Genomic DNA, 56,373 nt, shown 5'->3' with positions numbered 1-56,373 from the left:
TATCGTCAGCTACCAGCGCGCTGGCGAGAAGCCAATCATCTGGCCCAACGATCAGGTGGTGTTCAAGAAAGGCAAAGGCATTCGTACCGGCGTGCCGGTGTGCTGGCCGTGGTTTGGCGTATTCGACCGCAACCCGCAGCGCGTCAAGGCCATGTACCAGGGCGCCGAGCCGGCCGGTGCCCATGGTTTCGTGCGGACCGCTGACTGGACGTTGGCTGGCGTTGAGGCTGAAGGTACAGCGCTGAGGGTTGAGCTGGAGCTGCCGGTGCCTGAAGGTGGCTTCCCGGGTTGGCCGCATCAGGTCGACCTGAAGATGAGCATCCTGCTGGATGATCAACTGCACATCCGCCTGACCAGCCACAACCACGGCGCCGAGACCGTCAGCCTCAGCCAGGCGCTGCACAGCTATTTTGCGGTCAGCGATGTACGCAACGTGCAGGTCGACGGCCTGGACGGGCGGGACTATATCGATACCGCCGACGGCTGGACCCCAAAGCAGCAATCCGGGCTGCTGCACTTCACCGCCGAGACCGACCGCATCTACCTCGACACCCCGACTCAAGTGAACATCGTCGATAAAGATTGGCAGCGCCGCGTTCAACTCACCAGCACAGGCTCGCGCTCGACGGTAATCTGGAACCCGTGGACTGAACGTGCCAAGGCTTTCAGCGACATGGCCGACGACGGCTGGCAGGGCATGTTGTGCATCGAGACCGCGAATGTGCTGGACGATGTGGTGACGCTGGCGCCGGGTGAAAGCCATACCCTGGGCGTGAGCATCAGCGGTATCGCCCTGTAACCCCAATCAAAAATGTGGGAGCGGGCTTGCTCGCTAATGCGGTGTTCCAGTTCGTGCATGTGCTGACTGACACACCGCATTCGCGAGCAAGCCCGCTCCCACATTAGGTTCTGCATCAGATCAGAGATCCGATTCCTTGACCGCCCGCACCTTCCCCGCATCCAACGCATACGCCGCATCGGCCAGGTCATTGTTGACCTTCTCCACCTTCAGCGTGCCCGTCACCCACAGCGGCGTGTAGATGTCATCCAGCTTCAAGCCCTTGGGATAACGCACCAGCACCAACTGGTTGGGCGGCGGTGGCGGCACGTGGATGCAGGCGCCCGGATAAGGCACCAGGAAGAACAGCGTGCTGCGGCCCTTGGCGTCGGTTTCCAGCGGCACGGGGTAGCCGCCAATGCGAATATTCTTGCCGTTCATGGCAGCCACCGTCTTGGTGGAATACATAACCGCCGGCAAACCCTTGCTCTGCTTCAGGCCACCCTTTGCGGTGAACGTGCCTTGGGCTTCCGGGGAGTTGTGGTCGATTTCCGGCATTTCTTCGAGGGCTTTCTGGTCCGACTTGGGCATCAGTTCCAGCCAGTCGGTTTCCGGCAGTTCGCCAGCGTGGGCCAACCCGGTGCATAGAAGAAGGGATAACAGAAGACGGCGCATGGAGAGGCTCGGCAAGGATTACAGTGCCGGCATTCTAGCCCTCTGCGCCTGCGCAGCGCAGAGGGCTTGGTCGCTAAATTACTTCTTTTTCAGCAGACCGTAGATCACCAGCAGCACCACGGCACCCACCAGCGCACCAATGAAGCCTGCGCCCTGGCCCGCCTGATAGATGCCCAGTGCCTGGCCACCATAAGTCGCAACCAGCGAACCGGCGATACCCAGCAGGATGGTCATGATCCAGCCCATGCTGTCGTCGCCTGGCTTCAGGAAACGCGCCAGCAGGCCGACGATCAAACCGATAAAGATGGTCCCAATGATACCCATGGCATTTCCCTCTGATTGAAGTGAATTCAGTCAAAGCCTAGTCAGACTTTGGCTTCCTGCAATCAGAGGGTGGCGGGTACCAATGGTTCCGCCCGGCCTTGGGTTATTGCTCGGCGATCAGCGCTTCGACCTTGAGGATCTGCGCTTGCAGCGTCGCGCGATCCTTGCAGCGCAGGTTGGCGTGGCCGACCTTGCGCCCGGCCTTGAACGCCTTGCCGTAGTGATGCAGATGGCAGTCATCAATCGCGATCACGCGATCAACCGGCGGCACCACGCCGATGAAGTTGAGCATGGCGCTCTCGCCGACTTTTGCCGTGGAGCCCAATGGCAAGCCCGCTACCGCCCGCAGGTGGTTTTCGAACTGGCTGCACTCGGCGCCTTCGGTGGTCCAGTGCCCGGAGTTGTGCACGCGCGGGGCGATTTCGTTGGCCTTGAGGCCACCGTCGACTTCAAAGAACTCGAACGCCATCACGCCGACGTAATCCAGTTGCTTCAGCACACGGCTCGAATAATCTTCGGCCAGGGCTTGCAGCGGGTGATCGGTGCTGGCCACGGACAGCTTGAGGATGCCGCTGTCGTGGGTGTTGTGCACCAGCGGGTAGAAACGCGTTTCGCCATCGCGGGCACGCACGGCAATCAGCGAGACTTCACCGGTGAACGGCACGAAGCCTTCCAGCAGGCAGGCGACGCTGCCCAGTTCGGCGAAGGTACCGACCACGTCGGCGGCGGTGCGCAGGACTTTCTGGCCCTTGCCGTCGTAACCCAGGGTGCGGGTCTTCAACACGGCCGGCAGGCCGATGGAGGCGACTGCGGCGTCCAGGTCAGCCTGGGACTGGATGTCGGCGAAAGCCGGTGTCGGGATGCCCAGGTCCTTGAACATGCTCTTCTCGAACCAGCGGTCACGAGCGATGCGCAAGGCTTCGGCGCTCGGGTATACCGGCACGAACTGCGACAGGAAGGCCACGGTTTCAGCCGGGACGCTTTCGAACTCGAAGGTCACCAGGTCGACTTCATCGGCCAGCTGGCGCAGGTGATCCGGGTCGCTGTAGTCCGCACGCAGGTGTTCACCCAGCGCAGCCGCGCAGGCATCTGGTGCCGGATCCAGGAAAGCGAAGTTCATCCCCAGCGGCGTACCCGCCAGGGCCAGCATGCGGCCCAGTTGGCCGCCACCGATTACACCGATTTTCATCAATCAACCACCTCAGGCAATGCGTGGGTCTGGATTGTCCAGGACGCTGTCTGTCTGCTCAGCACGGAATTTTTTCAGCGCCGCGTGGAACTGCGGGTGCTTGGCGCCGAGGATGCTGGCGGACAACAAGGCAGCGTTGATCGCGCCGGCCTTGCCGATCGCCAGGGTGGCCACCGGAATACCGGCGGGCATCTGCACGATGGACAACAGCGAATCCACGCCCGAGAGCATCGACGACTGCACCGGTACGCCCAGCACTGGCAGGTGAGTCTTGGCTGCACACATGCCTGGCAGGTGAGCTGCGCCGCCGGCACCGGCGATGATTACCTCGATGCCACGGGATTCTGCTTCATCGGCATACTGGAACAGCAAATCCGGAGTGCGGTGGGCGGAAACCACCTTCACTTCGTAGGGAATGCCGAGTTTTTCCAGCATATCGGCGGTGTGGCTAAGGGTGGACCAATCGGACTTGGAGCCCATGATCACGCCAACCAATGCACTCATCGTCGTGCCTCTTCTCTCTGGGCGCCCGCAGGCGCGTCAAAAAACAACAAGCCACGCGGGAAATCCAGCGTGGCTTGTTGTACGAATTAAGGCCGGTTGGACCGGCCGAAGGCCGCGCAGTATACCGTAATAACGCAGATAAACAGCCCCTGGAATGACCATCTGTCTTACACCGCAAACAGGCGGTTTTATTGACTTCCAGGTCAGCGAACACACCAGAAAACTAATGTGGGAGCGGGCTTGCTCGCGAATGCGGTGGATCAGCCACAGATGGGCTGACTGACACTACGCTTTCGCGAGCAAGCCCGCTCCCACATTTGATCTGTGTGGGCTCAGGTATTCTGCGCCGCGCCGCCTTCCAGCTTGCGCCACAACAACCGCACGTTCGCCTTGCGCACCAACGCACAGCGATACAACCGGATCTCCAGCGGCACATGCCATTGCGGGCCGCCGCACACCACCAGCTCACCCCGGGCCAGCTCGGCGCGCACGCTCAACTGCGGCACCCAGGCAATGCCCAAGCCCTCAAGGGCCATGCTTTTCAGGCTGTCGGCCATGGCCGTTTCGTAAATCGTGGTAAAGCGCAGCGCCCGCTGGCGCAGCAGCAGGTTTACCGAGCGCCCCAGGAAAGCTCCGGCGCTGTAGGCCAGCAGCGGCACGCTGCCCTCGCCTTCCAGGTCGAACAACGGCTTGCCGTCGGCATCGGCGGCGCACACCGGCAGCATCTCGGTGTTGCCCAGGTGCAGCGACGGGAAGATCTCCGGGTCCATCTGCATCGCCGCATCCGGGTCGTAGAACGCCAGCATCAAATCGCAACCGCCTTCACGCAGCGCATGCACGGCGTCGCCCACGTTGGTGGCGACCAACCGCGTGGCGATGTTCAGCCCTTCGTTGCGCAACTGCGCGATCCAGCGCGGGAAGAAACCCAGGGCCAGGGAGTGCGCCGCCGCCACTTGCATGACTTCACCCTGCCCGCCTTCCAGGTGATGCAGGTGGCGCAGCACCTCGCCGAGCTGCTCGACCACGGTCCGCGCGGTGACCAGGAACAACTGCCCCGCCGCCGTCAGTTCGACCGGCGTGCGCGAGCGATTGACCAGGGTCAGCCCCAGCGCCGCCTCCAGGCTGCGGATGCGCCGACTGAACGCCGGCTGGGTGACGAAGCGCCGCTCAGCCGCCTGGGAGAAGCTGCGGGTGGCAGCCAGGGCGCTAAAGTCTTCCAGCCATTTGCTTTCAAGGTTCATCACATCCTCCCGGGGCACGCACCATTTTGGCACACACGTCCGTCATGGTAACGGGGTCACACCGACATTATGCCGTTTATGCATAGGCCAGTGTTTAACAGCATTGGCCCAAAATCTCCTGCAAGCCTAGCATTCACAGCTTTCCGGCCTAGCCCGGGTCCATATCGAGATGATTTCCGTCATGTCCTCCGCTGCATCTTTCCGCACAGAAAAAGACCTGCTTGGCGTACTCGAAGTACCCGCTCAAGCGTATTACGGCATCCAGACCCTGCGAGCGGTGAACAACTTCCGTCTCTCGGGCGTTCCGATTTCGCATTACCCGAAATTGGTGGTCGGCCTGGCAATGGTCAAGCAGGCAGCTGCTGACGCCAACCGCGAGCTGGGCCAACTCAGCGAAGCCAAGCACGCTGCCATCAGCGAAGCCTGTGCCCGTCTGATCCGCGGCGATTTCCACGAAGAGTTCGTGGTGGACATGATTCAAGGCGGCGCTGGCACTTCAACCAACATGAATGCCAACGAAGTCATCGCCAACATCGCGCTGGAGGCCATGGGCCACAGCAAGGGCGAATACCAATACCTGCACCCCAACAACGACGTGAACATGGCGCAGTCGACCAACGACGCGTACCCGACCGCGATCCGCCTGGGTCTGCTGCTGGGCCACGACGCGCTGTTGGCCAGCCTCGACAGCCTGATCCAGGCGTTCGCTGCCAAGGGTGAAGAATTCAGCCACGTCCTGAAAATGGGCCGTACCCAGCTGCAAGACGCCGTGCCGATGACCCTCGGCCAGGAATTCCGTGCCTTCGCCACCACCCTCGGTGAAGACCTGGCCCGCCTGAAGACCCTGGCGCCTGAGCTGCTGACCGAAGTGAACCTGGGCGGCACCGCCATCGGTACCGGCATCAACGCCGACCCGCGTTACCAGGCCCTGGCCGTCCAGCGCCTGGCGACCATCAGCGGCCAGCCGCTGGTACCGGCTGCCGACCTGATCGAAGCCACCTCCGACATGGGCGCTTTCGTGCTGTTCTCCGGCATGCTCAAGCGTACCGCGGTGAAGCTGTCGAAGATCTGCAACGACCTGCGCCTGCTGTCCAGCGGCCCGCGCACCGGCATCAACGAAATCAACCTGCCGGCGCGTCAGCCAGGCAGCTCGATCATGCCCGGCAAGGTCAACCCGGTGATCCCGGAAGCCGTGAACCAGGTGGCGTTCCAAATCATCGGTAACGATTTGGCGCTGACCATCGCGGCCGAAGGCGGCCAGCTGCAACTGAACGTGATGGAGCCGCTGATCGCCTACAAGATCTTCGACTCGATCCGCCTGCTGCAACGCGCCATGGACATGCTGCGCGAGCACTGCATCGTCGGCATCACTGCCAACGAAGCCCGCTGCCGCGAGCTGGTGGAACACTCCATCGGCCTGGTCACCGCGCTGAACCCGTACATCGGCTATGAAAACGCCACCCGCATCGCCCGTATCGCCCTTGAAAGCGGCCGCGGCGTGCTGGAACTGGTGCGCGAAGAAGGCTTGCTCGACGACGCCATGCTCGACGACATCCTGCGCCCCGAAAACATGATTGCCCCACGCTTGGTGCCTCTGAAGGCCTAAGCGTTTGTTGCACCGCTCACCAGGTTGAGGGACTAGACACCTCTCACCTTTTGAGGGCCTGAAGGCTCGTTCTTCAGGCCCTTTTTTTTGCCTCAAGGTTGTGAAATGACGCCAATAAAAACTCCAAGATCGCCCAACAAACCCGCCTTGCCCGTAACGCCTTGGCTGAAACCTTTAATCGCCTCGTGCAGACGGATCACCCACTCCTAGGTATAGTGCCGCCCCTCTTCGCGTCAGCGGTCGTCGGTAACGAGACCCTGGGAAGCGCGAAACCGCATGAATAACAACACCCGCAAAAGGATTGGGGTCGAAGCGTCGTGCACTGCCTGGTGCCGAGCGATGCGTCGGACCGTCCTGCGTTTGCCATTAGAAAAATCAGCGAGGAACACTCCATGCTAGAAGTCATCAACGACTTCCTCTCAGGGAAAGTATTGATCGTGCTCATTGTCGGGCTCGGTGGTTACTTCACGATCCGCTCGCGTTTCGTTCAGTTGCGTCACTTTTTCCACATGTTTTCGGTGTTTCGCGACAGCCTGAAAAGCAGCGCCGGCCAGCTCAGTTCGTTCCAGGCGCTGATGCTCAGCCTCGCCGGGCGCGTGGGTGCCGGCAACATCGCAGGCGTCGGCATTGCCGTGACCCTGGGTGGCCCGGGCGCCGTATTCTGGATGTGGGTCACCGCACTGGTGGGCATGTCTTCGAGCTTTATCGAGTGCTCCCTCGGCCAACTGTACAAACGCACCGACGCTGAAGGCACCTACCGTGGTGGCCCGGCGTATTACATCCAGCACGGCCTGCACAAACGCTGGTTGGGCATGGTGATGGCGTTCCTGCTGCTGGTGACTTTCGGCTTCGCCTTCAATGGCCTGCAGGCCCACGCCGTCACCCACTCGCTGAACAATGCATTTGGCCTCGACACCACCTACACCGGCCTCGCCCTGGCGGTGCTGCTGGGCCTGGTGTTCATCGGCGGGATCAAGCGTATCGCCTCGATCGCCGACCTGCTGGTGCCGGTCAAGACCCTGGTCTACATCGCGGTAACCCTGTACGTGATCGTGCTGCAATTCGACCACGTGCCGGCCATGCTCGCGACCATCGTCAAGAGCGCTTTCGGCCTCGACCAGGCCTTCGGTGGCCTGGTGGGCAGCGCGATCATCATGGGTGTGAAACGCGGCGTGTTCGCCAACGAAGCCGGCCTGGGCAGTGCGCCTAACGTGGCGGCAGTCGCCTCGGTTGAACACCCGATCGCCCAAGGCGTGGTTCAGGCGTTCAGCGTGTTCCTCGACACCTTCGTCATCTGCACCTGCACCGCGCTGCTGATCCTGCTCTCGGGCTTCTACACCCCGGGCTTTGAAGGCGACGGCATTGCCCTGACCCAGAACTCCCTGGCGGCGGTGGTGGGTGACTGGGGCCGGATGTTCATCTCGGTGGCCCTGGCGTTGTTCGTGTTCACCTCGATCATGTACAACTACTACCTCGGCGAGAGCAACCTGCGCTTCATCGTGGGCGACAACCGCAAGGTGCTGATGGGCTACCGTGCGCTGGTGCTGGTGCTGATTTTCTGGGGTTCCATCGAGAACCTGAGCACCGTGTTTGCCTTCGCCGACATCACCATGACCATGCTGGCGTTCGTCAACCTGTTCGCCCTGGCGTTCCTGTTCAAGATCGCCATGCGCATCCTGAATGACTACGACGGCCAGCGTGCTGCGGGCATCAAGACCCCGGTGTTTGATTCCAGCAAGTTCCCGGACCTGGACCTGGACCGCAAGGCCTGGCCGGCAAATCCGGTGAAGCCTGAGCCAGCCGCTCAAGCGACCGCAGAACTGAACGCTCAAGCGCAACGCTAAACCTAGATAGATGACACGCCGCCCGGCCTTGGGCATGCTCTGGGCCCGGCGGCGTTTTTCGTTCAGGAGATTCTTCAATGCAACCAGCCAACAACGTCATGGTGCTCTACACCGGCGGCACCATCGGCATGCAGGCCAGCGCCAACGGCCTGGCCCCCGCTTCGGGGTTTGAAGCGCGCATGAGCGAAGCCCTCGCCCAACTGAATATGCCAGCCTGGCGCTTTCGGGAAATGTCCCCGCTGATCGACAGTGCGAACATGACCCCCGCCTATTGGCAGCGCCTGCGCGTCGCCGTGATCGAGGCGGTGGACGAGGGTTGCGACGCCGTACTGGTGCTGCACGGCACCGACACCCTGGCCTATAGCGCTGCGGCCATGAGTTTCCAACTGCTGGGCCTGCCCGCGCCGGTGCTGTTTACCGGCTCGATGCTGCCGGCCGGTGTACCCGACAGCGATGCCTGGGAAAACGTCAGCGGTGCGCTGGCAGCCCTGGGCGCTGGCCTGGCGCCGGGCGTGCAACTGTACTTCCACGGTGCACTGATGGCCCCGACCCGTTGCGCGAAAATCCGCAGTTTTGGTCGCCACCCGTTTGCCGCGTTGCAGCGTAACGGCGGCGTCGCCCAAGCCGAGTTGGTTCCGGCGGCGCTGCATTACCGCCAGGCCAAGGCGCTGGCCAATGTGGGTGTGCTGCCACTGGTGCCGGGCATCGCCGCCGCGCAATTGGACGCGTTGATCGACAGCGGCATCCAGGCGCTGGTGCTGGAATGCTTCGGCAGCGGCACCGGGCCGAGCGACAACCCGCAGTTCCTCGCCAGCCTGCAGCGCGCGCAGGATAACGGCGTGGTCGTGGTGGCAATCACCCAATGCCATGAAGGCGGTGTGGAGCTGGACGTGTACGAGGCCGGCAGCCGCTTGCGGGGCGTCGGGGTGTTGTCAGGTGGCGGGATGACCCGTGAAGCCGCGTTCGGCAAGCTCAATGCGTTGATCGGCGCCGGGCTGGACACCGCCGAAGTCCGCCGCCTGGTCGAACTCGACCTGTGCGGCGAACTGAGCTGACCGGCATATAACTTGCTCCTCTTCCAGCCATCCCCTGGCTGGAAGCACCCATGTTGCACTCCCACCTCACCACCCTCAATGCCGTCTCGTTGGTGCTCAATACCTTCAAGGCCGAAGGCCAACCCGCCGAGGCCTTGCTGGCCGGCAGCGGTATTTGCGCGGCGGACTTGAGCCGCGCCGACACCCGCATCACCACCAACCAGGAGATGCGCGTGTGCGCCAACGCCGTGGCCCTGCGCCGGGATATCGGCCTGGAGCTGGGCCGGCAAATGCACGTTTCTTCCTATGGCATGCTCGGTTACGCACTGCTCACCAGTGCCACCTTCGGTGACGCTTTGCGCCTGGCGCTGCGGTATCCGGCGCTGCTGGGAACACTTTTCGAGCTGGACCTTGAGGAAGACGGCACGCGCATCTGGTTCAGCGCCGCGGATTACCGGGAAAATCCGGCGCTGGAAATGTTCAACGTCGAACTCTGCCTGGCCTCGTTGAAGGTGATCTGCGACGACCTGCTGGGGCATGCCCTGCCGCTGCTGGGGGCGCGCTTTGAACACGACGCCCCGGATTACCGCGCACGGTACGCCGAAATCTTTGCCTGCCCGCTGCAATTCGGCGCCATCGCCAACGCGTTTGCCTTCGACCGAAGCTGGCTGGACCAGCCCCTGCCATTAGCCGACGCCGTCACCCACCAGGCCATGGCCGAGCGCTGCCGCAAGCAAAACACCGAGTTCACCGGGCGCCAGGCCTGGCTGGGCAAGATTCGCCACCTGCTCGCCAGCCAACTCAGCGCCGCGCCGGGCTTCGACGGCCTGGCCGAGCAGATGAACTGCTCCCCGCGCACGCTACGCCGGCACCTGCATGACTTGGGCTGCAGCTATCAGGAGTTGCTGGACGAGCTACGCTTCGAGCGGGCCAAGCGATTGCTGGGCGAGGATGAGCTGCCCATTTACCGAATTGCCGAGGCGCTGGGCTTCAGCGAAACCGCGAGTTTCCGTCACGCCTTTGTCCGCTGGAGCGGCGTCGCACCCAGCCAGTTCCGCCCCTGAAGCCACTTGCTGGGGCACGGCCGCGCCATTTCGGGGCGAATTGCGGTCACACACTTTGGCCATATTTATCCCCTTTTGGCCGCTCCTGCCATTCTCATTAATCCCACCCGCCGCAAGACTGGACTCACCGATTCAGCCTGCGGAGAACAACAATATGCTGACGATCTACTCGGACGATCACCACCTGCACCATGGCCGGTGCGAGTTGATGGACGGGCAACTGATGCCCTGTTTTGAAATGCCCTCGCGCGCCGACCATGTGTTGCAACGGGTCAAGGACCGCGAACTGGGCCCGGTGCAAGCGCCTGAGGATTTTGGCCTGGCGCCGCTGCAACGTATTCACAGCCCCGCGTACCTGGACTTCTTCAAAGGCGCCTGGCAACGCTGGACGGCATTTGGCCAGGACGGAGACTTGCTGCCCTACACCTGGCCCGCACGCACCTTGCGCCGGGTCATCCCCACCAGCCTGCACGGCCAGCTCGGCTATTACAGTTTCGACGGCGGCGCGCCGATCACCGCCGGCACCTGGCAAGCGGCCTACAGCGCGGCGCAAGTCGCTCTCACCGCGCAACAGGCGATCCAGCAAGGCGCCCGCAGTGCCTTCGCCCTGTGCCGTCCGCCCGGGCACCACGCCGCCAGCGACTTGATGGGCGGATATTGCTACCTCAACAACGCGGCGATCGCAGCCCAGGCGTTTCTCGACCAGGGCCACACAAAGGTGGCCATCCTCGACGTGGACTACCACCACGGCAACGGTACCCAGTCGATTTTCTACGAGCGCGACGATGTGCTGTTCACCTCGATCCACGGCCATCCGGAGGCGGAATTTCCGTTCTTCCTGGGCTACGCCGACGAGTTGGGCGAAGGCGCCGGTGAGGGTTTCAACTTCAACTATCCGTTGCCCGCAGGTTCTGGCTGGGACCGCTGGAGCGCCGCCCTGGAGCAGGCCTGCGGGGATATCGAGCGCTACGGCGCCGACATCATCGTGGTCTCGCTGGGCGTCGACACCTTCAAGGACGACCCGATCTCCCAGTTCAAGCTCGACAGCCCCGACTACCTGGCGATGGGTGCGCGAATCGCCCGCCTCGGCAAACCGACGCTGTTTGTGATGGAAGGCGGCTACGCCGTGGAAGAAATCGGCATCAATGCCGTCAACGTTCTCGAAGGTTTTGAGGGATTCGCCCAATGAACATGCTCAAGCATCTCGTCCTCTGCGCCGCCGTGCTGAGCGGGGCCGCGCACGCCGAAGAAAGAACCCTGCGGGTCTACAACTGGTTCGACTACATCACGCCCAAGGCCCTGGAGGATTTCAAGGCGCAGAACCCCAGCGTCAAGCTGGTCTACGACATCTTCGACACCAACGAAGCCCTGGAGGCCAAGCTGCTGACCGGCAACTCCGGCTATGACGTGGTCGTGCCCTCCAACGTGTTCCTGGCCAAGCAGATCGAAGCCTCGGTGTTCCAGCCGCTGGACCGCAGCAAACTGCCCAACTGGAACCACCTCGATCCCAAGTTGATGAAGCTGATCGAGGCCAACGACCCCGGCAATAAATTCGCCGTGCCCTACATGTACGGCACCATCCTGATCGGCTTCAACCCGGACAAGGTCAAGGCCGCGCTGGGGGCGAACGCCCCCGTGGACAGCTGGGACCTGATCTTCAACGTCGAGAACATCAGCAAGCTCAAGCAATGCGGCGTGGCGCTGCTGGATTCGCCGTCGGAAATCCTGCCCTTGGCATTGCAACACCTGGGCCTGGACCCCAACAGCAGCAACCCGGCGGACTATGTCAAAGCCGAAGCACTGCTGATGAAGATCCGCCCGTACATCACCTATTTCCATTCGTCCAAGTACATGGCTGACATTGCCAACGGCGACATCTGCGTGGCGGTCGGCTATTCCGGCAGCTTCTCCCAGGCCGCCAACCGCGCCAAGGAAGCCAAGAACGGTGTGACCGTGGACATGCGGCTACCCAAAGAAGGCGCGCCGATCTGGTTCGACATGCTTGCCATCCCCAAAGGCGCCAAGGACCCGGAAGACGCCTACGCCTTTATCAACTACCTGCTGCAACCGGGCGTGATCGCGCCGATCAGCGATTTTGTCGGTTACCCCAACCCCAACAAGGACGCCACCGGGTTGGTGGATCCGGCGATTCGCAACAATCCCAACCTGTACCCGACCGAGGCGGCCATGGCCACGCTGTATACCCTCAAGCCCCTGGGACGTGACGCCGAACGAGCCAGGACCCGCGCCTGGACCAAGATCAAGTCCGGCACCTGATCGGTTGCCGCCGGTTGCGCCTCAGTGCGCAACCGGCGCGCGCCAAACCTGGCCCAAGCGCTTCAACGCCTGGCTGATCTGTGCCTCGGGCACGGCAGCAAACCCCAACACCAATCCGGCACGCTGATCCTGCGGCGTGAGTGACTCCGGCAACCAATAGCTGCTCAAGCCATTGACCTCCACACCCACTGCCGCCGCCTGTTGGATCAGCGCCTGTTCCCGCGCCAGGCTGTCGACCCGAACGGTCAGGTGCAGCCCGGCCGCCACCGACGGCAGGCGGCCAACACCTTCAACGCCGGCGGGCCATTCGGCCAATAGCGCATTGAGCCGGCTCTGCGCGGCGCGGCGCATGCGGCGTACATGACGCTGGAAATGCCCGGTCGCCATGAACTCCGCCATCACCGCCTGGGTGCTGACTTCCGAGTGGCGCACATCCACCGCGCGGCGCCGGGCAAAGGCCTGGACCAGGCCGGCCGGCAACACCAGGTAGCCCAGGCGCAGCGCCGGAAAGGCCACCTTGCCGAAAGTCCCGACATACAGCACCCGCCCCGTGCGATCGAGGGCCGCCAGTGGCGCCAGGGGCGCGCCGCTGTAGCGGTACTCACCGTCGTAGTCATCCTCGACGATCCAGCCGCCCGTACGCTCGGCCCAGGCCAGCAGTTCCAGGCGCCGGGCCAGGCTCATCACCACGCCGGTGGGGTATTGATGGGACGGGGTGACGTAGGCCAGGCGGCAACCGCCGAGGCGGTTCAAGGCTGCGCAGTCGATGCCCTCGCTGTCCACCGTCACGCCATGCAATTGGCCGCCCGCCACCGCGAACGCATGGCCTGCTGCCCGATACCCCGGATTCTCGATGGCAACCTCATCGCCGGGCTCCACAAGCAGCTGTGCACAAAGGCTGATTGCCTGCTGCGCGCCACTGGTGATCACTATTTGCTCAGCCGTGCACTGCATGCCGCGAGAACTGCGTAGATAGGCCGCAATCAATCCACGCAGGCGCGCGTCGCCCGCCGGGTCGCCGTAACACAACTGCTGCAAGTCCGGCTTGCGCCAGAAAGCCGCATTCAGCTTGGCCCACACGTCAAACGGGAACAGATCGAAAGCCGGTACGCCCACCCGGAAGGCCCTCGGCGGACCGCTGGGCGGAAGCGCCAAATGATTGTTTTCCACCCGCGCCAGCGCACCGCTGTGGATAACTTGACTGGACGAAAACACAGGTAAATCCGGGCGCTTTGTGGATAAACCTGGGGATAAGCCTGTTGATAACCCTGTGGACACTTTTGTGGATAGTTTTTTTGCGGGCGTCGACGTCTGCGGCAATTGCGCCACATAGGTGCCATCACCCACGCGGCCTTCGATAAATCCTTCGGCATACAGTTGGTCGTAGGCGCGAACCACACTGTTGCGCGAAATCGATAGTGCCGCCGCCAGGTCACGGCTGGCGGGGAGCCGGGTGCCACTGACCAACCGGCCATCCAGTACTCGCTGGCGCAGCGCCTGATAAAGCTGGCGGGTGAGTCCCTGGCGTCGGTCCAACTCGATACCCGCCGGGTTGAACGAGAGCGGTGGTTCTAACGCAGGCATGGAATTGGACCTATAAAATTGACTGTAGATGGCTCTTACAACGAACCAATAGCCTGCCTAGGATGCAGGCATTCGCCAAGGAAAATCTTCATGTACACACCACGCGCCTTTGCCCTCGATGACTTGCCCGAAATCCAGCAACTGATCCAGCACACGCGCCTGGCGCAACTGGTGACCTTGGGCGAACAAGGCCTGCAAGCCAGCCATTTGCCGCTGCTGCTCAACCCGGATGAAGGGCCCAACGGCACCCTTTACGGGCACATGGCCAAGGCCAATCGCCAATGGCAGGACCTGCAAAATGGCGGCGAGGCCCTGGTGATTTTTGCCGGGGCCGAGGCCTACGTCAGCCCGGCGTTCTACCCGGCCAAGGCCGAACACGGCAAAGTGGTGCCGACCTGGAATTACATCGCGGTACACGCCTACGGCACCGGCGAAGTGTTCACCGACGCCGAGCGCCTGCTCGAACTGGTCAGCGCCCTCACCGACCGCCATGAAGGCAATCGCGCCCAACCCTGGAAAGTCAGCGACGCCCCGGCCGACTACATCGACGGCATGCTCAAGGCCATCGTCGGCTTTGCCCTGCCGATCCAACGCCTGGAAGGCAAACGCAAACTCAGCCAGAACCGCAGCCCGGCGGACATCGCCGGTGTTCGCGACGGCCTGGCTGCCAGCACCGACGTACGCGACCAGACCCTCGCCCGCTTTATTCCCAAGGAGCCATCATGAGCCAGATCGAAATCCGCCAGGTCAGCGCCGCCGACCACGCCGCTTGGTTGCCCCTGTGGCAAGCCTACCTGCGCTTCTACAACACCGAGCTGCCCGACGCCGTCAGCCAGAACACCTGGCAACGCTTGATCGACGCCAATGAGCCGACCCACTCGGCCCTGGCTTGGCAGGACGGCAAGGCCATAGGCATGGTCAATTTCATCTACCACCGTTCCAACTGGAGCATCGAGAACTCCTGCTACCTGCAGGATTTGCTGGTAGATCCGGCCCAGCGCGGCACCGGCGTCGGCCGCAAGCTGATCGAATTCGTCTACGCCACCGCCAAGGCCGACGGTTGCTGCAAGGTCCACTGGCTGACCCACGAGACCAACGCCACCGCCATCCAGCTGTACGAACGCATCGCCGAACGCCCCGGTTTTATCCAGTTTCGCAAAGGTCTTTAAGGAGAAGCACAGCATGACGACATCATTGGCCGACTGGAAAGGTGTCCCGGCGCCCACCGTCACCCTTATCGACGGGCGCTTCGTGCGCCTGGAAAAACTCGACCCGGCCCGCCACGGCGATGACCTGTTCAACGCCCTGCAAGGCCCCGGCGCGGATCCGAAGCTGTGGGACTATTTGCCTTACGGCCCATTCCCCGAGCGCGCCGCCTTCGATGCCTGGCTGAACAACCACGCGTCCCACAGCGACCCGTACTTCTTCAGTGTGATCGACAAGGCCAGCGACGAGGTGCAAGGCATCCTCAGCCTGATGTCCATCGTGCCCGAGCAAGGCCGCATTGAAATCGGCCACGTAACCTTCGGCGCCCCGATGCAACGTTCACCGAAAAGCACCGAGGCGGTGTACCTGCTGGCCAGGCACTCGTTCGAGCTGGGCAATCGTCGCCTGGAGTGGAAGTGCAACAACGCCAACGCCCGCTCCAAAAACGCCGCCGAGCGTTTGGGTTTCAGTTTTGAAGGGGTGTTTCGCCAGCACACGGTGGTGAAGGGAAAGAACCGGGATACGGCGTGGTATTCGATCCTGGATGGGGAATGGCCGGCGATTGGGGCCGGGTTTGAAGCGTGGCTGTCGGATGCAAACCAGACCGGTTCGGGACAGTTGAAAACGCTGGTGGAGTGCCGTACCTAAGCCACCCTGCCACCCCCTGACAAATGTGGGAGCGGGCTTGCTCGCGAAAGCGGTGTATCAGTCACAAATGTATCAACTGACCCACCGTCATCGCGGGCAAGCCCGGCTCCCACATTGTATCTTCAGCGTATCCGGGCCTTGTGCTCAGCCGAGGCGAATAGGCGAGCATCTATACCTTGAAATACTTGCTCACGATCAAACACCACGCCATCGCCTTTTCCTACAAGCTTCTGCGAACCTTCACCACTCCCATCTTCAACCCAAACGGCCTGAACACTGCGTTCAACGACTTCAGCGTCTGATTGCCCTCGCCATGTTCGATATGTACCAGCGTGCGTACGGAGATTTTGCACATCTTGGCAAACTGGCTCTGATGCAGCCCAGTGACTTCCGTTCGCAGCCGGCGTACCGCCTCGGCTATTTCCAGCGTTCCCTCGGCCAATGCATCCTGAATGCTTTCGATCAACCGGGTTCGTTCTTCAACCGTCAGGCTCATTTCAATCCCCGTCACCTCCTCGCCATCATTCTGTAAAAAACCTCCGCTATACAGGTCGACTCTTTTCCAAAAACAAGGTCGCCCGCCATGCCCCCTTCGCCCCAGCGCCTTGCGCTCACTCTCGGCCTGCTGGTCAGCAGCGGTTTTGTCGATGCGGCGCCCACGCCAACCAAGACGCTGCAGATCGACACGCCCACCACCACCGGGCAAACCCTGGGCGGTAGCGACTCGTTGACGATTTCGGCACCGGGCAGTATCACCACCTCCAAAGTCGCGGTGACCTTGAAGGACGGCACCACCGGTAATGGCGTGGTGATCGACAACTCCGGCAGCATTACCTCCACGGGTGGCCGGGCCATCGACAGCAGCGGCAGCCTCACCGGTACGCGCAACTACAGCATCTACAACCGCGCCGGCGGCGTGATCCAGGGCGCCAACGACGCGCTGCGCATCGACAGCAATTTCGCCAGCGGCAGCCTGTTGATCGACAACAGCGGCACCATTCGCTCCGCCACCGGCCAAGGGCTGGACCTGGATGCGATCCGCAGCTCCAACGTCACCACCACTATCATCAACCGCCAGGGCGGGCTGATTCGCGGTGACGCCAGCGACGGCATGAAGACCGGCGGCAACGCTACGATCACCAACTACGGCGAGATTTCCACCGGCGACACCCACTCGCGCGATGACAAATTCGACGGCGTCGACATCGACTCCGCTACTGGCGTGACCGTCACCAACTACGGCCTCATCTCCGGCGGCCGCCACGGCATCACCACCGACCTGGGCGCCACGCTGACCAACTACGGCACGGTAATCGGCCGCAACGGCTCGGGTTTTGGTTCCGACGGCGATGGCACGGTGATCAACCATGGCACTATTACCGGCGCATTTTCCGGACTGCAGCCGGACGGCGACGGTGACGGCGTGGACATCGACAAGATCGCCCACATTGAAAACTACGGCATCATCCAGGGCGTCGGCGCCGGCGGTGTCGACAAGAACGGCTTTGCCAACGGCAGCGAAGGCATCGCCCTCGGCGGTGGCTACGTGTTCAACGGCGTGGGTGCATTGGTAAGCGGTGCCAACAACGCGGTGCTAGTGGACGACGGCAGCGACGGCCCGGGACTCGCTGCAACCACCCTGATCAACCATGGCACCATTCAGGGCCTGAACGGCTTTGGCGTGAAGTTCGTAGGCGAGTTTGCCGACACGGTGGTCAACGCCGGCGTGATAAGCGGCAGCAACGGCCTGGCCCTGGATTTGGGCGGCGGCGATGACACGCTGACCCTGCTCGGCGGCAGCCGCTTTGTCGGCGTGGTGGATGGCGGCACCGGATATGACCGCGTGATCATGGACGACGCCGCCGGCGGCAGTTTCGGCGACAGCCGCAACTTCGAATGGCTGGACGTGAAGCAAGGCACCTGGACCCTCACCGGCAGCGGCGACTTCAGCGACGGCGGCGAGATTTTCAGCGGCGCCAAGCTGATCAACCAGGGTGGGATCGCTGGCAACCTGACCGTCGATGAAGGCGGTATCTATGCCGGTGGCGGCAGTGTCGGCAGCCTGTTGGTCAAAGGCACCTTGCAGACCAGCACCGCCCTCGGCACCGCCAGCATCACCCGCGACCTGACGATGACCAGCGGCTCGACCCTGGCCTATGGCGTGAACGCCGACGGCAGCAGCGCACCGGTCCAGGTCGGCGGCACCGCGTACCTGAATGGCGCGACCCTGGCGGTCAATCCCGGCACCGGCACCTACCCGTGGCAGAGCCACTACACGGTACTGCAGGCCGGCAGCATCAATGGCACGTTCGGCAAGGTCACCAGCGACTATGCCTTCCTCACCCCCACACTGGATTACAGCCCTACCCAGGTCGGCCTGACCTATTCCCGCAATGACGTGGCGCTCAATCAGTTCGCCAACACCGGCAACGGCACCCGCGCCGCCAACGCCCTGGCGAGCCTGGGCAAGAACAACGCGTTGTACAACGCCTTGCTCAACACCACCAACAGCAGCGCCGGTGCCGCCATCGAGCAATTGGCGGGCAGCAGCACCGCCAACCTGACCAGTGCCACCCTCGGCGCCAGCGCCCAGGTCGGCAACAGCATGTTGAACGCCATGCACCAACTGGGCGGCGGTGCCGGACTGCTGGTGGGCCTTGATCAAAAAGACACCCCCGTACTGGCCGCCACCGGCGTACCCGCCGAAGCCCGCAACCTCAACGATCCCAATGCCCGGGGCCGCCTGTGGCTGCAAGGCATCGGCAGCTACGGCGAGCTCGACGGCGACCACGGCAGCAATGGCCTGACCCAGCGCACCAAAGGCAGCGTGCTGGGGGCCGATTGGGCGCTCGATTCGGACTGGCGCGTGGGCGTGCTGGGCGGTTATTCGAAGACCGACCTGGACACCACCGGCGTCGACGGCAGCGTCGATAGCTGGCACGCCGGCGTCTACGCCATGCGCCAGAGCGGACCGCTGGCCTTGCGCCTGGGTGCTGCGTACAGCGGGCACCAGGGAGACAGTAAACGTACGGTGGCCTTTGACGGTTTCAACGATCGGCCCAAAGGTGACTACGACGCCGACAGCCAACAAGCCTTCGCCGAACTGGGTTATGCCATGGGCAGCGGGCGCCTGAGCGCCGAGCCGTTCGCCAACCTCGGCTACCAGCGCTACCACCGCGACAGCTACAACGAAAAAGGCGGCGCCGCCGCCCTGCATGTCGACGGGCAAACCCAGGACAATTTCAGCAGCACCTTCGGCCTGCGCCTGGCGCACTTGAGCCAGCTGGACAACGGCATCAGTCTCACACCGCGGGTCAGCGCCGGCTGGAAGCACACCTACGGCGACGTAGACAGCAGCACCCGCCAGGCCTTCCTGATGGGCGGCACCGCGTTCAACGTCGAAGGCAGCGCCCTGGACCGCGACAGCCTGTTGCTGGAAGCCGGGCTGGATGTAGGCCTGTCGGCACGCCATACCCTCGGCGTGGGCTACAGCGGCGAAATAGGCAGTAACAGCCGCAATCACGGGCTGATCGGGCAATGGCAGATGAGTTTTTAATCGCGGCCCACTAGAGACATCTCTGGCAGGCAAAGGGTGGATGGCCTGACATTTATCCGCCCTTTACCCCGCTAGATTTCCCGACCTCATACATCAAGAGGTCGGACCTGCATGCCACTCCTTCAGAAACAACTCGCACTCGCCATCACCTTCGCGCTGGGTGCCACCAACGCTCAATTCGTCCAGGCGCGAGGGGACATCGATCCAGACAGCGAGTGGTTCATCCCGGCGCCAGAGGCCGGCCAGCAAGGCCACCAGCGCCCCAAGCCACCCAAGCCCACTCCCGACTTTAACTTTACCGACCACGCCACCACCCGTAACGGCCAGCAGGTTGCCCGCGTACTGGACTCTGCCGTGGACACCCTCATCAAGTCGGGCGAACTCAATGAGTGGCAAGAGTACGAACTGGACAATATCGCCCGGGAACTTGGCAGGCTGGCACCGGGCCGTGTGGGTGCAGTTCTGGAGCAACTGGCAGGCAGCCAGAACGCCAACCTTGGCGCCGCCACTCAAGACAGCATGAAACAGCTCAACAGCAGCCTGCTTTCAGTCATGCGCCGGACAGGCGACGAACGCAACCTTACGGATGCCGAAGGCAATGGCCACGTATGGCTCCAGGCCCTGGGCAACGCTGGCAAGCTTGAAGGACAGCACGGTAGCGTGGGCCTGCAGCAACACACCCAAGGCCTGATGCTGGGCGGCGACTGGGCAGTGGACGATGCCTGGCGGGTGGGTGTGATGGGCGCCAAGTCCGCCAGCGACCTGAACGCCAAACGCTTCAAAGGCGAACTGGACAGCTGGCACCTCGGCGGTTACGCCGTGCGTCAGGACGGCCCCCTTGCACTGCGCCTGGGGGCGATCTACAGCAGCCATGCCGGCCAAACCCAACGCACCGTAGACTTTGATTTCGTTGAGCGCCGCGAGCAGTCCAAAGGCAAATACAACGCCCAAAGCCAGAACGCTTTCGCCGAGCTGGGCTATCAACTGGACAAGGGCAGTTTCAGCATCGAACCCTATGCGGGGATCGGCTACCAGCGCTATCACCGCGACCGCTACAAGGAAAAAGGCGGCTTTACAGCGCTGAATGTCGGCGCCCAGACCCAGGAAAACCTCAGCAGCACCTTCGGCTTGCGCCTGGCCAGTGCCTTTACGCTGGACAACCAGATGGCCCTCAAGCCGCACCTGAGCACAGGCTGGAAGCACCTCTACGGTGACGTGAGCAGCACCGTGCGCCAGTCCTCCGCGTGGGTAAAACGGCCGGGCTTCAACAGTGACTTCACCATCGAAGGGACCTCCCTGGACCGCGACAGCCTGGCGCTGCACACCGGGGTGGACCTGGCGCTGTCGACCCGGCACACCGTGGGCCTGGCCTATACCGCCGAGGTCGGCACCCACAGCCGTAACCAGGGTTTGCTGGGCCAGTGGACCCTGGCGTTCTGATTATTGCGGGCAAAAAAAAGGGGGCACATGCCCCCCCGAGGTTTAAGCGGTAGTTTCGAAGGCTGTTGATCAGCCTTCGATTTCAATCAGGATTTCACCCGGGTTGACCCGGTCGCCCTTGGCCACGTGTACGGCGGTGACCTTGCCGGCGATCGACGCCTGTACTTCGGTCTCCATCTTCATCGCTTCAGTGATCAACACAGCCTGGCCGGCCTTCACCACGTCGCCTTCCTTGACCAGTACGTCGACGATGTTGCCCGGCATCGCCGTGCTGACATGGCCTGGCGCGGTGGCGTGCTTGCGCTTGCTGCCGCCACTGCTGACAAACTCGTTGAGCGGCTCGAACACCACTTCTTCCGGCATGCCGTCGATGGACAGGTAGAAGTGGCGCTTGCCTTCGGCCTTGACGCCCACCCCGGTGATGTCCACGCGATAGCTTTCGCCGTGCACGTCGATCACGAACTCGGTCGGCACACCTTCACCACCGGCACGGGCCACGCCGCCGGCTTCAGGAATCGGCAACAGCACTTCAGGGCTCAAGGTGCCAGCGTCGCGCTCTTCAAGGAATTTGCGCCCGATGTCCGGGAACATCGCGTAGGTCAGTACGTCTTCTTCGGACTTGGCCAACGCGCCGATTTCGCCGCGCAACTTGGTCATTTCCGGCTTCAGCAGATCTGCCGGGCGATGGTCGATCACCTCTTCGCTGCCGATGGCCTGGCGCCGCAGTTTTTCATTCACGATGCCCGGCGCCTTGCCGTAGCCGCCTTGCAGGTACAGCTTCACTTCGTTGGTGATGGTCTTGTAGCGCTCGCCGGCCAGCACGTTGAAGAACGCCTGGGTACCGACGATCTGCGAAGTCGGGGTGACCAGCGGCGGGAAGCCAAGGTCTTCACGAACCCGCGGGATTTCGGCCAGCACTTCGCTCATGCGGTTCAGCGCGCCCTGCTCTTTCAGCTGGTTGGCCAGGTTGGAAATCATCCCGCCCGGTACCTGGTTGACTTGCACGCGGGTGTCGACGGCGGTGAATTCGCTTTCGAACTGATGGTACTTCTTGCGCACGGCGTAGAAGTACAAACCGATTTCCTGCAGCAGTTCCAGGCTGAGGCCGGTGTCGAATTCGCTGCCTTTGAGGGCCGCGACCATCGACTCGGTACCCGGGTGGCTGGTGCCCCAGGCGAAGCTGGAAATGGCGGTGTCGATATGGTCGGCACCGTTTTCGATGGCCTTGAGCTGGCACATCGAAGCCAGGCCCGCAGTGTCGTGGGAGTGGATGAAGATCGGCAGGCTCTGCTCGGCCTTCAGCGCCTTGACCAGCTCGCCGGTGGCGTATGGTGTCAGCAGGCCGGCCATGTCCTTGATCGCCACCGAGTCGCAACCCATGGCTTCCATTTGCTTGGCCTGGGCCACGAACGCCTCGATGGTGTGCACCGGGCTGGTGGTGTAGGCGATGGTGCCCTGGGCATGTTTGCCGGCGGCTTTTACCGCTTCGATGGCCACTCGCAGGTTACGCACGTCGTTCATCGCGTCGAAGATGCGGAACACGTCGATACCGTTGACAGCGGCCTTGGCGACGAAGGCTTTGACCACATCGTCGCTGTAGTGGCGGTAGCCCAACAGATTCTGGCCACGCAGCAGCATTTGCAGGCGCGTGTTGGGCAACGCCGCGCGCAGTTTGCGCAGGCGCTCCCACGGGTCTTCTTTCAGGAAGCGTACGCAGGCGTCGAAGGTCGCGCCGCCCCAGACTTCCAGGGACCAGTAGCCGACTTTGTCGAGCTTGTCGCAGATCGGCAGCATGTCGTCGGTGCGCATGCGGGTCGCCAGCAACGATTGGTGGGCGTCGCGCAGGATGGTGTCGGTTACGAAGATCTTCTTGCTCATTCTTATATTCCTCACAGGCCTGCGTGGGCGGCGATGGCGGCGGCGATGGCCAGGGCCAGCTCTTCGGGTTTGCGCTTGATCGAGTAGTTGGTCAGCTCAGGGTGGCTTTCCACAAAACTGGTGTTGAACTGGCCGCTGCGGAATTCCGGGTTGCGCAGGATTTCCTGGTAATAGGCGGCGGTGGTCTTCACGCCTTGCAGGCGCATGTCGTCCAGGGCGCGCAGGCCGCGGTCCATGGCTTCTTCCCAGGTCAACGCCCACACCACCAGCTTCAGGCACATCGAGTCGTAGAACGGTGGGATGGTGTAGCCGGTGTAGATCGCCGTGTCGGTACGCACGCCGGGACCGCCGGGTGCGTAGTAACGGGTGATCTTGCCGAAGCTGGGCAGGAAGTTGTTCTTCGGGTCTTCGGCGTTGATGCGGAACTGCAACGCAAAACCCCGGTGCTGAATGTCTTCCTGCTTGACCGACAGCGGCAGGCCCGACGCAATGCGGATCTGCTCACGCACAATGTCGATGCCGGTGATTTCTTCGGTAATGGTGTGTTCCACCTGCACCCGGGTGTTCATCTCCATGAAGTACACCTCGCCCTCGGCGAGCAGGAACTCCACGGTGCCGGCGTTCTCGTAGCCCACGGCCTTGGCCGCGCGCACCGACAGGTCGCCGATGTAGGCGCGCTGTTCAGGGGTCAGCTGGGGGCTAGGGGCGATCTCGATCAGCTTCTGGTTACGGCGCTGGATCGAGCAATCGCGCTCGAACAGGTGCACCACATTGCCGAAGCTGTCACCGAGGATCTGCGCCTCGATGTGCTTGGGATTGACGATGCATTTTTCCAGGAACACTTCCGCCGAACCGAAGGCCTTGGTGGCTTCGGAAATTACCCGGGGGAAGGCTTGTTCGAGTTCTTCACGGCTGTTGCAGCGACGGATACCGCGACCGCCACCACCGGAGGTGGCCTTGAGCATCACCGGGTAACCAATGCGGTCGCCTTCGGTGAGGGCTTCAGCGATGTCGGCAACGTTGCCTTCGGTGCCCGGGGTCACCGGTACGCCGGCCTTGATCATGCTGCGGCGGGCTTCGGTCTTGTCGCCCATGCGGCGAATCACTTCTGCGGACGGGCCGATGAACTTGATCCCACGTTCGGCGCAAATGTCTGCCAGCTCGGCGTTTTCCGAGAGGAAGCCGTAGCCGGGGTGCAGCGCGTCGCAACCGGTTTCCACCGCCAGGTTCACCAGCTTGCGCGGGTTCAGGTAACCGGCCAATGGCTCGGCACCGATGCTGTGGGCTTCATCTGCACGCTTTACATGCAGGGCATGGCGATCGGCATCGGAATAGACCGCGACCGAACGAATGCCCATCTCGGCGCAGGCACGCACGATACGTACGGCAATCTCACCACGGTTGGCGATCAGGATCTTTTTTATCACTTGGAAATTCCCTTGAGCCGATTGCTACCTACTTCGACCCTGGAAGCGGGTCGGCGCGTGACCAAATGTTTCATGGCAGTCGCGTGACACACACTATGCCCATGCAGGGATTAACAAAAATCAATAATTATTGGGTTGTGTATAAGCAAAGACTTATAGTCGTCGCATCAAGGGTCGGCGTGAGTGTTTGAACAATGCGTAAGTCATTGATGCGTATGACATTGCGTCAATTGCAGATTTTCAATGAAGTCTGTGATTTGCGTTCCTACAGCCGCGCAGCCGAGGAAATGTCCCTCACGCAACCGGCCGTTAGCCTACAAATCAAGCAGCTGGAAGAGCTGCTGGGCCAGCCATTGTTCGATTACGTCGGCAAAAAGCTCTATATGACTGAAGCTGCTGAAGCCTTGCAACGGGCCAGCCGGGACATTTTCGGCCGCCTGGAAAACCTCGATATGCAACTCTCCGACATGCAGGGCTCATTGCAGGGCCAGCTGAAACTGGCGGTGGAATCCAGCGCCAAGTACTTCGTGCCGCACCTGTTTGCCGCCTTCAAGCGCCAGCATCCGGAGGTCAACCTGCACCTGACGGTGGTCAACCGCGCCCAGGTGATTCGCCGGCTTTCAGACAACCGCGACGACCTGGTGATCATGTCGATGGTGCCCCAGGACATGGGCCTGGAATTCCTGCCGTTCCTGAACAACCCGATTGTCGCGGTGGCACCCCACGATCATCCGCTGAGCCATCAAGGGCCGTTGCGCCTGCAGGACCTTGAGCCTTACACGCTGCTGTTGCGCGAGCCGGGGTCCGGCACGCGGATGGCGTGCGAAGAGTATTTCAAGGAGAAGCGCGTGCACTTCACCCAGACGGTGGAAGTGTCTTCGGCCGAGGCGCAGCGCGAGTGCGTGACCGCCGGGTTGGGCGTGGCGCTGCTGACGCGCCACGCGGTCAACCTGGAACTGGCCACCGGCGGGCTCAGGGAGCTGCCGGTGGAAGAACTGCCGCTGTACCGCAGTTGGTGCCTGGTGCAGGCCAAGGCCAAGCGCCTGTCACCGGTGGCCCATGCATTCCTGGGCTTTATCCGCAGCGAGCGGCTGCAGATCAGCGCGCTGGCTGAGCGCTTCGCTGGGCAACTGCGGGTGCCTGCCAGTGGAGTTCCGGATAGTCACTGATGCTCTGTTGCAATTGACGCTGATCGCAGCGGTCTTCAATTGCGCGACGGAAGGCCATGCGGCGCTGGTCTTCCTGCTGGCGGCGAGTCTTGACGGTGCTGTTGCTTTCTTCGTATTGCCGAGCCATTTCGAGTCTCCCAATGCGAGTAAGGGGAGTTCAGGATGGGCTCGGGCAATGACGGTTTGGCGGCATGGGGATGACAGGACGATGAATCTTGCGGGGCAGGACCCAATCAAAATGTGGGAGCGGGCTTGCTCGCGAATGCGGTGGGCCAGCCAGCATATTCAGTGACTGACACTCCGCATTCGCGAGCAAGCCCGCTCCCACAATTGGTCCGCGTACAAACTATCAGTCGTCGAGGGCTTTTACGGACTTGGGTGACAACCGAAGGCTGCGCAAGCTGCGCTTCACGCTCTTGAGGTGGTTGACCAGGCTCGGGCCGCGCGCCATGGCCACGCCCATCGCCAGCACGTCGATCACCACCAGGTGGGCGATACGCGAGGTCAGCGGCGTGTAGATCTCGGTGTCCTCGTGCACATCGATCGCCAGGTTGACGGTCGACAGCTCTGCCAATGGCGTCTGGCTCGGGCACAGGGTAATCAGGGTCGCCCCGCTTTCACGCACCAGGTTGGCGGTGATCAGCAAATCCTTGGAGCGGCCGGACTGGGAAATGCAGATCGCCACGTCGCTGGGCTTCAACGTCACCGCCGACATCGCCTGCATGTGCGGGTCGCTGTAGGCCGCCGCCGTCAGCAGCAAACGGAAGAACTTGTGCTGGGCATCCGCCGCCACCGCGCCGGACGCGCCGAAACCATAGAACTCCACGCGCTGGGCCTGGGACATGGCGGTCACGGCTTTTTGCAGCTCCACCGGGTCGAGCTTTTCGCGCACTTCCATCAGGGTGTGCAGGGTGGTGTCGAAGATTTTCAGGCTGTAGTCGGCGACGGAATCGTCTTCGTGGATCGCAAACTGGCCAAAGCTCGCACCGGCCGCCAGGCTCTGGGCCAGCTTGAGCTTCAAGTCCTGGAAACCGGAGCAACCAATGGCGCGGCAGAAGCGCACGATGGTCGGCTCGCTGATGCCCACGCTGTGGGCCAGGTCGGCCATGGAACTGTGCATCACGGCCGCGGGGTCAAGCAGCACGTGATCGGCAACCTTGAGTTCCGATTTGCGTAACAGGTGGCGCGACTGGGCGATATGTTGCAACAGGTTCAAAGGGCTGGACTCTTGTTATTGGCAGACGCCAGGGATGTAGCAAGCTTGTAGTTATACTACAAGAATTACCGATTTGCCCGTTCGATGCATCACTTAATCACGCTGCTGCCCGCTGATTCAGCGGGCAGGCTCGATGTAGCCCCGCGTGCGGCTTGGGCTCAACTATGGAAAATCGGCATTTTTTCGTAACAAATCCGCCAAGCCATCCGCTTCCACCGGCCGACTGATCAAATAGCCCTGCACCTCGTCGCACTGCTCATCCCGCAAAAAGTCCAGCTGCTGCTGATCTTCCACACCCTCGGCCACCACCTTGAGCGACAGCCCGTGGGCCATGGCAATGATTGCGCGGGTGATCGAGGCATCTTCGCGTCCCTGGCCCAGGCCGCGAATGAACGTCTGGTCGATCTTCACGTAGTCCACGGGGATGCGCTTGAGGTAACTGAGGGATGAGTAGCCGGTGCCAAAATCATCAATCGCCAGCTTCACCCCCAGGTCGCGCAGTTGCTGGAAGGTCGAGATGATGTGCTCGACGCTGTCGAGCAGCTGGCTTTCGGTCAGTTCCAGCTCCAGGTATTGCGGATCAAGCCCGGTTTCTTCCAGCACCTGGCGCACCAGGCTGATCAGCTTGCCCTGGCGCAGTTGGTGCACCGACAGGTTGACCGACACCCGAATCGGCGCCAGCCCCTGGCGTTGCCATTCACAAGCCTGCCAGCACGCCTGGCGCAACACGAACTCCCCCAGCGGCACGATCAGGCCGGTTTCTTCGGCCAGCCCGATAAAGTCGCCGGGCGGCACCATGCCCCACTGCGGATGTTCCCAGCGAATCAATGCTTCGGCCGCATTCAGCTTGCCACTGGCCAGGCACAGTTTGGGTTGGTAGAACACCGTAAGCTGGCGCTCATCAATCGCCTTGCGCAGCTGGTTTTCCAGCTGCAAACGTTCCAGGGTGCTGGCCTGCAGGCTGTCGGTGTAGAACTGGAAGTTATTACCGCCCAGGTGCTTGGCGTGCTGCATGGCCATGTTCGACTGGCTGACCAGCGCGGATATTTCCCGCGCATTGTCGGGCAACAGGCTGACGCCCATTGAGGCACTGACCACCAACTCGTGCCCTTCCACCGTCACCGGCACCCGCAACTTGGCCAGCAACCGCGTGGCCACCCGCGCCAGGCTCGACAGGTTGCCGTAGGCGTCGAACAGCACGGCGAATTCATCGCCAGAGAGCCGCGCTATGGTGTCGGCCTCAGGCAAGGCGTTGATCAAGCGGCGGGCCATTTTCTGCAACAACTGGTCGGCCACTTCATGCCCGAGACTGTCGTTGAGCAGCTTGAAACGGTCCAGGTTGATATGCAGTAAAGCCAGGCTGCGGCCACCCTGGCGCACCCGCTGATGGGCTTCGCGCAACCGCTCGCGGAACAGCGAGCGGTTGGCCAGCCCGGTCAATTCGTCGTAATGCGTGAGGTAGCGCATGCGCTCCTCGGATTCGCGCCGCGCGGACAGATCAGCGAAGAAACCCACGATATGGCTGACATTTCCCCGAATATCCCGCACTACATTGAGTTGCAGCCATTGCGGGTAGAGTTCGCCGTTCTTGCGGGTCTCCACAAGCTCGCCCTGCCAGGTGCCGTGGCTGAGCAACGCCTGGCGGATCACCGGGAAGTGGCGCCGTGCGTCGCGGCTGCTGGGCAGCTCCACGACATTGCGCCCGATCATGTCGTCAATGTCGAAGCCGGTAACGCGGCTGAATGCCTGGTTGACGGCTATCAGCACGTAGTCCGGGTCGAGGATCACAATGCCTTCGCTGGCCGCCTCAAACACCGTCGATGCCAGGCGCTGCTGTTCTTCCAGGACCTTGCCGGCGCTGATGTCGCGGCGGGTACCGAGCATCCGCGTGACGCGCCCGCCTGCCGAGCGCTCCACGGCGCGGCCACGGTCCTGGATCCATACCCAATGGCCATCGCCATGGCGCACCCGGTATTCCACCAGGTAGTCCTCGCTGCGGCCTTTAAGGTGCTCCACCAGCGCGCGCTTGAGCAGCGGCAAGTCGTCCGGGTGCAGGCGTGGCTTGAGGTGGCTGAGCATCGCCGTGACGTATTCCGGCTCCAGGCCGAACAACTCCTTGAGCTGCGTGTGGTGGACCTCATCGGTTTGCAGGTTCCAGTCCCACAGACCCAGTTCGCTGGCCTGCAACGCCATGGCCAGACGCGCCTCGCTTTTGCTCAGGGCCAGGCTCGCCGCGTCCAGTTCCTGACTGCGCTGATCGACGCGTTGCTGCAGGCCGATCTGTGCTTCGCGCAACTCTTGTTCGACCTGGCGCCGCTGCTCCACCTCACGCACCAGTTCCTGGTTCAGTCGCTCGCTGCGTTGCTGCGCTTGCTGCAGGTGCTCGATCAACGCCTGGTTCTGGAAGCGCCTGAGCAGCCCGCGCTGGATCAGGCGATTGACCTGCCATGCCACCAGGCTCAGGGATGCCAGCAGAATCAGGCCCAGGCAACCCCAGCCTTGCTGTTGCGGGTCGCCGCTCCAGAATAAATAGAGGATGGCCGGCACCAGGCAGGGCACGGCAAACGACAGGAAAGCCGGCAGACTGACGGCATAAGCCACACTGGCGGACAAGGTCGCCGCGCCGAGCAGGCCGAACACCCAGGCCTGTTGCGCAAAGCTGTCCACCGGTACCAGGGCGATGGCAGCACTGGCCAGCGTCAAGCCGCTGACGGCCGAGCCCAGCATGAACATGCGTCGCCAGATCGGTTGCGCCTGGCGGCTGGGCATGGCGGAATCGAACGCCGCCACCTGAATTACCCGCAAGGCCACCAGCGCCAGCAGCCATACCAGCCAAATGCTGTCCAGCAGATAGCGCTGCGGGCTCCAGAGCAACCAGGCGCAGACCAGTCCATTCACCAGCATTAATAAAGTAGGCAGCAGGGAGCCTTGGTAAAGCAGGCGCGTGCGCTCCACCGCCATCTCCATGGCGTAGTGCTTGCGGATAACCTGCGCCGGCGCCACGGAGGGTCCCGCCAGGTCAATGCTAAGGGTCATAGGCAGTGTTCTTATAATGGTGAGCCCGAAACGTCGACGGAGCATACACAAGCAAACGCTCGGGCCAAACTGCCCCAAGTCATAAAAACAGCGCGACAATCAGGCGCAAACCTTGGAGCCAGACAGCTTGAGTGAGACAGGGCGCGGGCTGTGGGCGATGACCGACCGGTCATCACCGTGAATAGATTGTTGCCTTATCCTGTGTCGACGCAGAAGTTTTCCCGTGACCACCCGGCATTGGGATTTGCCCGACTCCCCCGGGCACCCTAGAATGCGCCGATGCGCGATGATCTCTCTCTTTTGCTGAACTCCCTCAACGATGCCCAACGCCAGGCCGTAGCGGCCCCCGTTGGCCGTCAGTTGGTCCTGGCCGGTGCTGGCTCCGGTAAAACCCGAGTGCTGGTGCACCGTATCGCCTGGTTGATCCAGGTCGAGAACGCCTCACCGCATTCCATCCTGTCGGTGACCTTCACCAACAAGGCCGCTGCCGAGATGCGTCATCGCATCGAGCAGTTGATGGGCATCAGCCCGGCCGGCATGTGGGTGGGCACCTTCCACGGCCTGGCGCACCGCCTGTTGCGGGCGCATTGGCAGGAAGCCGGCCTGAGCCAGACCTTCCAGATTCTCGACAGCGACGACCAGCAACGCCTGGTCAAGCGGGTGATCCGCGAGCTGGGCCTGGATGAACAACGCTGGCCGGTCCGTCAGGCCCAGTGGTTCATCAATGGCCAGAAAGATGAAGGCCTGCGCCCGCAACATATCCAGGCCAGCGGCGACCTGTTCCTGGCCACCATGCGCAGCATTTATGAAGCCTATGAAGTGGCCTGCCAGCGCGCCGGCGTCATCGACTTCTCCGAACTGCTGCTGCGCGCCCTCGACTTGTGGCGCGACAACCCGGGCTTGCTGGCGCACTACCAGAAACGCTTCCGCCACATCCTGGTGGACGAGTTCCAGGACACCAACGCCGTGCAGTACGCCTGGTTGCGCCTGCTGGCCAAGGGCGGCGACAGCCTGATGGTGGTGGGCGACGACGACCAGTCGATCTACGGCTGGCGCGGCGCGAAAATCGAGAACATCTACCAGTACAGCGACGACTTCCCGGACGCCGAAACCATCCGCCTGGAACAGAACTACCGCTCCACCGCCGGGATCCTCAAGGCCGCCAACGCCTTGATCGCCAACAACACCGGGCGCCTGGGCAAAGAGCTGTGGACCGACGGCGGCGAAGGCGAAGCGATCAACCTGTACGCCGCCTTCAACGAACACGATGAAGCGCGCTACGTGGTGGAAACCATCGAAAGCGCCCTGAAAACCGGCCTGGCCCGCAGCGATATCGCGATTCTCTACCGCTCCAACGCCCAATCACGGGTATTGGAAGAGGCCCTGCTGCGCGAGCGCATTCCGTATCGCATCTATGGTGGCCAGCGCTTCTTCGAACGTGCCGAAATCAAGAACGCCATGGCCTACCTGCGCTTGCTGGAAGGTCGCGGCAACGATGCGGCGCTGGAACGGGTGATCAACATTCCGGCCCGTGGCATCGGCGAGAAGACCGTCGAGGCGATTCGCGACCACGCACGCCACAGCGATGTGTCGATGTGGGAAGCGATGCGCCTGCTGATCGCCAACAAGGGCCTGACCGGCCGTGCGGCCGGTGCCTTGAGCGTGTTTGTCGAGCTGATCGAGAACCTGGCCGCCAAGTGCATGGAAATGCCCCTGCACCTGATGACCCAGACCGTGATCGAGCAGTCCGGCCTGATCGCCTACCACGAAGCGGAAAAAGGCGAGAAAGGCCAGGCCCGGGTAGAAAACCTTGAGGAACTGGTCAGCGCCGCCCGCGCGTTCGAAAACACCGAAGAAGACGAAGACCTGACGCCACTTGCGGCATTCCTCGGCCACGCTTCCCTGGAAGCCGGCGACACCCAGGCTGATGAGCATGAAGACAGCATTCAGCTGATGACCTTGCACAGTGCCAAGGGCCTGGAATTCCCCTACGTGTTCCTGGTGGGCATGGAAGAAGGCCTGTTCCCCCACAAGATGAGCCTGGAAGAACCCGGCCGCCTTGAGGAGGAACGCCGCCTGGCCTACGTGGGCATCACCCGGGCCATGCAGAACCTGGTGATGACCTACGCCGAAACCCGACGCCTGTACGGCAGCGAGACCTACAACAAGGTGTCGCGCTTCGTACGCGAGGTGCCGAAAGGGCTGATTCAGGAAGTGCGCTTGTCCAACAGCGTCAGCCGACCGTTCGGCGGCGGCCAGCAGCAGAACTCCAGCAGCATGTTCGCTGGTTCGGAAATCCCCGAGACGCCGTTCAGCCTTGGCCAACAGGTCAAGCACGCGATCTTCGGCGAAGGCGTGATCCTCAACTTCGAAGGCGCCGGTGCCCAGGCCAGGGTGCAGGTGAACTTCGCCGAAGGCAGCAAGTGGCTGATGATGGGCTACGCCAAGCTCGAAGCAATCTGAAACAACTGTAGAACATGAAGGATGTTGCCCCACCCTTGTATTTGGCAGCGGTGGGGCCAATATCTGTAATAAGTCCTACAGACGATTCGGTATTGGCCCTACGCAAAAGCCCGAAACACTATGCCGCTAGCCACTGACATCACACCTGTGCAACATGGCGCGCGTGCAATCCACAAATGGGAATTCCCTTTATGAAACGTTTTCTTAGCATCGCCATGGCGTTGTGCATCGGCCTGACGATGAGCCTCGACGCCAACGCCAAGCGCTTCGGTGGCGGCAAATCCATGGGCTCGGCGCCGAGCCACCAGACCAGCCAAATGGCCCCATCCGGCGGCGGCATGGGCGGCGCAGCTGCGACCGCTGGCGCTGCCGGTGCCGCAGGCGCTGCTGCCAAGGCTGGCGGTGCTTCGCGCTGGTTGGGCCCTCTGGCCGGTATCGCGGCCGGCGGCCTGCTCGCCTCCATGTTCATGGGCGGCGGCTTCCAGGGCATGCAGATCTTCGACATCCTGATCATGGCGGTCATCGCCTTCCTGATCTTCCGCTTTATCGCCGCCCGTCGCCGCAAGCAACAGGAGCACATGGCTCCAGCCGGCGCGCCGATGCAGCGTGAAGTGTTCGAGCAAAAGCCTGCTGCCATGGGTTCGATCTTCGGCGGTTCGGCTGCTCCTGCCGCCGCTCGTCCGGTGATCAACGCACCCGCCTGGTTCAACGAAGAGCGCTTCGTCGAAGCGGCCCGCAGCCACTTCCAGTCCCTGCAGCAACACTGGGACGCCAACGAAATGGACAAGATCGCCGAGTTCGTGACCCCGCAACTGCTGGAGTTCCTCAAGCGCGAACGTGCCGACCTGGGCGACGGCTTCCAGTCGACCTACATCGACGACCTGAAAGTGCAGCTTGAAGGTGTGGATGACCGCGCCGACAAGACCATCGCCACCCTGACCTTCAGCGGTGTGTCGAAGACCTCGCGTTTCGACCAGGGCGAAGTGTTCAGCGAAAGCTGGAACATGGAGCGCCCACAAGGCGAAAACCAGCCTTGGCTGGTCGCCGGTATCCGCCAGAACGGCTGATCCCTGCCCGCTTTGAGTACGCAGTAACAAAAACCCCGGACTTGTCCGGGGTTTTCTATTTCACGGTTGCACTTATAGCGAGCTACTGTATAAAACGCCCCTATAAACCGCGCCATCTAGCAAGAGGATCCCGGCCGTGGAAGAAGTTATCGAACAATTGCGTGAAGCCAACGAACCGGTACCGGTTCCTCTGGAGCTGCCTGACGAAGATCAACTGGTGGAAATCGAGGAACAACTGTTCATCGATATTCCGTTCGTCTTCCGTGAATTTCTGCTGACCGTCAGCGATGTGGTCTACGGCAGCCTGGAGCCGGTGACCGTCACCGACCCACAGTCCCACACCTACCTGCCGGACGTTGCCGCCAACGCCTGGGATGCCGGTGTTGACCGCAGCATGATCCCGATCTGCCAGGACGGCGACGACTACTACTGCGTCGAAGAAGACGGCACCGTGGTGCTGTGGTCCGGCGAAGAAGAGCTCGTCACCGAAGAAACCTGGGAATCGGTGTGGCACTGGGCGCGGGACGTCTGGCTGGAAAGCTGAGACCCCTGTGTGCCGAGGGCGCTTGTTGTGGCGAGCGAGCTTGCTCGCGCTGGGCTGCGAAGCAGCCCTCTGCGACCCACTCAGTGCTCCGGCGTATCCTTATGGTTATCCAGGGTCTCCAGCAAGGCGACCTGCATCCGCGTATGCACGCGGATGAACCAGCGCCAGAGCACGGCGGCCACCGCGGCCGTCACCACGGCGATCAGCACCAGCAACTTGTTGGTCGGCAGGATACTGGCCGACAAGGCTGCCAATAGCAGGAAAATCACCAGCAGCGAAAGAATCGGGATCACTTCGGCGATCACCCGGCGCACGCGCTGAGTGTGGCGCCCGGCCATTTCCGGCTTCACGCTCATCTCCGCCAGCAGCATCGACAGCGCCTTGAGCTTGCGGTACGCCGCAATCAAAAACGGCAGCGACAGCAGCAACGCCCCACCCCAGATCAATGCCTTCTGCCAGCTCGGATCGCTGACCCAGCCTTCCAGGTAGCTGCCAATACGCGCCGCGAAAAAGCTGCCGGCAAAGAAGATTGCCACCACCAGCGCCAGGTTCACCCCCACCTGCAGAATGATCTTGCGGATCATCGACGCCAGCATCGCACCCTCGCCCTGGGGCTGAATGCTGCGCAGCCACTCGCCATACATCCCGAACACCCGGCTCATGCGCTTGGGCATCACTGCGGCAATCTTCAGCGACAGCGGGTCTGCGCCACGGATCAGATAGGGTGTGAGCAGTGTGGTAATCGCAGAAACAGCCACCGCCACCGGATACAGGAAGTCGCTGGTGACCTGCAATGTCATGCCCAGCGCGGCGATGATGAATGAAAATTCGCCGATCTGTGACAGCCCCATCCCCACTCGCAATGAAGTGCGGCCATCGTTACCCGCAATGAACGCCCCCAACCCACAGGACAACATCTTGCCCAGCACCACGGCCACGGTAATCACCGCAATCGGCCAGGCGTATTGCAGGAGGATCTGCGGGTCGATCATCAAGCCAATGGCGACAAAGAAGATCGCGCTGAACATGTCGCGAACCGGTTCGATCAGGCGCTCAATCTTCAGCAATTGCCGGGATTCAGCCATGATCGCGCCGATCAGGAATGCCCCCAGCACCATGCTGTATTCCAGCTTGACCACCAACAGGCAGAAACCGAAACACAGACCCAGCACGGTGATCAGCAGCATCTCGTTGCTTTCGAATTTGGCCACGTACTCCAGCAGGCGTGGCACCAGCAAAATCCCGATCACCAGCGCGACAATCATGAACAGCGAGAGCTTGCCGACGGTGGAGAACACCTCGCCGGAGCTGACCGTGCCGCTGACGGCAATGCTCGACAGCAAGGCGATGATGCCGATGCCGAGGATGTCTTCGACGATCAGCACCCCGAAAATCAGCTGGGCAAAGCGCTGGTTTTTCATCTTCAGGTCATTGAGCGCCTTGACGATGATGGTGGTCGAGGAAATCGCCAGGATCGCGCCCAGGAACAGCGAGTCCATGGTGTTCCAGTCGAACCAGCGGCCGATTTCGTAGCCGATCCAGATCATCAGGATGATTTCGAGGAACGCCGCGATAAAGGCGGTGGCGCCAACCTTGAACAGCTTGCGCAGGCTGAACTCAAGGCCCAGGCAGAACATCAGGAAGATCACCCCAAGCTCGGCCAGGGTCTTGATCGTGTCTTCGTCGTGGATCAGGCCAAACGGTGGGGTGTGCGGGCCGATGATGAAGCCGGCGACGATATACCCCAACACCACCGGCTGCTTGAGTCGATGGAACAGGATCGTCACCACCCCGGCCACCAGCATGATCACGGCCAGGTCCTGGATAAAGCTGATGGCGTGCATGGCGAGGGGCTCCTTGAGGGGTACTGGCGCTTTTCCCATTTCCACGCATGCACCCCGAAAGGTCGCAATGAACGGAAAGAAAAGTCTGCCTTGATCGTAAGAATTGCCTTTGAGACGGGCTTTTGAAGGGTAACACCGCGACTTGCGGCAGAAAGCCGGTGCAATATATGGAAACAGATCGCCCCGGGCGTGACGGCAAGCCGGGGCCCAGCGTCCCGTTATGAATGGCTCTGCAAAGATTCCAGCACCCGCAGAGGTGCCTCCCCACCCAATGCCTACAACCCGTGAGTGTGCTATGGAACCCGGAAACGCCCAGCTGTCGATGACAGTATTGATGACCCCTGACATGGCCAACTTCTCTGGCAATGTGCACGGCGGCACGCTGCTCAAGTACCTCGACGAAGTGGCCTACGCCTGCGCCAGCCGTTATGCCGGGCGCTATGTGGTGACGTTGTCGGTGGACCAGGTGATTTTTCGCGAGCCGATCCATGTCGGCGAGCTGGTGACCTTCCTGGCCTCGGTCAACTACACCGGCAACACGTCGATGGAAGTGGGGATCAAGGTGGTCACCGAGAACATCCGTGAGCGTTCGGTACGCCACACCAATAGCTGCTTCTTCACGATGGTCGCGGTGGATGACCAGCGCAAACCGGCCGCCGTGCCGCCGCTGCAACCGCAGAACAGCGAAGACAAGCGCCGGTTTGTGCAGGCTCAACAGCGCCGGCAGATTCGCCAGGAGCTGGAAAAGCGCTATCAGGAAATCAAGGCAGACGGCCCGTAAGAGCCCGCCAGGTTTCTGGATGACCGCTTAGTAACGCGAGCACTTGTCAAAGTGCGCACACACATCAAAGCGCTGGTCCAACTGGGCCATGCGCTCCATATGGTGATTGACCACCTCCATCGTCACGCTCTTTCGGGTATTCACGTAGTACTGCACCATAAGCTTGTCGTTCTCCGCTACGCGCGATTTGATCGCACTGTCCGTAGGCTGCATCCATTGCTCCAGGACGGCATCCTCAGTTCCCCGCAGGCGCTGGCGGTACACCTCAGTGTAAAACCCCAGAGCCCGGGCCAGACGACCGGCAGACTCTTGATTCGACAGTTCGTAGTTCTGCCGAAACTGGTTCCAATAATCCGGCGGCAAGGTATACGAGCCCATCAACGCCTTGCGCTTGCTGATCAACTCATCAAGCTCTTGAGGCGAGGTTTGCATTCGGTCGACTTTATTCTCTGACACGATGGCCGTGATCGACTGCGCACGCTCGTCAAGAATGCGATCAATCAACACCATTCGCTGCGGAGTATCCGGTAACAACTTGCCGAATATCGGACCTTTGCCCTCGCAAGACGGCATGCCGGTCTCGAACAGCGGCTGCGGGATCCGCACGTCCTTGCCGTCCAATCGCGTAAGACGCTGGAGCAGCGTGCTGCATTGGCGGCCCTGCAATTCGAAGGTCACTTCGTACTCTTCACCCGCCTTGGGCGTTAGATTGAACGCTTTGCCACAGACATAGGAGCTGCCGTTGGTGTTGATCATCAACATAGTGTCCTTTCCGGGCGCCAGCTTGATCTCCAGCAGCCCACGAGCCGTGGGCGGTGGCGGCACAAGCATGTCTACCCGCCGCTTGGTGTCCACCAGGAACATGTTGTTGAGAATGCCTGTGGTCTCACCCATGCAGTGCTGTGCGTCATAGACAAAAAGGGTGCTGTTGGTGGTGTTGGAGATGAACCGCAGCTTCGCCGCATCGGGCTCGGTTGCGTCAGGATAGGTACCGTGGACGCTGCAACCACTGAGCAGCGTAACCAGGGCCAATGCGATAAATGCCCGTGGCGAATGGAGCAGGGATAACGACATGATCTTCCTTGATGAACGCAGAGGGCAAAAAGACGGCCGATAGTAACGGACGCCCTTTGCGTCGCTCAATCAGGAATATTCCTACAGCCCGATTGGGGTTGCCTCGAAGCGAACTCGCGGATGGGCAATCCGGTCCTGGGCGCGCACCAGTTCCAGCTCATAGCTGGCGCACGCCTGGGTTTCCAGCAGTACTTCATGCACCGCTGCAGCAGTGAACTCAAAGGCCGCCACCAAGCTATCGCCCAACAACACCCGCGCCAGGAACAGGCCCGACGTCAGGTCGCCCACGCCCACCGGCTGACGCGGGAATGCCAGCAGTGGCCGACGCAGGTGCCAGCTGCCTTCAGCCGTCACCAACAGCATTTCGAAGCCGTCCGGCAGCTTGCCGGGATAATCCAGGTGCTTGACCAACACCGCTTTCGGCCCGCGGGCCAGTAACGCACGGGCCATCCCCAGGCAATCGAACAGCGACTGCGGCTTGCGCCCGGCAAAGCTGTCCAGCTCCAGCTGGTTGGGGCACAGAAAGTCGGCCATCGCCGCCGCTTCCTCCAGCAGGAAGTCGCTGACCTCCTGGGGCACGATGCAGCCTTTTTCCGGATGCCCCATCACCGGGTCACACAGGTAAAGAGCCTTGGGGTTGATCGCCTTGATCCGCGCCACGCCGGTGAGGATCGCCCGGCCCTGGGCCGCACTGCCCAGGTAGCCCGACAGCACTGCATCACAGTTGCCCAGCTCGCCAATCGCCGCGATGCCTTCCACCAGCGCAGGAATTTGCTGCGGCGCCAACACTTCTCCCGCCCACTGACCATACTGAGTGTGGTTGGAGAACTGCACCGTATTGAGCGGCCACACGTTCACCCCGACCCGTTGCATGGGGAACACGGCGGCGCTGTTTCCGGCGTGGCCGAAGACCACATGAGACTGGATCGCAAGCAGATGGGGCGTACGTTTCATGCAGGGGATTTCCGTAAAGCCGTTGATATTCTGGCTGCGCAGTATGCGACTAAACGCGGCCTGTACGACAGACCGGAGACGCAGTTAAGCTGGCCCTACTTTGTTGGAGTTCATCGAATGCTGACCCTCGGAAATATCTTCGTGCTGATGCTGCTGGCGACCGGTGCCGCCTGGCTGTGGCACAACCACGGCCTGCGCGAGCGGGCGCTGGAACGGGTCAAGCAGCACTGCGCCAAGCTCGACATCGAGCTGCTCGATGGCGCCGTGGCGTTGAAGCGCATCGGTTTTGTGAAAGATGCCAGCGGGCGGCGGCGCCTGGCACGGATCTACAACTTCGAATTCACCGTGACCGGCGAAACGCGGCACCCGGGGACCATCACCCAATTCGGCGCCCACAGTGCACAAATCGAGTTGGCGCCCTACCCGTTCGAGATCAAGACGCCATTGCCCAGCGCCGAGATCATTGAGCTAAGCCAGTGGCGCCAGGAGCATGGCAACAGCAAGACCCGTCACTGACGGCAAGCGGTTAACCCACCCTGTAACTGCGCAACGTCCTGCACTTCGCTGAAGATCAATTCGATACGCGAATCCCGCCGCCATTCGCTGGGCTGCCAGGCCAATGCGGCGTTATCCACAGCGTTGGCCGATACCCAGCCATCCAGGCTGTGGATAACCAGTTTTGCCCGTCGCCAGTCCAACGATTGCAGCCATTGCTGAATGCGCCGCGCGTCGAATCGCTGGCTCGGATGCCAGCGCCAGCCAATGCTCCAGCCATCCTCCTGGCCCTGGCTGAGGCAGATCGGCGATGCCGGATCCGTCCAGATGGCCGGCATTTGCCCCAGGCCTTTGGGCAACTCGAAATTATCCACAGCCGCTGCCGCTTGAGCATTCACACCCGGTAACCGGGCCACGGGCAGTTGCGCCTGCTGCGTCCAATAGATCGGCCGGTCGGGCAGTTGTCCTTGAATCAACAGGCGCTGCGCATCACTTAAGGCTTCATTCTTGTTCAATACCAACAGCCCGGCGCTGGCTAATGCCTCCCGTTGGGCATTGGGTAAAGGTTTGCCCGCCGCCAACGCCTGGGCGTCCAGTACGAGTACGCACGGCTGCACCGCCAGTACCTGCTGCCAGGGTGCTTCCCGCAGCTGCTTGAGCAATTGAGCCGGGTGCCCAAGCCCGGACGGCTCGATAAACAGCCGGTCGGGCCTGGCCTTACGCAACAAACGCCCCAGTCCTACCTGAAACGGCGCCCCGTTGACGCAACACAGGCAGCCACCCGCCACTTCACCGAGGGCAATCCCGTCGTCATCACGGGTGAGCAACGCGGCATCCAGGCCAATCTGCCCGAACTCATTGATCAACACCGCCCAACGCTCGTTGGCCGGGCGCTGGGCCAGCAGGTGCTTGATCAGGCTGGTCTTGCCGGCGCCCAGGGGCCCGGCAATCACGTGGGTGGGAATGTTCTGCAGCATGGTGGACATCATTCAGACCGTGTAGAGAGGTTCGATCCTACCCGGTTACGCCAACCAATCCAGCGTCAGAATCAACCGTCGTTGATCCGCTTGCAGCGGCGGCGAGCGGTGGATCAGGCCAAAGCCTTCGTTGCCGTGCCATTTTTCGCCCTTGAGCAACGCCACTTCACCGCAGTGGATTTGCTCAATGCATTCTTCCGGCTCAGCACTCGCCTGGCTCAGGTGCCGCCGCTCCATCACACCTTCGCGTAGCCATTGGCTGCCAATGCCGGCGTAGGTAGTGATCAGCCGCACCGGCACATGATCCACATGAAAACGCGGGCACATGGCCTTGTCCAATAGCCGCAAACGCACGCCGATACGCTTGGCTCCCAGCAAACAGGCAAAGGCGCTGACCAGCCACGACACATCGGCGATAAAGCCTTCGTAGCCTTCAAGGTCACGGCAACCCGATGCAAAGTCCTGCAGGTTTGGCTCGGCGTCTTCGCTGTTCAGTTCAACCACCAGCGACTCGGCCAATGGCTCATTGAGTGCCACCAGTAACGCGCCGAACTCGGCGATGTGCAGAGGCAACTGACGCTGCCACACCGCCAGGTTCACGCCGTCCTCAAGGATATCGGTGAGCACGGCCGGGGTTTCGCCGTGGGTCTGGCGTACCACCGGGCGCAGTTTCAGGGTCGGTGCCAGCATCAGGCAGCCTCTTCGAACCAAGGGCCAAAGGGATCGGCCAACAAGCGCCAGCCTTCGACACCCGTGGCCATTTCATCGTCGGTCAGCAAACAAGCGTCCAGCTCGGCGGTCATCTGGGCGAAGTCGATGTTCTGGCCGATAAACACCAGCTCCTGCCGGCAATCGCCGGTGCTCAGTTGCCAGTTTTTCATGATTGCGGCGATGCCTTCCTCGTCCTGGGGCCACTGGGTTTTCGGCACGAAACGCCACCAGCGCCCGGCAAACCCATGGCGCATCAGGCCGCCAGCCTGGGACCAGCTACCGGCGTCCTGGTGTTTGCTGGCCAGCCAGAAAAAGCCCTTGGAACGCAGCAGTTTTCCATTCACCCAAGGCCGGTCGATAAAGTCGAAAAACCGCTGCGGGTGGAACGGGCGGCGGGCGCGATAGGCGGTGGAGGCGATGCCGTACTCTTCGGTTTCCGGCAGGTGTTCGCCACGCAGTTCCTGCAACCAGCCCGGCGCCTGGGAAGCACGCTCGAAGTCGAAACGGCCGGTGTTGAGGATCTTCGCCAACGGCACTTCGCCCATGACCATCGGGATGATTTCAGCCTGGGAGTTCAAGCGCTCCAGGATCGCCATCAACTCCTCGCGCTCACTGCTGCTGATCAGGTCGATCTTGCTGATGAGGATCACATCCGCAAATTCGATCTGCTCGATCAGCAGGTCGGTGATCGAGCGCTCGTCCTCTTCACCGAGGGTTTCGCCCCGGGACGCCAGGCTTTCGGCAGCCTGGTAGTCGAGCAGGAAGTTCATGCCGTCGACCACGGTGACCATGGTGTCGAGCCGGGCAATGTCCGCCAGGCTTTGGCCTTCTTCATCGCGGAAGGTGAAGGTTTCGGCCACTGGCAGCGGCTCGGAGATACCGGTGGACTCGATCAACAGGTAATCGAACCGACCTTCCTTGGCGAGCTTTCCGACTTCTTCCAGCAAGTCTTCGCGCAAGGTGCAGCAGATGCAGCCGTTGCTCATCTCCACCAGTTTTTCTTCGGCGCGATTGAGGGTGACGTCGCGCTGGACCTCACTGCCATCGATGTTGATTTCGCTCATGTCGTTGACGATCACCGCCACCCGCAGGTTTTCGCGGTTGCGCAGGACGTAGTTGAGCAGCGTGCTTTTGCCGGCGCCGAGGAATCCGGACAGCACAGTAACGGGGAGACGATTGGGCATCAGGTATTCCTCATCAGGGTTGGCCGGTCAAATCGCCCGTTGATGGCGTTCGCGCAGCTCTTCACGTTCTTTGGCTTCGATACACAGGGTGGCCGTGGGGCGCAGCAGCAGGCGCTTGAGGCCGATGGGTTCGCAGGTTTCACGGCACCAGCCGTATTCACCGCGGGCCAGGCGTTCCAGGGCTTCGTCGATCTTGTCCAACAGCTTTTTTTCGCGCTCCAGCAGGCGCAGTTGCCATTGGCGCTGTTCTTCGGCGCTGCCGACATCGGCGGGATCGCTGTTGGGCTCCTGTTCGCGCAGCACCATGAATTCAGCGTCGATACGCGCTTGCAGCTCGTTGCGCTGGGCCAGCAGCAGCTCGCGGAAGAAACCTTGCTGGGCTTCATTCATGTAGTCGGCGCAGGGTTGGTCGAGAAGGTCTTGTTCGGTCATCGGAGGTGGTTCACGGGTCAGGCTGTTTGTTAATGTTATAGTATAACAATGCAAATAAGCCAATCCCCCTTGCTCGTGACGACGAAGGGCGCAATGCTGGCAGCCGAATAACGCCCCGAGAGCCTCTATGAAATACCTGCTGTGTGCTGTGTTGCTGATGCTGGCGAGCCTGGCCAACGCCCAGGTGCCCAGCCTGCTGGCCAACTGCACCCGCAGCGCCAACCTGCTCGCGTGCGTCGACGCCCAGGGCAATGCCTACAGCGTCGCGACGGCAGGCAGCACTACGTATTTGCGGGGCTTTGAAGTGATCGGAAAACGCTATTGGGCACAGACCAGCAGCCGCTACGGGCAACTGACGTTCTTTACCGGGTTGGCTTCCGATGGTGAGGCGTGGGTGGGCTACACGCGGCGAGTGGGCTGGACCACCCTCAACCGGTTTTCCAGTTCCGGTGGTGCCAGCGCCAAGTTCACCTGTAGTCGAATCACCGGCTGTTAGACCTGGCCGGTTTTCTGTTCCTGAACCCAGGCCATGTAGCTGTTCATCGGCGGGTTCTTCTGGAAGTAGTTCTTCAACCCTTCAAATAAACCGTCTGCCACCGCCTGTTGATGGCGTGCGGTGACCAGTCGCTGGGCGTCCTGGGTGTTGGAGATAAACCCGGTTTCCACCAGGATCGACGGCACGTCCGGCGACTTGAGCACCGCAAAGCCGGCCTGTTCCACGCGTTTTTGATGCAGCGTGGTGATGCTTTGCAGGCTGCCCAGTACCGAGCTGCCCAGTTGCAGGCTGGAGGCGATGGTGGCGTTCATCGACATGTCGAGAATCACCCCGGCCAGCATCGGGTCCTTGTCCTTGAGATTGAGCAAGGTGGTGGCGCCCAACAGGTCGGCGCCGTTTTCCCGCTGCGCCATGAACCGTGCAGTGGCGGAGGTGGCGCCGCCTTCAGACAGCGCATAGACAGAGGCGCCGGACGCCGTAAGCCGTGGCGCGGCATCGGCGTGTACCGAGATAAACATGTCGGCCTTGTGCTGACGGGCGATGTCCACACGTTTACGCAGCGGCACGAAGAAGTCGTCGTTGCGCACCAGCTTCACATCGAAGCCCTTCTCGCGCTTCAGACGCTTGGCCAGCAACTGGGCGATGGACAGCACCACGTCTTTTTCGCGCTGGCCCTTTGAGCCAATCGCGCCGGGATCCTTGCCGCCGTGCCCAGGGTCGACCACCACGATGATGTCGCGTTTCGGATGAGCCCTGTCCACCGGCGCCGGCACGGGTGCAGCCAACGCGGCCGGTGCCGCAGCGATTTGCATAGGCGCATGAGTGGCGCTTGTCAGGTCCAGCACGAGGCGGTGGCCCTGGCCATCCTGCGGCGGCAGGAGAAAGCTGTTGAGCTGCATCGGCGCCTTCAAATCCAGCACGATCCGCGTATCGCCCTGCCCGAAATGCCCCGAGCGAATCGAGGTAATGCCGCTGTTGGTCAGGGCCAGTTGGCTGAAATCACCGGTCAGCTTCGCGCCGCTCAAATCGATGATCAACCGCTCCGGCGCGGTCAGGGTGAAGGTCTTGTATTGCACCGGGCCGCTGAGGTCCAGCACCAGCCGCAGCTTGTTGTCCGACCGCCACAGCCGTGCATTGCGGATCTGCGCGGCAGACACGCCCAAGGGCAAGGTGAACACCGCACTGGCCAGCAGCAGGTTGAGGAGTTGACGTCTGTGCATGACTTACACCGCAAATAAAGGAGCTTCCGTACTCGACATGACTGAATAAAAGACAGAACAGAAAAACTTTCGTCGTTTCAATTGTAATAATATAACATGTCTTTTTATTTCCAACGATGGACCTGCTCATGAACGCGCTGACTCTGCCCGATATCGCCGCGCAGGCTTCACGCCAAGCCTTGCCGCTCGATTGGGTGGGCATGTGCGGCATTGCCCTGCCCATTCTGATCGACGGCCAAAGCCTTAGCGCCACGGCTGATGCCGGCGTCAGCCTGGACGACGGCGAGGCCCGTGGCATTCATATGTCACGGCTTTACCTGGCGCTGGAAATGCTTGAACAGCAACCGCTTTCGCCAGCACTGCTGCGCAGTGTATTGCAACGTTTTCTCGACAGTCATGAAGGTTTATCCACAAATGCCTACCTGCGAATTCATGCAGGTCTGCTGCTGAAACGCCCGGCGCTGGTCAGCCCGTTGGCCGGCTGGAAAAGCTACCCGGTGAGCATCGAGGCGCGCCTGGAAAACCAGATGTTCCACGTGGAACTAAAAATTGACGTTACTTACTCTTCAACCTGCCCTTGCTCCGCTGCCCTCGCCAGGCAATTGATTCAGCAGCAATTTATCGAGGACTTTGCCGGCACACCGCTGCAGCACGAAGACGTACTGACCTGGCTCGGCAGCGCAAACGGCATCGTCGCCACACCCCACAGCCAGCGCAGCAGCGCGCTGTTGCAGGTCCGGCTTCAGGACGATCAGCCAACACTGCCGCTGACCCAGTTGATCGACGAAACCGAAGCCGCCCTCGGCACTGCCGTGCAAACCGCCGTAAAGCGTGCAGACGAACAAGCCTTCGCCCTGGCCAACGGGCAGAACCTGATGTTCTGCGAAGACGCCGCCCGCCGCCTGAACCTCGCCTTGAAACGCTCGGATGCGGTCAATGCCTTCCACTTGAGAGTGATCCACGCCGAAAGCCTTCACGCGCACGATGCCGTGGCCGAAAGCCGCTGGACGAGACCTTCCGAATGATCACCTGCACCGCTTTGCGCTGGGGCGCCCCCGGCCAACCACTGACCCCCGCCGTGGATTTCACCCTGGAAAAAGGCAGCCTTACCGGCATCATCGGCGCCAACGGCACCGGCAAAAGCAGCCTGCTGAAAGTTATCGCCGGATTGCAGAAGCCACTGGCGGGGAAAGTGACGATCGATGTTCCACGCCGAGGTGGCCTGTCGTTTTTGCCCCAGCAACAGAACCTCGATCGCCAGTTTCCTATCAGCCTTGAAGAATTGGTGGCCGCCGGTTTTTGGGGCAGCAGGCAAACCCCGCAACAACGTACCGAACGCCTGAGCGCCGTGCTCGAAGACTGGTGCCTCAGCGGCCTGGAGCATCGGCCGTTGATGGCCTTGTCGGGCGGCGAACTGCAACGCGCCCTGCTCGCCCGCATGAGCCTGGCCGAGTCGCCGATATTGCTGCTGGACGAACCCCACGCCGCCCTCGACGAAGACGGCCAGGCGCTGTGCTGGAAACACATCCACGCCTGGCACGACGCAGGCCGCACGGTGGTCGTGGTGTGCCATGACCTCGGCTCCGTACGCCAACACACCCAGCAAGTGGTGCAGATCAAAAGCAGTGGCTGCGTGTTCGGCTCCAGCAAAGAACTGATCCGCCCGCAGCCGCAAATGCAGGTGGCCTGATGCACTTCGCCGCCCACCTGTGGATGCCGTTTCTCGATTTCGTTTTCATGCGCCGCGCGCTCGTCGGCGGTCTGGTATTGGCATGCAGCACGGCGCCGCTTGGGGTGTTCCTGATCCTGCGCCGCATGAGCCTGATCGGTGACGCGGTGTCCCACGGCATCCTGCCCGGCGCCGCACTGGGCTTCTGGTTTGCCGGCCTGAGTTTGCCCGCGCTGACCATCGGCGGCCTGGGCGCCGGCCTGAGCATGGCCGGCCTCGCCGCCTGGATTACCCGTCGCACCGGGCTGAAGGAAGACGCCAGCCTCGCCGCCATCTACCCAATCTCCCTGGCCAGCGGCGTGCTGATCCTCGGCCTCGCCGGCAAACGCCTGGACCTGCTGCACCTGCTGTTCGGCTCGGCCCTGGCGGTAGACGGCCCGACCCTCACCGGCATGCTCTGGGTCTCGGGCTTCAGCCTGATCGCCATGGTGGTGATCTACAAACCGCTGCTGCTGGACACCCTCGACCCGCTGTTCCTGCAAACCGTCAGCCGCCTCGGCCCGCTGGCCCACGGCCTGTTCCTGACCCTGGTGGTGCTGAACCTGGTGATCGGTTTCCAGGCCATCGGCGCGTTGATGGTCGTCGGCCTGATGATGTTGCCGGCGATTGCTTCACGGTTCTGGAGCCGGCGCCTGCCGGTGTTGATCGCCATATCAGCGGTGCTGGGATGCCTGTCGGTCTGGCTTGGCTTGTTGCTGTCGTTCTACTACTCGCTGCCCAGCGGCCCGGCAATTGTGCTGGTGGCTGGCGGCTGGTACCTGCTGTCCGTGGTCTTCGGTCCGGTGCACGGCTTGCTGCGCCGCCCGCCTTTGCTTACATCCCAATGAGGTGTTTCCCGATGCGCGCTCTACTCGTGCTGTTCAGTGTGTTGCTGCCGCTGTCGTTCGCGACGGCCCAGGCTGCCGACAAGCTTCAGGTGGTTACCAGCTTCAGTATTCTTGACGACATGACCCACCAGGTCGGTGGCGATCATATCCAGATCAGCAACATGGTCGGCCCCGACGCCGACGCCCACACTTACGAACCAACACCAGACGATGCCAAGGCCCTGCTCAAGGCCAAGGTAATCATCAAGAACGGCCTGGGCTTCGAGCCGTGGCTGGATCGCCTGGTCACCAGCACCGAGACCAAGGCCACTGTGGTCACTGCGAGTAAAGGCGTGCTCTCCCACACCATGGAAGAGGACGGCGAAACCATCCCCGACCCGCACGCCTGGCACAACCTGGCCAACACCGTTATCTACGTGAACAACATCACCAAGGCGCTGATCGCTGCCGACCCGGCCAACAAGGCCGACTACGAGCACAACAGCCAGGTGTACCTGAAAGAAATCTACCGCCTGCTGGCTGAAGCCAAGGCCAAGTTCGGCGCGCTGCCACCGGGTAACCGTCGCATCGTCACCTCTCATGACGCCTTCGGCTACCTGGGCCAGGCCTACGGTATCGAGTTCCTGTCGCCTCAAGGCCTGTCCACCGAACGTGAACCGTCGGCCGCCGAAGTCGCCACGCTGATCACCCAGATCCGCAAGGACAAGGTCAAGGCCGTGTTCATGGAAAACATCAAGGACTCGCGTCTGCTCCAGCAGATTGCTGATGAGAGCGGCGCGCAGATCGGCGGCACGCTGTACTCGGACGCCCTGGCTGCAGAAGGTCCGGCCAGCACCTTTACCGGCCTGTTCGAATACAACCTCAACACCCTGTGCGCGGCCCTGAGCAAGCCATGAGCCTGAGCATGCTTGACCTGGAAGAGGCTGCCATCGGCAGCCGCTTTCCACTCGATAGCGTGCTCGACGCCCTGCCGTGGAACAGCGATGGACTGATCGCCGCCATCGCCCAGCAACACGGCAGCGGCGAAGTGTTGATGCTGGCCTGGATGAACCGCCAGGCCCTCGACGAAACCCTGGCCACCAGGCACGTCTGCTACTGGTCCCGCTCGCGCCAGCAACTGTGGCGCAAGGGCGAAACCTCGGGCCACTGGCAACTGCTGGTGGAGGCCCGCCTGGATTGCGACGGCGACGCGGTATTGCTGATCGTCGACCAGCAAGGCCCGGCCTGCCACACCGGCCGGCCCACCTGTTTCTACAACGCCATCGACGGCCATCACGTCAACATCATCACCGCGCCTCTCAAGGAACCTGACCCATGATCCGCAAGAACCCTTCCGGCGATCTGCCCGTGATTGCCGAATCGGCCTACGTCGACAAAACTGCAATCATCTGCGGCAAGGTGGTCATCGGCGAAAACGTATTTGTCGGCCCTTACGCGGTGATCCGCGCCGACGAAGTCGACGCCAACGGTGACATGGACCCGATCACCATTGGGGCCAATTCGAATATCCAGGACGGCGTGGTGATCCACTCCAAATCCGGCGCCGCCGTAACCATCGGCGAGTTCACCTCCATCGCCCACCGCTCCATCGTCCACGGGCCCTGCACCGTTGGTGACCGGGTGTTCATCGGCTTCAACAGCGTGCTGTTCAACTGCGTCGTCGGCGATGGCTGCGTGGTGCGGCACAACTCTGTAGTCGACGGCCGCGATTTGCCCGACGCGTTCTACGTGCCCTCCACCACCCGCATCGGCCCCAACACCGACCTGTCCCAGTTCCCGCCGGTGAGTGTCAGCGCTTCGGAGTTTTCCGAAGACGTGGCGCGCACCAACGTCGACCTGGTACTGGGTTACAAAGCCCTGCAAAACGAGTTCTGACCATGAGCCGCCTGCTGATCCGCAACGCCCGCCTGGTGAACGAAGGCGAGGAATTCGAGGCTGACCTGCTGGTCGCCAATGGCCGTATCGAGAAGATCGCCGGCAGCATCGACAACGCCAACGCCACCGTGGAAATCGACGCCCAAGGCCAGTGGCTGCTGCCGGGAATGATCGACGACCAGGTGCACTTCCGAGAGCCCGGCGCGCCGGACAAAGGCAGCTTCTACAGCGAGTCCCGCGCGGCGGTGGCGGGTGGCATCACCAGTTTCATGGACATGCCCAACACCAACCCGGCGACCCTGAACCTGGATGCCCTGGCCGACAAGAAGCGCCGCGCGGCGCTGCATTCGGTGGCCAACTATGGCTTTCACTTCGGAGTGAGCAACGACAACCTCGACACCGTCGCCGCGCTGGACCCGCGGGAAGTCGCCGGGGTCAAAGTGTTCATGGGTGCGTCTACCGGCAATATGCTGGTGGATGATCCGAAGATCCTCGAGCGTTTGTTCGCCGAGGTGCCGACCATTCTCCTGGCCCACTGCGAGCACACCCCCAGCATCCTGGCCCGCGAGCAAAGGATGCGCGAGCGTTTCGGTGAGCACATTCCTGCCGTGGCGCACCCGCTGATCCGCGATGCCGAGGCCTGCTATCGCTCCTCGTCCCTGGCGGTGGAACTGGCCAAGCGGCACGGCACGCGCCTGCATGTGCTGCACATCACCAGCGCACGGGAGTTGGTGCTGTTCGAAGACAAACCCCTGGCGCAAAAACGCATCACGGCGGAAGTCTGCCTGCATCACCTCTTGTTCGATGACCGCGACTACGCCCGCCTCGGCCACCAGATCAAATGCAACCCGGCGATCAAGACACGCGCCGACCGCAACGCCTTGCGCCTGGCATTGTTGAGTGATCGTCTGGATGTAATTGGCAGTGACCATGCGCCGCACACCTGGGCGCAAAAACAACTGCCGTATCGCGAGGCGCCGTCAGGCTTGCCGCTGGTGCAACACGCCCTGCCGGCGCTGCTGGAGTTGGTCGCCGACGGCCTGCTGCCGCTGACCACGCTGGTGGCGAAAACCAGCCATCGGGTCGCGGACCTGTTTGCGATCCCCGACCGTGGCTACCTGCGCGAAGGCTATTGGGCCGACCTGGTGCTGATCCAACCCGAGCCTCACGGCAAGCCCGTCAGCAGCCAGCCGATCCTGGCCCGCTGCGGCTGGACGCCCTTTGCCGGGCGCAGCTTCCGGCACAGCGTCAGCACCACGCTTGTGTCCGGCCACCTGGCCTGGCACGACGGGCGCGTGCACGACAGTTGCCAGGGGCTGCCGCTGCATTTTCAGCGCTGAAGAGACTCTGTACCTGGCAATCCAATCAAATGTGGGAGCGGGCTTGCTCGCGAATGCGGTGGGTCAGCCAATACACCTGTGACTGATTCACCGCATTCGCGAGCAAGCCCGCTCCCACATTTTGATCGGGGTATGTCTTAGGTTAGGCGCGGGGTTTGACCGTACCGCAGTTGCTGCCCAACCACTGCGCGTGGGTGTCCAGGCTGCCCTTCTGCTGTACGCCGGTGGCGTTGAAGGTACCGTTAACCGTAGTGGTGAATTCCTGCTGGCTCTGGAACGTCGCCACGCCAGTGCCCTGGGCTTTCGGGCAGCTGAAACGGAATTTCCATTGGTTGCCGGTCTTGTCCGTCACTTCCTGCTTGCAGCCCGATTGCGGATCGGTCAGCGGGATGGAATCGGACGCCACCTGGGCCGGAGTCAGGCACACCTGCACGCCTTTGCCGGCCATGGTGATGCCTTGCTTCTCAAGCATCGCGCGTTGTTCCGGGGTCATCTGTTGCTTGAGCTGACCGAGGATCAGCGACAAGTCCGGCAGGTCCTGGTTATCGACCTTCATGTTGCTGGTGGTCAACTCCCACAAGCCCGGCGCCAACATCTGCGCTTGCGCCGCCACAGGCAGCGTCAAACCAACAACCATGGCCAAACCAAGCAGACGAGCATTCATCGGGTAACTCCTGGGCAATTGTCGGCGTTAGACGCCGCAAAAGCGCCAGTGTTGCACAGCAAATAAAATAGCGACATTCGTGGCCGAACATGGTCTGTTAGGCACTTGTTCGTCAGGAGTACCGTTGTCCATGGATTTCTTTGGCCCGCACCTGCTCGCCTATTTCATTGCCACCCTGCATTTTCTGGGCACCCTCGCCGCCATCCATGCGGTGCTGACCGTCAGGACCGCCCAAGGCTCGATTGCCTGGGCATTGTCGCTGATGTTCATCCCCTACCTGACGCTGATTCCCTACCTGATCTTTGGCCGGAGCACTTTCGACGCCTACATTCAGGCGCGGCGCCAGGCCAACCAGGAAATGCACAAGGCGATCACCGAGCTGAACTGGCGCCCATGGGTTGAAGAGGCGCTGGCCGCGCGCAACTCCCAGGCCTACGCTTCGCTGCGGGCCATGCCCAAGCTGGGACGCATGCCGTGCCTGGCGAATAATCAGGTGCGTTTGCTGATCAATGGCGAGGCTACGTTCAGCGCGATTTTCGAGGCGATTCGCTCGGCAAAGACCGCCGTGCTGTTCCAGTTCTTCATCATTCATGACGACGAACTTGGCCGCCAACTGCACACCTTGCTCAAGGAAAAAGCCGCCGAAGGCGTAGCCATTTTCATGCTGTACGACCGTATCGGCAGCCATGCCCTGCCCCATCGTTATGTGCAGTCGCTACGAGACGCCGGGGTGCAGGTCAAGGCCTTCGCCACGCGCAGCGGCTGGCTCAACCGCTTCCAGGTCAACTTCCGCAACCACCGCAAGATCGTGGTGGTGGATGGCATTACCGGGTTCGTCGGTGGGCATAACGTCGGCGATGAGTACCTGGGCAAGAAACCGCCGCTGGCGCCATGGCGTGACACCCATGTGCAAGTCAGCGGCCCAGTGGTGGCGTGCTTGCAGGAGTCGTTTGCCGAGGACTGGTTCTGGGCCGCGCGGGAGTTGCCGCCGCTGCTGCTGCCGGATACCTACCCGGACGACGGCGTGCTCTGCCAGTTGCTGGCCAGCGGCCCGGCGGACCCTTATGAAACCTGCTCGCTGTTTTTCGTCGAGGCCATTCATGCGGCCACCGAGCGGGTATGGATCACCAGCCCGTATTTCATTCCCGATGAGGCGGTGTTTGCGGCTTTGAGGTTGGCGGTATTGCGCGGTGTCGACGTGCGCCTGCTGCTGCCGTCACGGCCGGATCACCGCATCGTCTACGCCGCTTCCAGCCTGTATGCGATCGAAGCCGTGCGCGCCGGGGTGCGGGTATTTCGCTATACGCCAGGATTCCTGCATCAGAAAGTGGTGTTGGTCGACCGTGAAATCAGCGCCATCGGCAGCGCGAACCTGGATAACCGCTCGTTCCGGCTGAATTTCGAAGTGATGTTGCTGACGGTAGATGACACCTTCGCCAGCCAGGTGGAGCACATGCTGCTGGAAGACTTCGCCCTGGCCCATGAAATCAGCCAGGAAGAAAACCGCCAGACCCACCGCCTGCAACAATTGGGCATGCGGATCGCGCGGCTGATTTCTCCAATCTTGTAAGGCTTGCACCGAACCCAATGTGGGAGCGGGCTTGCTCGCGAAAGCGGAGTGTCAGTCACTGAATGTGTTTCTGATCCAACGCCTTCGCGAGCAAGCCCGCTCCCACACAAGCCCGCTCCCACATTCAGATCACCGGTACCATTGCTTACTGGTACAGGTCATCCCGCGTCCAAGGCAGCTCATGGCTACCATCGGCATGGGGTTTCACCGCCAGAATCTGATGCAGGTTGATCCAGCCCCGGGCAAACGCATACGCACAGCCGGCCAGGTACAGGCGCCAGATGCGCAAGGCTTGCTCCGGCACCATCTTGCCCGCCGCTTCCAGGTTGTCTTCGAGGCGCTCGCTCCAGTGATCCAGCGTGCGCGCGTAATGCAGGCGCAAGCTTTCGACGTCGACGACTTCCAGGCCCACGTCGCTGATCTCGGCGGTCATCATCGACAGATGCGGCAACTCGCCGTTGGGGAACACATAACGCTCGATAAAATCCCCCGCGCCACGGCCCACGGGCCGGCCATCAATGTGCTTGGCGGTAATCCCGTGGTTCATCACCAGGCCGCCCTCACGCACCGCGCCGTAGAGAATCTTGCAGTACTCCGCCAGGTTGGCGTGGCCAACGTGTTCAAACATCCCCACGCTCACCACCTTGTCGAACCGGCCATCCTGAGGCAAGTCGCGGTAGTCGAGCAGCGTCAGCTCTACCTGGTCTTCCAGGCCTTCGGCCTTCACCCGCTCCTGGGCCAGCGCCAGCTGTTCCTTGCTCAGGGTGATACCGAACACCTTGACCCCGAATTCCCGCGCGGCATACCGCGCCAGCCCGCCCCAACCGCAGCCCACGTCGAGCAAATACTCCCCCGGCTGCAGCCGCAATTTGCGGCACAGGTGGCGGAATTTGTCTTGTTGGGCTTGATCAAGGGATTCGCTGCCGGTTTCGAAATACCCGCAGGAATAGGCCATGTCGCGGTCCAGCCACAGCTGGTAGAACTCGTTGGACAGGTCGTAATGGTAGGAAATAGCCGCTGCGTCGGTGGCCTTGTCGTGGATCGAGCGCACCGGACGACTCCCCTCGTCGTCATCAACCAGGGCATGACTCAACTCGTCAACGACCCTGATCACTTCGGAAATGGAGCCTTCCAGCTCCAGTTTGCCCTCGACGAAAGCTTCGCCCAGTGAGTCGAGCGTCGGATGGCTGAGCGTTGAAACCATCATGGGGTCCTTGACCACAATGGTGACGCTGGGATCCGGGCCCAGGTTGAATTCATGGCCGTCCCAGAGTCGAAGACGCAGCGGTAGCTTGAGATTCTGTAAGGCCGGTGGAAGTTGCGCGAGCATGAGTAGTCCCCCCTTGTTTCAGACGTCTGAAATGAGGGTAGACCATCCACGGAAAAATTAGCAGGCTATCGAAACAATAGCGCCTTTCTATGGTGCCCGCCGCTGGAGCAAACCCTCCTGGACCCACTGTTTCAGCCAGGTAACCGCTTGCAATGGCGCGCCCTCCTGGTAAGTGACTGCCAACTCGGCACACAGTTCGGAAAAACTCCAACCGTTGGCGACCATGCCTGTCAGCGCGCAGGCTTGCGCCGGTTCAACGCTGCGGTATTGGCAGACATTCTGATGGCGCCAGACCAGGCACACCTGCGCCAATGGCAGGGCTTCGCTGCCGGGAAAGTCCCACTCGCCCTTGCTCGCACGCCAGATGCCCAGGCTGTTGAAATCACACAGCACCTGCTGCACCGACGGCACCAACTGCACCTGCAGCCCTGGCCAGTCTTCGGGCGGCAGCGTTGCCATGTCTTGCAGGGTCAACGGCTCGCCCTGCGGTGCATCAAAGGCCAGGGTGAATGCCCATTCGAGCCGCGCCAGCTCGGCAGGCGCCAAACCTTGCTCGCCATAATGCTCAACGATAAACCCGGGGAACCGCTCGCCAAACCAGCGCAGGCTGTAATGGGCCGAGGGATAACGGCGGGTATAGGCCGAACCCAATGCTGCAAACTCCTCGTCCCCCAGCCAATACCAGACGGCGCCGAAGTCATCGCGCAGCACTTCCTGCAATCGGGCGTGATAGGCGTTGTGGTAAATCGCCAGGCCCGTCTCGACATCCAGGGTCGGGCCGCCGATCAAGGTGGCGCTGAAGCTGTTGCTGGCAGTGGAAGACTCGGCCAGCAAATGCCGCTCAAAGGCCAATTGCCAATCGATCAGGCGCATAACGCTCTCCTGTCCAGCGCGCTCGCGCCCAGTTCGCGGGCCTTGTTCAACTCGTCGAGCAGCTCCTGGAAAGGCGGGAAATGGTCATCGCGTTCGAGCAAGGTCGAGACTGGCCCGAGGTGCTCCAGGGTCCGCTGGTACAGCGCCCACACCGGATCGCATACCGGATGGTCATGGGTGTCGATCACGTAGTCGCCGTAATCCATATGCCCGGCCAGGTGCAGTTGGCGGATGCTTTCGGGCGGCAGGTTGCGGATAAATTCCCAGGCGTCGAACCCGTGATTGCGCGAGCTGACGTAGACGTTATTCACGTCCAGCAGCAACTGGCAGCCGGTGAGATGGGTCAGGGCGTTGAGAAATTCCCATTCGGTAAACTCATCCGCCTTGGAGCGCACGTAGCTGGAGACGTTTTCCAGCACGAAAGGACGCTGCAACACATCCTGCACCTGCCGTACGCGAGCGGCGACGTGGTACAGGCTTTCTTCGGTGTAGGGCAGCGGCAGCAAGTCATGCAACTGGTGCGCGTTGCCACGGCTCCAGCACAGGTGATCGGAAATCCACGCCGGCCGGATGCGCTCGGAGAGCTGCTTGAGTTGTTTCAGGTAATCGGTATCGAGGGCATGGGGCCCGCCGATAGACAGGGACACGCCATGCATCACCAGGGGATAACGCTCGGCTATCGCATCCAGGTAGTACAAGGCCTTGCCGCCCTGCACCAGATAATTCTCGGAGATCACTTCGAACCAATCCACAGCCGGCGATTGTTCAAGGATCTGCTGGTAGTACTCGCTGCGTAAACCCAGGCCGTAACCCAGACTCGGAAGGGAAGCGGACATAAAAACACTCCTGGGGAAAGTGTCCGCAGCGGAGGGGGTGCCCGCTGCGGTTGCACTCAGTTGTCGGTTATTCGCCGACTTTGCCGCCTTTCTGATCGCACATCGCCTTGCTCATCGACAGGAAGCCCTGGCCTTTGCAAGAACCCATGCCTTTGCAGGCGTGGTCTTTGGTTTTGCAGTCGTTCTGGCCTTTGCAGGCGTTGACGCCATAGCAATGGACCTGAGCGTCTGCTGCCTGTACCTGAGTGGCAACACCGGCAAACATGCCAGCAGCGGCGATAGCGAGGGCGGCACCAGCAGCAGCGGATTTGATGTTCATTGTGTATTCCTCATGATCGGTAGTGGAGCCGGTCTGAACGGATTGTTCAGTCTCGACATAGCACTAGAGTGAGGTCCCCCCATGGCGTTACAGCGCGACTGAAAAATTTATTCCTCGAGTTTCAATAGCGGCTCCTGGAACCGCAACAAGCGCCCCGCATTCCCCAGCACCAGCAGCGTACTGAGGTTGTGCAGCACCGCCGCAATCATCGCTCCCGCCGCGCCCAGCCAGCCAAATGCGGCGAACACCACGATCGCCAGCGTCCAGCCCAGACCGATGATCACGTTGACCTGCAACGTGTGCCGGCACTGGCGACTCAAGCGCACACAGGTGCCCAGGCGCCGCAGGTCGCTGCCGATCAGCACCACGTCCGCCGATGCCAGCGCGATATCCGCCCCGCCCGCGCCCATCGCCACACCGACCACACCCGCCTTGAGCGCCAACGAATCGTTGATCCCGTCGCCCACCACCATCGGCCGGAAACCGCTGCCGATTTCCCCCAGCACGCGATTGAGTTTGTCCTCCGGCAAAGCCTGGGCTTCGACGTCGCTGATGCCCACTTCCAACGCCAGGCTGTCGGCCACGCTCTGGCGGTCGCCGGTCAGCAGCAGTTGGCGCCCCAGGCCCAATTCACGCAGCTCTTTCATCGCCTGGCGCGCTTCAGGTTTCACGCTGTCCGCCAACAACAGCCAGGCAAGGAACTGCCCGTTCAACGCAAGCCCGGCAATCGGGCCGTCGTGATTGGGGACCGCCGTGGTCGTGATGCCCAGTTGCTCAAACAATTCCGGCCGGCCGAGGGCGGCTTCGCCCTGCCCGGTCTGGGCGACCACACCGAGGCCCTGGCGCTCGCGAATATCCGACAACACCAGCATCTGCTCTTGAGTCGCCAGCCCCGCCAATGCCCGGCTGACCGGGTGGCTGCTGGCCGAACCGAGGCTGGCCGCCAGGTTGAGCAGCACTTGCCGATCCGGCTCGCGGGTGTCGATGGACTGCAAACGCAGGGTGCCAAACGTCAGGGTGCCGGTCTTGTCGACCACCAGCGACGTCAGGTCCGCCAGCTCTTCGAGAAACG

The 56,373-nt window shown here is 61.9% G+C and carries 53 protein-coding genes (2 of these 53 only partly in view); 27 read left to right on the top strand and 26 right to left on the bottom strand.

The features are described from left to right. Positions 1-799, top strand: the 3' portion of a protein-coding gene (locus tag HX807_RS19080; RefSeq protein ID WP_177050710.1) for a D-hexose-6-phosphate mutarotase. 101 nt of this gene lie to the left of the window's left edge; the window shows 799 of its 900 coding nt (coding positions 102-900); its start codon lies off the left edge, out of view; the stop codon is at positions 797-799. A 120-nt stretch (positions 800-919) separates the two neighbouring features. Here the strand turns inward: HX807_RS19080 and HX807_RS19075 are convergent, their stop codons facing one another. The 5 genes from HX807_RS19075 to HX807_RS19055 form a co-directional block, all read right to left on the bottom strand. Continuing rightward, positions 920-1,453, bottom strand: a complete 534-nt coding sequence (locus tag HX807_RS19075; protein ID WP_023659290.1) for a DUF3299 domain-containing protein — start codon at positions 1,451-1,453, stop codon at positions 920-922. A gap of 78 nt (positions 1,454-1,531) precedes the next feature. After that, on the bottom strand, positions 1,532-1,777 hold the full coding sequence (locus tag HX807_RS19070) for a GlsB/YeaQ/YmgE family stress response membrane protein (protein ID WP_003213408.1): 246 nt from the start codon (positions 1,775-1,777) through the stop codon (positions 1,532-1,534). Between the two features lie 103 nt (positions 1,778-1,880). Beyond that, positions 1,881-2,966, bottom strand: a complete 1,086-nt coding sequence (locus tag HX807_RS19065) for a 5-(carboxyamino)imidazole ribonucleotide synthase (RefSeq protein ID WP_017476761.1) — start codon at positions 2,964-2,966, stop codon at positions 1,881-1,883. A gap of 12 nt (positions 2,967-2,978) precedes the next feature. Beyond that, on the bottom strand, positions 2,979-3,470 hold the full coding sequence (gene purE / locus HX807_RS19060; RefSeq protein ID WP_003213411.1) for a 5-(carboxyamino)imidazole ribonucleotide mutase: 492 nt from the start codon (positions 3,468-3,470) through the stop codon (positions 2,979-2,981). Positions 3,471-3,802: 332 nt separating this feature from the next. Continuing rightward, complete coding sequence (locus HX807_RS19055) at positions 3,803-4,711, bottom strand: LysR substrate-binding domain-containing protein (RefSeq protein WP_003213413.1); 909 nt, start codon at positions 4,709-4,711, stop codon at positions 3,803-3,805. A 181-nt stretch (positions 4,712-4,892) separates the two neighbouring features. On the opposite strand from HX807_RS19055, the gene aspA reads away from it, so the two are divergent. The 6 genes from aspA to HX807_RS19025 all read left to right on the top strand — a co-directional run bounded on the left by aspA (position 4,893) and on the right by HX807_RS19025 (position 12,536). Then, entirely contained in the window at positions 4,893-6,317 is a 1,425-nt protein-coding gene (gene aspA / locus HX807_RS19050) for an aspartate ammonia-lyase (RefSeq protein ID WP_003213415.1), read from the top strand. Between the two features lie 392 nt (positions 6,318-6,709). Further along, the gene (locus HX807_RS19045; protein WP_003213417.1) at positions 6,710-8,161 is read left to right on the top strand and encodes a sodium:alanine symporter family protein; all 1,452 of its coding nucleotides are present in this window, start codon (positions 6,710-6,712) and stop codon (positions 8,159-8,161) included. A gap of 77 nt (positions 8,162-8,238) precedes the next feature. Next, positions 8,239-9,216, top strand: a complete 978-nt coding sequence (locus HX807_RS19040; RefSeq protein ID WP_008439483.1) for an asparaginase — start codon at positions 8,239-8,241, stop codon at positions 9,214-9,216. Between the two features lie 50 nt (positions 9,217-9,266). Continuing rightward, positions 9,267-10,259, top strand: coding sequence for an AraC family transcriptional regulator (locus tag HX807_RS19035; RefSeq protein ID WP_177050708.1), 993 nt, complete (start codon positions 9,267-9,269; stop codon positions 10,257-10,259). A 154-nt stretch (positions 10,260-10,413) separates the two neighbouring features. Beyond that, positions 10,414-11,448, top strand: coding sequence for a histone deacetylase family protein (locus tag HX807_RS19030; protein WP_008439485.1), 1,035 nt, complete (start codon positions 10,414-10,416; stop codon positions 11,446-11,448). Beyond that, on the top strand, positions 11,445-12,536 hold the full coding sequence (locus HX807_RS19025) for a polyamine ABC transporter substrate-binding protein (RefSeq protein WP_093203570.1): 1,092 nt from the start codon (positions 11,445-11,447) through the stop codon (positions 12,534-12,536). Before HX807_RS19030 ends, HX807_RS19025 begins: the two co-directional genes overlap by 4 nt. Before the next feature lie 21 nt (positions 12,537-12,557). Here the strand turns inward: HX807_RS19025 and HX807_RS19020 are convergent, their stop codons facing one another. Beyond that, a complete protein-coding gene (locus tag HX807_RS19020; protein ID WP_134327549.1) occupies positions 12,558-14,120 on the bottom strand; it encodes a PLP-dependent aminotransferase family protein in 1,563 nt (520 codons plus the stop codon). 90 nt (positions 14,121-14,210) lie between these two features. Here HX807_RS19020 and HX807_RS19015 point away from each other — a divergent pair, with 90 nt between their 5' ends. The 3 genes from HX807_RS19015 to HX807_RS19005 are packed head-to-tail and all read left to right on the top strand — an operon-like array spanning position 14,211 to position 15,974. Further along, positions 14,211-14,846: an FMN-binding negative transcriptional regulator gene (locus HX807_RS19015; protein ID WP_134327550.1), complete on the top strand. Its 636-nt coding sequence runs from the start codon at positions 14,211-14,213 to the stop codon at positions 14,844-14,846. After that, entirely contained in the window at positions 14,843-15,289 is a 447-nt protein-coding gene (locus HX807_RS19010; RefSeq protein ID WP_087694598.1) for a GNAT family N-acetyltransferase, read from the top strand. The genes HX807_RS19015 and HX807_RS19010 overlap by 4 nt, the downstream gene beginning before the upstream one ends. A 13-nt stretch (positions 15,290-15,302) precedes the next feature. Further along, positions 15,303-15,974 carry a GNAT family N-acetyltransferase gene (locus HX807_RS19005; protein WP_177050706.1) on the top strand — a complete coding sequence of 224 codons (672 nt, stop codon included), beginning with the start codon at positions 15,303-15,305 and terminating at the stop codon, positions 15,972-15,974. A 220-nt stretch (positions 15,975-16,194) separates the two neighbouring features. On the opposite strand, the gene HX807_RS19000 is transcribed toward HX807_RS19005, so the two are convergent. Beyond that, positions 16,195-16,470: a helix-turn-helix domain-containing protein gene (locus HX807_RS19000; RefSeq protein ID WP_087694596.1), complete on the bottom strand. Its 276-nt coding sequence runs from the start codon at positions 16,468-16,470 to the stop codon at positions 16,195-16,197. Between the two features lie 87 nt (positions 16,471-16,557). Between HX807_RS19000 and HX807_RS18995 the strand changes: the two genes are divergently transcribed. Beyond that, positions 16,558-19,530, top strand: coding sequence for an autotransporter domain-containing protein (locus tag HX807_RS18995; RefSeq protein WP_177050704.1), 2,973 nt, complete (start codon positions 16,558-16,560; stop codon positions 19,528-19,530). A 111-nt stretch (positions 19,531-19,641) separates the two neighbouring features. Continuing rightward, positions 19,642-20,970: an autotransporter domain-containing protein gene (locus HX807_RS18990; protein ID WP_177050697.1), complete on the top strand. Its 1,329-nt coding sequence runs from the start codon at positions 19,642-19,644 to the stop codon at positions 20,968-20,970. Between the two features lie 69 nt (positions 20,971-21,039). Here the strand turns inward: HX807_RS18990 and oadA are convergent, their stop codons facing one another. Both oadA and HX807_RS18980 read right to left on the bottom strand, forming a co-directional pair. Next, positions 21,040-22,848 carry a sodium-extruding oxaloacetate decarboxylase subunit alpha gene (gene oadA / locus HX807_RS18985; RefSeq protein ID WP_003213440.1) on the bottom strand — a complete coding sequence of 603 codons (1,809 nt, stop codon included), beginning with the start codon at positions 22,846-22,848 and terminating at the stop codon, positions 21,040-21,042. Between the two features lie 11 nt (positions 22,849-22,859). Continuing rightward, positions 22,860-24,275: an acetyl-CoA carboxylase biotin carboxylase subunit gene (locus HX807_RS18980; protein WP_003213442.1), complete on the bottom strand. Its 1,416-nt coding sequence runs from the start codon at positions 24,273-24,275 to the stop codon at positions 22,860-22,862. Positions 24,276-24,469: 194 nt separating this feature from the next. On the opposite strand from HX807_RS18980, the gene HX807_RS18975 reads away from it, so the two are divergent. Beyond that, a complete protein-coding gene (locus tag HX807_RS18975; protein ID WP_102604039.1) occupies positions 24,470-25,444 on the top strand; it encodes a LysR family transcriptional regulator in 975 nt (324 codons plus the stop codon). On the opposite strand, the gene HX807_RS31710 is transcribed toward HX807_RS18975, so the two are convergent. The 3 genes from HX807_RS31710 to HX807_RS18965 form a co-directional block, all read right to left on the bottom strand. Next, entirely contained in the window at positions 25,374-25,571 is a 198-nt protein-coding gene (locus HX807_RS31710) for a PA3496 family putative envelope integrity protein (protein WP_250884778.1), read from the bottom strand. The two genes, HX807_RS18975 and HX807_RS31710, sit on opposite strands and share 71 nt — an antisense overlap. 222 nt (positions 25,572-25,793) lie before the next feature. Continuing rightward, the gene (hexR, locus tag HX807_RS18970) at positions 25,794-26,660 is read right to left on the bottom strand and encodes a transcriptional regulator HexR (RefSeq protein ID WP_003213447.1); all 867 of its coding nucleotides are present in this window, start codon (positions 26,658-26,660) and stop codon (positions 25,794-25,796) included. 162 nt (positions 26,661-26,822) lie between these two features. Next, positions 26,823-29,696 carry a GGDEF domain-containing phosphodiesterase gene (locus HX807_RS18965; protein ID WP_177050696.1) on the bottom strand — a complete coding sequence of 958 codons (2,874 nt, stop codon included), beginning with the start codon at positions 29,694-29,696 and terminating at the stop codon, positions 26,823-26,825. Between the two features lie 279 nt (positions 29,697-29,975). On the opposite strand from HX807_RS18965, the gene uvrD reads away from it, so the two are divergent. The 3 genes from uvrD (at position 29,976) to HX807_RS18950 (ending at position 33,770) form a co-directional block, all read left to right on the top strand. Continuing rightward, positions 29,976-32,159: a DNA helicase II gene (gene uvrD / locus HX807_RS18960; RefSeq protein ID WP_003213452.1), complete on the top strand. Its 2,184-nt coding sequence runs from the start codon at positions 29,976-29,978 to the stop codon at positions 32,157-32,159. Positions 32,160-32,350: 191 nt separating this feature from the next. Then, a complete protein-coding gene (locus HX807_RS18955) occupies positions 32,351-33,226 on the top strand; it encodes a Tim44 domain-containing protein (RefSeq protein WP_003213454.1) in 876 nt (291 codons plus the stop codon). Positions 33,227-33,362: 136 nt separating this feature from the next. Next, a complete protein-coding gene (locus HX807_RS18950) occupies positions 33,363-33,770 on the top strand; it encodes an SMI1/KNR4 family protein (protein WP_003213456.1) in 408 nt (135 codons plus the stop codon). A gap of 80 nt (positions 33,771-33,850) precedes the next feature. Here the strand turns inward: HX807_RS18950 and HX807_RS18945 are convergent, their stop codons facing one another. Beyond that, positions 33,851-35,614 carry a cation:proton antiporter gene (locus tag HX807_RS18945; RefSeq protein ID WP_003213459.1) on the bottom strand — a complete coding sequence of 588 codons (1,764 nt, stop codon included), beginning with the start codon at positions 35,612-35,614 and terminating at the stop codon, positions 33,851-33,853. Positions 35,615-35,909: 295 nt separating this feature from the next. Between HX807_RS18945 and HX807_RS18940 the strand changes: the two genes are divergently transcribed. Continuing rightward, a complete protein-coding gene (locus HX807_RS18940; RefSeq protein ID WP_003213461.1) occupies positions 35,910-36,395 on the top strand; it encodes an acyl-CoA thioesterase in 486 nt (161 codons plus the stop codon). A gap of 27 nt (positions 36,396-36,422) precedes the next feature. On the opposite strand, the gene HX807_RS18935 is transcribed toward HX807_RS18940, so the two are convergent. Together HX807_RS18935 and pdxY are read right to left on the bottom strand one after the other, a co-directional pair. Next, positions 36,423-37,469, bottom strand: a complete 1,047-nt coding sequence (locus HX807_RS18935) for a hypothetical protein (RefSeq protein ID WP_177050695.1) — start codon at positions 37,467-37,469, stop codon at positions 36,423-36,425. Between the two features lie 81 nt (positions 37,470-37,550). Beyond that, positions 37,551-38,423 (bottom strand): pyridoxal kinase PdxY, encoded by an 873-nt coding sequence (pdxY, locus tag HX807_RS18930; protein ID WP_003213465.1) that lies wholly within the window; start codon positions 38,421-38,423, stop codon positions 37,551-37,553. Positions 38,424-38,540: 117 nt separating this feature from the next. Between pdxY and HX807_RS18925 the strand changes: the two genes are divergently transcribed. After that, entirely contained in the window at positions 38,541-38,939 is a 399-nt protein-coding gene (locus HX807_RS18925) for a DUF3301 domain-containing protein (RefSeq protein ID WP_003213466.1), read from the top strand. On the opposite strand, the gene HX807_RS18920 is transcribed toward HX807_RS18925, so the two are convergent. From HX807_RS18920 to dksA, 4 genes are read right to left on the bottom strand one after another with little or no spacing between them, the layout of a single operon-like run. Beyond that, on the bottom strand, positions 38,933-39,895 hold the full coding sequence (locus tag HX807_RS18920) for a GTP-binding protein (RefSeq protein WP_177050694.1): 963 nt from the start codon (positions 39,893-39,895) through the stop codon (positions 38,933-38,935). The genes HX807_RS18925 and HX807_RS18920 overlap by 7 nt on opposite strands. 45 nt (positions 39,896-39,940) lie before the next feature. After that, positions 39,941-40,585, bottom strand: a complete 645-nt coding sequence (locus HX807_RS18915; protein WP_102370191.1) for a DUF1826 domain-containing protein — start codon at positions 40,583-40,585, stop codon at positions 39,941-39,943. Then, the gene (zigA, locus tag HX807_RS18910) at positions 40,585-41,790 is read right to left on the bottom strand and encodes a zinc metallochaperone GTPase ZigA (RefSeq protein WP_087694589.1); all 1,206 of its coding nucleotides are present in this window, start codon (positions 41,788-41,790) and stop codon (positions 40,585-40,587) included. Before zigA ends, HX807_RS18915 begins: the two co-directional genes overlap by 1 nt. Before the next feature lie 27 nt (positions 41,791-41,817). After that, a complete protein-coding gene (gene dksA / locus HX807_RS18905) occupies positions 41,818-42,222 on the bottom strand; it encodes an RNA polymerase-binding protein DksA (RefSeq protein WP_008439502.1) in 405 nt (134 codons plus the stop codon). Positions 42,223-42,349: 127 nt separating this feature from the next. On the opposite strand from dksA, the gene HX807_RS18900 reads away from it, so the two are divergent. Then, a complete protein-coding gene (locus tag HX807_RS18900; RefSeq protein ID WP_003213476.1) occupies positions 42,350-42,718 on the top strand; it encodes a hypothetical protein in 369 nt (122 codons plus the stop codon). Here HX807_RS18900 and HX807_RS18895 read toward each other — a convergent pair. Further along, positions 42,715-43,938 (bottom strand): N-acetylmuramoyl-L-alanine amidase, encoded by a 1,224-nt coding sequence (locus tag HX807_RS18895; protein WP_003213478.1) that lies wholly within the window; start codon positions 43,936-43,938, stop codon positions 42,715-42,717. The genes HX807_RS18900 and HX807_RS18895 overlap by 4 nt on opposite strands. Before the next feature lie 128 nt (positions 43,939-44,066). On the opposite strand from HX807_RS18895, the gene folE2 reads away from it, so the two are divergent. From folE2 to HX807_RS18860, 7 genes are read left to right on the top strand one after another with little or no spacing between them, the layout of a single operon-like run. Next, complete coding sequence (folE2, locus tag HX807_RS18890; RefSeq protein WP_177022403.1) at positions 44,067-44,963, top strand: GTP cyclohydrolase FolE2; 897 nt, start codon at positions 44,067-44,069, stop codon at positions 44,961-44,963. After that, entirely contained in the window at positions 44,960-45,628 is a 669-nt protein-coding gene (locus HX807_RS18885; protein WP_008439505.1) for a metal ABC transporter ATP-binding protein, read from the top strand. The genes folE2 and HX807_RS18885 overlap by 4 nt, the downstream gene beginning before the upstream one ends. Next, positions 45,628-46,494 carry a metal ABC transporter permease gene (locus HX807_RS18880; RefSeq protein WP_003213483.1) on the top strand — a complete coding sequence of 289 codons (867 nt, stop codon included), beginning with the start codon at positions 45,628-45,630 and terminating at the stop codon, positions 46,492-46,494. Before HX807_RS18885 ends, HX807_RS18880 begins: the two co-directional genes overlap by 1 nt. An 11-nt stretch (positions 46,495-46,505) precedes the next feature. Further along, positions 46,506-47,390 carry a metal ABC transporter substrate-binding protein gene (locus tag HX807_RS18875; protein ID WP_003213485.1) on the top strand — a complete coding sequence of 295 codons (885 nt, stop codon included), beginning with the start codon at positions 46,506-46,508 and terminating at the stop codon, positions 47,388-47,390. Continuing rightward, entirely contained in the window at positions 47,387-47,812 is a 426-nt protein-coding gene (gene hisI, locus HX807_RS18870; protein WP_003213487.1) for a phosphoribosyl-AMP cyclohydrolase, read from the top strand. The genes HX807_RS18875 and hisI overlap by 4 nt, the downstream gene beginning before the upstream one ends. Beyond that, complete coding sequence (locus HX807_RS18865) at positions 47,809-48,369, top strand: DapH/DapD/GlmU-related protein (protein WP_003213490.1); 561 nt, start codon at positions 47,809-47,811, stop codon at positions 48,367-48,369. Before hisI ends, HX807_RS18865 begins: the two co-directional genes overlap by 4 nt. 2 nt (positions 48,370-48,371) lie before the next feature. Next, positions 48,372-49,709: a dihydroorotase gene (locus HX807_RS18860; protein ID WP_008439513.1), complete on the top strand. Its 1,338-nt coding sequence runs from the start codon at positions 48,372-48,374 to the stop codon at positions 49,707-49,709. A gap of 142 nt (positions 49,710-49,851) precedes the next feature. On the opposite strand, the gene HX807_RS18855 is transcribed toward HX807_RS18860, so the two are convergent. Further along, entirely contained in the window at positions 49,852-50,373 is a 522-nt protein-coding gene (locus HX807_RS18855; RefSeq protein ID WP_003213494.1) for a DUF3617 domain-containing protein, read from the bottom strand. 130 nt (positions 50,374-50,503) lie between these two features. On the opposite strand from HX807_RS18855, the gene cls reads away from it, so the two are divergent. Continuing rightward, positions 50,504-51,943 (top strand): cardiolipin synthase, encoded by a 1,440-nt coding sequence (gene cls, locus HX807_RS18850; protein WP_177035371.1) that lies wholly within the window; start codon positions 50,504-50,506, stop codon positions 51,941-51,943. A gap of 145 nt (positions 51,944-52,088) precedes the next feature. Here the strand turns inward: cls and cfaB are convergent, their stop codons facing one another. The 5 genes from cfaB to HX807_RS18825 all read right to left on the bottom strand — a co-directional run. Continuing rightward, the gene (cfaB, locus tag HX807_RS18845) at positions 52,089-53,273 is read right to left on the bottom strand and encodes a C17 cyclopropane fatty acid synthase CfaB (protein WP_003213498.1); all 1,185 of its coding nucleotides are present in this window, start codon (positions 53,271-53,273) and stop codon (positions 52,089-52,091) included. 87 nt (positions 53,274-53,360) lie between these two features. Then, the gene (locus tag HX807_RS18840; protein WP_177050693.1) at positions 53,361-54,146 is read right to left on the bottom strand and encodes a DNA-binding domain-containing protein; all 786 of its coding nucleotides are present in this window, start codon (positions 54,144-54,146) and stop codon (positions 53,361-53,363) included. Further along, entirely contained in the window at positions 54,137-54,982 is an 846-nt protein-coding gene (locus HX807_RS18835; RefSeq protein ID WP_003213501.1) for a DUF692 domain-containing protein, read from the bottom strand. The genes HX807_RS18840 and HX807_RS18835 overlap by 10 nt, the downstream gene beginning before the upstream one ends. Before the next feature lie 67 nt (positions 54,983-55,049). After that, positions 55,050-55,301 (bottom strand): hypothetical protein, encoded by a 252-nt coding sequence (locus tag HX807_RS18830; protein WP_003213503.1) that lies wholly within the window; start codon positions 55,299-55,301, stop codon positions 55,050-55,052. 107 nt (positions 55,302-55,408) lie between these two features. Then, positions 55,409-56,373: the 3' portion of a cation-translocating P-type ATPase gene (locus tag HX807_RS18825; protein ID WP_008439522.1), read on the bottom strand. The gene runs 931 nt beyond the window's last position; only the last 965 of its 1,896 coding nucleotides appear in the window; its start codon lies beyond the right edge, outside the window — the gene reads right to left on this strand; it ends in the stop codon at positions 55,409-55,411.

The organism is Pseudomonas sp. D8002 (assembly GCF_013385695.1).
Taxonomy (GTDB): Bacteria; Pseudomonadota; Gammaproteobacteria; order Pseudomonadales; family Pseudomonadaceae; genus Aquipseudomonas.
Note: the sequence above shows the minus strand (reverse complement) of the source record. Positions and strands in the feature narration are given on the sequence as shown.

Coding starts and splice junctions, on each gene's coding strand:
- folE2 (WP_177022403.1), top strand. CDS start 44,067: ATGAACGCGCTGACTCTGCCCGATATCGCCGCGCAGGCTTCACGCCAA.
- HX807_RS18865 (WP_003213490.1), top strand. CDS start 47,809: ATGATCCGCAAGAACCCTTCCGGCGATCTGCCCGTGATTGCCGAATCG.
- HX807_RS19045 (WP_003213417.1), top strand. CDS start 6,710: ATGCTAGAAGTCATCAACGACTTCCTCTCAGGGAAAGTATTGATCGTG.
- HX807_RS18840 (WP_177050693.1), bottom strand. CDS start 54,146: ATGCGCCTGATCGATTGGCAATTGGCCTTTGAGCGGCATTTGCTGGCC.
- HX807_RS18965 (WP_177050696.1), bottom strand. CDS start 29,696: ATGACCCTTAGCATTGACCTGGCGGGACCCTCCGTGGCGCCGGCGCAG.
- pdxY (WP_003213465.1), bottom strand. CDS start 38,423: ATGAAACGTACGCCCCATCTGCTTGCGATCCAGTCTCATGTGGTCTTC.
- uvrD (WP_003213452.1), top strand. CDS start 29,976: ATGCGCGATGATCTCTCTCTTTTGCTGAACTCCCTCAACGATGCCCAA.
- HX807_RS18835 (WP_003213501.1), bottom strand. CDS start 54,982: ATGTCCGCTTCCCTTCCGAGTCTGGGTTACGGCCTGGGTTTACGCAGC.
- HX807_RS18855 (WP_003213494.1), bottom strand. CDS start 50,373: ATGAATGCTCGTCTGCTTGGTTTGGCCATGGTTGTTGGTTTGACGCTG.
- HX807_RS18955 (WP_003213454.1), top strand. CDS start 32,351: ATGAAACGTTTTCTTAGCATCGCCATGGCGTTGTGCATCGGCCTGACG.
- zigA (WP_087694589.1), bottom strand. CDS start 41,790: ATGCCCAATCGTCTCCCCGTTACTGTGCTGTCCGGATTCCTCGGCGCC.
- hisI (WP_003213487.1), top strand. CDS start 47,387: ATGAGCCTGAGCATGCTTGACCTGGAAGAGGCTGCCATCGGCAGCCGC.
- HX807_RS18860 (WP_008439513.1), top strand. CDS start 48,372: ATGAGCCGCCTGCTGATCCGCAACGCCCGCCTGGTGAACGAAGGCGAG.
- HX807_RS19000 (WP_087694596.1), bottom strand. CDS start 16,470: ATGAGCCTGACGGTTGAAGAACGAACCCGGTTGATCGAAAGCATTCAG.
- HX807_RS18990 (WP_177050697.1), top strand. CDS start 19,642: ATGCCACTCCTTCAGAAACAACTCGCACTCGCCATCACCTTCGCGCTG.
- HX807_RS19065 (WP_017476761.1), bottom strand. CDS start 2,966: ATGAAAATCGGTGTAATCGGTGGCGGCCAACTGGGCCGCATGCTGGCC.
- cfaB (WP_003213498.1), bottom strand. CDS start 53,273: ATGCTCGCGCAACTTCCACCGGCCTTACAGAATCTCAAGCTACCGCTG.
- cls (WP_177035371.1), top strand. CDS start 50,504: ATGGATTTCTTTGGCCCGCACCTGCTCGCCTATTTCATTGCCACCCTG.
- HX807_RS19055 (WP_003213413.1), bottom strand. CDS start 4,711: ATGAACCTTGAAAGCAAATGGCTGGAAGACTTTAGCGCCCTGGCTGCC.
- HX807_RS18920 (WP_177050694.1), bottom strand. CDS start 39,895: ATGCTGCAGAACATTCCCACCCACGTGATTGCCGGGCCCCTGGGCGCC.
- HX807_RS19010 (WP_087694598.1), top strand. CDS start 14,843: ATGAGCCAGATCGAAATCCGCCAGGTCAGCGCCGCCGACCACGCCGCT.
- oadA (WP_003213440.1), bottom strand. CDS start 22,848: ATGAGCAAGAAGATCTTCGTAACCGACACCATCCTGCGCGACGCCCAC.
- HX807_RS18945 (WP_003213459.1), bottom strand. CDS start 35,614: ATGCACGCCATCAGCTTTATCCAGGACCTGGCCGTGATCATGCTGGTG.
- dksA (WP_008439502.1), bottom strand. CDS start 42,222: ATGACCGAACAAGACCTTCTCGACCAACCCTGCGCCGACTACATGAAT.
- HX807_RS18875 (WP_003213485.1), top strand. CDS start 46,506: ATGCGCGCTCTACTCGTGCTGTTCAGTGTGTTGCTGCCGCTGTCGTTC.
- HX807_RS18915 (WP_102370191.1), bottom strand. CDS start 40,585: ATGCTGGCACCGACCCTGAAACTGCGCCCGGTGGTACGCCAGACCCAC.
- HX807_RS19075 (WP_023659290.1), bottom strand. CDS start 1,453: ATGCGCCGTCTTCTGTTATCCCTTCTTCTATGCACCGGGTTGGCCCAC.
- HX807_RS19005 (WP_177050706.1), top strand. CDS start 15,303: ATGACGACATCATTGGCCGACTGGAAAGGTGTCCCGGCGCCCACCGTC.
- HX807_RS19025 (WP_093203570.1), top strand. CDS start 11,445: ATGAACATGCTCAAGCATCTCGTCCTCTGCGCCGCCGTGCTGAGCGGG.
- HX807_RS18940 (WP_003213461.1), top strand. CDS start 35,910: ATGGAACCCGGAAACGCCCAGCTGTCGATGACAGTATTGATGACCCCT.
- HX807_RS19040 (WP_008439483.1), top strand. CDS start 8,239: ATGCAACCAGCCAACAACGTCATGGTGCTCTACACCGGCGGCACCATC.
- HX807_RS18830 (WP_003213503.1), bottom strand. CDS start 55,301: ATGAACATCAAATCCGCTGCTGCTGGTGCCGCCCTCGCTATCGCCGCT.
- HX807_RS19035 (WP_177050708.1), top strand. CDS start 9,267: ATGTTGCACTCCCACCTCACCACCCTCAATGCCGTCTCGTTGGTGCTC.
- HX807_RS18900 (WP_003213476.1), top strand. CDS start 42,350: ATGAAATACCTGCTGTGTGCTGTGTTGCTGATGCTGGCGAGCCTGGCC.
- HX807_RS19070 (WP_003213408.1), bottom strand. CDS start 1,777: ATGGGTATCATTGGGACCATCTTTATCGGTTTGATCGTCGGCCTGCTG.
- HX807_RS18995 (WP_177050704.1), top strand. CDS start 16,558: ATGCCCCCTTCGCCCCAGCGCCTTGCGCTCACTCTCGGCCTGCTGGTC.
- HX807_RS18975 (WP_102604039.1), top strand. CDS start 24,470: ATGCGTAAGTCATTGATGCGTATGACATTGCGTCAATTGCAGATTTTC.
- HX807_RS18935 (WP_177050695.1), bottom strand. CDS start 37,469: ATGTCGTTATCCCTGCTCCATTCGCCACGGGCATTTATCGCATTGGCC.
- HX807_RS18925 (WP_003213466.1), top strand. CDS start 38,541: ATGCTGACCCTCGGAAATATCTTCGTGCTGATGCTGCTGGCGACCGGT.
- aspA (WP_003213415.1), top strand. CDS start 4,893: ATGTCCTCCGCTGCATCTTTCCGCACAGAAAAAGACCTGCTTGGCGTA.
- HX807_RS18895 (WP_003213478.1), bottom strand. CDS start 43,938: ATGCACAGACGTCAACTCCTCAACCTGCTGCTGGCCAGTGCGGTGTTC.
- HX807_RS18885 (WP_008439505.1), top strand. CDS start 44,960: ATGATCACCTGCACCGCTTTGCGCTGGGGCGCCCCCGGCCAACCACTG.
- HX807_RS18880 (WP_003213483.1), top strand. CDS start 45,628: ATGCACTTCGCCGCCCACCTGTGGATGCCGTTTCTCGATTTCGTTTTC.
- HX807_RS31710 (WP_250884778.1), bottom strand. CDS start 25,571: ATGGCTCGGCAATACGAAGAAAGCAACAGCACCGTCAAGACTCGCCGC.
- HX807_RS19015 (WP_134327550.1), top strand. CDS start 14,211: ATGTACACACCACGCGCCTTTGCCCTCGATGACTTGCCCGAAATCCAG.
- purE (WP_003213411.1), bottom strand. CDS start 3,470: ATGAGTGCATTGGTTGGCGTGATCATGGGCTCCAAGTCCGATTGGTCC.
- HX807_RS19020 (WP_134327549.1), bottom strand. CDS start 14,120: ATGCCTGCGTTAGAACCACCGCTCTCGTTCAACCCGGCGGGTATCGAG.
- HX807_RS19030 (WP_008439485.1), top strand. CDS start 10,414: ATGCTGACGATCTACTCGGACGATCACCACCTGCACCATGGCCGGTGC.